Origin of the sequence: Pseudomonas protegens CHA0, from assembly GCF_000397205.1 — a bacterium.
GTDB lineage: Bacteria > Pseudomonadota > Gammaproteobacteria > Pseudomonadales > Pseudomonadaceae > Aquipseudomonas > Aquipseudomonas protegens.
This window is the reverse complement of record NC_021237.1, coordinates 4,628,480-4,686,150: the sequence shown is the minus strand read 5'-3', so window position 1 is coordinate 4,686,150 and position 57,671 is coordinate 4,628,480. Positions and strand designations below refer to the sequence as shown.

At 65.2% G+C, this 57,671-nt stretch carries 30 protein-coding genes (2 of these 30 running past the window's edge); 15 read left to right on the top strand and 15 right to left on the bottom strand.

Annotated features, from left to right (window positions below; all coding sequences use genetic code 11):
• Positions 1-6,440 carry the 3' portion of a non-ribosomal peptide synthetase gene (locus tag PFLCHA0_RS20770; RefSeq protein ID WP_015636425.1) on the top strand. Its footprint begins 142 nt before the window's first position, so 6,440 of the gene's 6,582 nt are visible here — the last part of the coding sequence; its start codon lies beyond the left edge, outside the window; the stop codon is at positions 6,438-6,440.
• Positions 6,441-6,452: 12 nt separating this feature from the next.
• The gene (locus tag PFLCHA0_RS20765; protein WP_015636424.1) at positions 6,453-19,691 is read left to right on the top strand and encodes a non-ribosomal peptide synthase/polyketide synthase; all 13,239 of its coding nucleotides are present in this window, start codon (positions 6,453-6,455) and stop codon (positions 19,689-19,691) included.
• A 605-nt stretch (positions 19,692-20,296) separates the two neighbouring features.
• Here PFLCHA0_RS20765 and PFLCHA0_RS20760 read toward each other — a convergent pair.
• Together PFLCHA0_RS20760 and PFLCHA0_RS20755 are read right to left on the bottom strand one after the other, a co-directional pair.
• Complete coding sequence (locus tag PFLCHA0_RS20760; RefSeq protein ID WP_015636423.1) at positions 20,297-22,771, bottom strand: TonB-dependent siderophore receptor; 2,475 nt, start codon at positions 22,769-22,771, stop codon at positions 20,297-20,299.
• Between the two features lie 95 nt (positions 22,772-22,866).
• Positions 22,867-24,519 carry a cyclic peptide export ABC transporter gene (locus tag PFLCHA0_RS20755; protein ID WP_015636422.1) on the bottom strand — a complete coding sequence of 551 codons (1,653 nt, stop codon included), beginning with the start codon at positions 24,517-24,519 and terminating at the stop codon, positions 22,867-22,869.
• 200 nt (positions 24,520-24,719) lie between these two features.
• Here PFLCHA0_RS20755 and PFLCHA0_RS20750 point away from each other — a divergent pair, with 200 nt between their 5' ends.
• Positions 24,720-25,583: a formyltransferase family protein gene (locus PFLCHA0_RS20750; protein ID WP_019094655.1), complete on the top strand. Its 864-nt coding sequence runs from the start codon at positions 24,720-24,722 to the stop codon at positions 25,581-25,583.
• Positions 25,584-25,637: 54 nt separating this feature from the next.
• On the opposite strand, the gene pvdO is transcribed toward PFLCHA0_RS20750, so the two are convergent.
• From pvdO to pvdM, 3 genes are read right to left on the bottom strand one after another with little or no spacing between them, the layout of a single operon-like run.
• Positions 25,638-26,531, bottom strand: coding sequence for a dihydropyoverdine dehydrogenase (gene pvdO, locus PFLCHA0_RS20745; protein ID WP_015636420.1), 894 nt, complete (start codon positions 26,529-26,531; stop codon positions 25,638-25,640).
• A gap of 47 nt (positions 26,532-26,578) precedes the next feature.
• Positions 26,579-27,874 carry a pyoverdine-tailoring periplasmic protein PvdN gene (pvdN, locus tag PFLCHA0_RS20740; protein WP_041752428.1) on the bottom strand — a complete coding sequence of 432 codons (1,296 nt, stop codon included), beginning with the start codon at positions 27,872-27,874 and terminating at the stop codon, positions 26,579-26,581.
• A gap of 21 nt (positions 27,875-27,895) precedes the next feature.
• Complete coding sequence (gene pvdM, locus PFLCHA0_RS20735; protein ID WP_015636418.1) at positions 27,896-29,269, bottom strand: pyoverdine-tailoring dipeptidase-like protein PvdM; 1,374 nt, start codon at positions 29,267-29,269, stop codon at positions 27,896-27,898.
• 207 nt (positions 29,270-29,476) lie between these two features.
• Here pvdM and pvdP point away from each other — a divergent pair, with 207 nt between their 5' ends.
• Complete coding sequence (pvdP, locus tag PFLCHA0_RS20730) at positions 29,477-31,105, top strand: pyoverdine maturation tyrosinase PvdP (RefSeq protein WP_015636417.1); 1,629 nt, start codon at positions 29,477-29,479, stop codon at positions 31,103-31,105.
• Between the two features lie 10 nt (positions 31,106-31,115).
• Here pvdP and PFLCHA0_RS20725 read toward each other — a convergent pair whose 3' ends face one another.
• The 5 genes from PFLCHA0_RS20725 to PFLCHA0_RS20705 form a co-directional block, all read right to left on the bottom strand.
• Entirely contained in the window at positions 31,116-31,553 is a 438-nt protein-coding gene (locus tag PFLCHA0_RS20725) for an SMI1/KNR4 family protein (protein ID WP_015636416.1), read from the bottom strand.
• Positions 31,554-31,571: 18 nt separating this feature from the next.
• A complete protein-coding gene (locus PFLCHA0_RS20720; RefSeq protein ID WP_015636415.1) occupies positions 31,572-31,871 on the bottom strand; it encodes a DUF3349 domain-containing protein in 300 nt (99 codons plus the stop codon).
• A 100-nt stretch (positions 31,872-31,971) separates the two neighbouring features.
• On the bottom strand, positions 31,972-33,363 hold the full coding sequence (locus PFLCHA0_RS20715; RefSeq protein ID WP_015636414.1) for an efflux transporter outer membrane subunit: 1,392 nt from the start codon (positions 33,361-33,363) through the stop codon (positions 31,972-31,974).
• Between the two features lie 7 nt (positions 33,364-33,370).
• Positions 33,371-35,344, bottom strand: coding sequence for a MacB family efflux pump subunit (locus PFLCHA0_RS20710; RefSeq protein WP_015636413.1), 1,974 nt, complete (start codon positions 35,342-35,344; stop codon positions 33,371-33,373).
• The gene (locus PFLCHA0_RS20705; protein ID WP_015636412.1) at positions 35,345-36,517 is read right to left on the bottom strand and encodes an efflux RND transporter periplasmic adaptor subunit; all 1,173 of its coding nucleotides are present in this window, start codon (positions 36,515-36,517) and stop codon (positions 35,345-35,347) included.
• 326 nt (positions 36,518-36,843) lie between these two features.
• On the opposite strand from PFLCHA0_RS20705, the gene PFLCHA0_RS20700 reads away from it, so the two are divergent.
• The 5 genes from PFLCHA0_RS20700 to PFLCHA0_RS20680 all read left to right on the top strand — a co-directional run bounded on the left by PFLCHA0_RS20700 (position 36,844) and on the right by PFLCHA0_RS20680 (position 43,821).
• Positions 36,844-37,326 (top strand): sigma-70 family RNA polymerase sigma factor, encoded by a 483-nt coding sequence (locus PFLCHA0_RS20700; RefSeq protein ID WP_026020154.1) that lies wholly within the window; start codon positions 36,844-36,846, stop codon positions 37,324-37,326.
• Between the two features lie 149 nt (positions 37,327-37,475).
• Complete coding sequence (locus tag PFLCHA0_RS20695) at positions 37,476-38,813, top strand: lysine N(6)-hydroxylase/L-ornithine N(5)-oxygenase family protein (protein WP_015636410.1); 1,338 nt, start codon at positions 37,476-37,478, stop codon at positions 38,811-38,813.
• 548 nt (positions 38,814-39,361) lie between these two features.
• Positions 39,362-42,127 carry a magnesium-translocating P-type ATPase gene (mgtA, locus tag PFLCHA0_RS20690; RefSeq protein ID WP_011062359.1) on the top strand — a complete coding sequence of 922 codons (2,766 nt, stop codon included), beginning with the start codon at positions 39,362-39,364 and terminating at the stop codon, positions 42,125-42,127.
• A 204-nt stretch (positions 42,128-42,331) separates the two neighbouring features.
• The gene (locus PFLCHA0_RS20685) at positions 42,332-43,048 is read left to right on the top strand and encodes an MgtC/SapB family protein (protein WP_015636409.1); all 717 of its coding nucleotides are present in this window, start codon (positions 42,332-42,334) and stop codon (positions 43,046-43,048) included.
• A gap of 326 nt (positions 43,049-43,374) precedes the next feature.
• Positions 43,375-43,821: an ANTAR domain-containing protein gene (locus PFLCHA0_RS20680; RefSeq protein ID WP_015636408.1), complete on the top strand. Its 447-nt coding sequence runs from the start codon at positions 43,375-43,377 to the stop codon at positions 43,819-43,821.
• Between the two features lie 76 nt (positions 43,822-43,897).
• Here the strand turns inward: PFLCHA0_RS20680 and dkgB are convergent, their stop codons facing one another.
• Entirely contained in the window at positions 43,898-44,701 is an 804-nt protein-coding gene (gene dkgB, locus PFLCHA0_RS20675) for a 2,5-didehydrogluconate reductase DkgB (protein WP_015636407.1), read from the bottom strand.
• Between the two features lie 221 nt (positions 44,702-44,922).
• The gene (locus PFLCHA0_RS20670) at positions 44,923-45,831 is read right to left on the bottom strand and encodes a LysR substrate-binding domain-containing protein (protein WP_026020155.1); all 909 of its coding nucleotides are present in this window, start codon (positions 45,829-45,831) and stop codon (positions 44,923-44,925) included.
• 97 nt (positions 45,832-45,928) lie between these two features.
• On the opposite strand from PFLCHA0_RS20670, the gene PFLCHA0_RS20665 reads away from it, so the two are divergent.
• From PFLCHA0_RS20665 to PFLCHA0_RS20655, 3 genes are all read left to right on the top strand, one after another.
• Positions 45,929-46,804 (top strand): pirin family protein, encoded by an 876-nt coding sequence (locus PFLCHA0_RS20665; RefSeq protein ID WP_015636405.1) that lies wholly within the window; start codon positions 45,929-45,931, stop codon positions 46,802-46,804.
• Between the two features lie 146 nt (positions 46,805-46,950).
• Positions 46,951-47,577, top strand: coding sequence for an isochorismate family cysteine hydrolase YcaC (gene ycaC / locus PFLCHA0_RS20660; RefSeq protein ID WP_011062354.1), 627 nt, complete (start codon positions 46,951-46,953; stop codon positions 47,575-47,577).
• Positions 47,578-47,710: 133 nt separating this feature from the next.
• Positions 47,711-49,153 (top strand): mechanosensitive ion channel family protein, encoded by a 1,443-nt coding sequence (locus tag PFLCHA0_RS20655; RefSeq protein WP_015636404.1) that lies wholly within the window; start codon positions 47,711-47,713, stop codon positions 49,151-49,153.
• Positions 49,154-49,504: 351 nt separating this feature from the next.
• Here the strand turns inward: PFLCHA0_RS20655 and PFLCHA0_RS20650 are convergent, their stop codons facing one another.
• Positions 49,505-50,269: an AraC family transcriptional regulator gene (locus PFLCHA0_RS20650; protein WP_041752427.1), complete on the bottom strand. Its 765-nt coding sequence runs from the start codon at positions 50,267-50,269 to the stop codon at positions 49,505-49,507.
• 99 nt (positions 50,270-50,368) lie between these two features.
• Here PFLCHA0_RS20650 and PFLCHA0_RS20645 point away from each other — a divergent pair, with 99 nt between their 5' ends.
• The 3 genes from PFLCHA0_RS20645 to PFLCHA0_RS20635 all read left to right on the top strand — a co-directional run bounded on the left by PFLCHA0_RS20645 (position 50,369) and on the right by PFLCHA0_RS20635 (position 53,729).
• The gene (locus PFLCHA0_RS20645) at positions 50,369-51,502 is read left to right on the top strand and encodes an MFS transporter (protein ID WP_015636402.1); all 1,134 of its coding nucleotides are present in this window, start codon (positions 50,369-50,371) and stop codon (positions 51,500-51,502) included.
• 149 nt (positions 51,503-51,651) lie between these two features.
• Positions 51,652-52,725, top strand: a complete 1,074-nt coding sequence (locus tag PFLCHA0_RS20640; protein WP_026020156.1) for an NAD(P)-dependent alcohol dehydrogenase — start codon at positions 51,652-51,654, stop codon at positions 52,723-52,725.
• Between the two features lie 92 nt (positions 52,726-52,817).
• A complete protein-coding gene (locus tag PFLCHA0_RS20635; protein ID WP_011062349.1) occupies positions 52,818-53,729 on the top strand; it encodes a universal stress protein in 912 nt (303 codons plus the stop codon).
• A gap of 14 nt (positions 53,730-53,743) precedes the next feature.
• On the opposite strand, the gene PFLCHA0_RS20630 is transcribed toward PFLCHA0_RS20635, so the two are convergent.
• Both PFLCHA0_RS20630 and PFLCHA0_RS20625 read right to left on the bottom strand, forming a co-directional pair.
• Positions 53,744-54,481, bottom strand: a complete 738-nt coding sequence (locus PFLCHA0_RS20630) for a Crp/Fnr family transcriptional regulator (RefSeq protein ID WP_015636400.1) — start codon at positions 54,479-54,481, stop codon at positions 53,744-53,746.
• Positions 54,482-54,549: 68 nt separating this feature from the next.
• Positions 54,550-57,671, bottom strand: the 3' portion of a protein-coding gene (locus PFLCHA0_RS20625; RefSeq protein WP_015636399.1) for a glycoside hydrolase family 94 protein. It continues 5,566 nt past the right edge of the window; 3,122 of the gene's 8,688 nt are visible here — the last part of the coding sequence; its start codon lies off the right edge, out of view; its stop codon occupies positions 54,550-54,552.

Here is a 57,671-nt window from a genome sequence, read left to right as displayed (position 1 = left end):
AGCGCCTGCCGCTGTCCTATGCCCAGCAACGCCAGTGGTTTCTCTGGCAACTGGCGCCCGAGAGCACGGCCTATCACATTCCCAAGGCCCTGCGCCTGCGCGGGAAACTGAATGTCGAGGCCTTGCAGCGCAGCTTCGACAGCCTGATCGCCCGGCATGAAAGCCTGCGCACGCATTTCGTCGAGGAGGCCGACACGGCGCTGCAGGTGGTCGCCCCCGAGGCGCGCCTGGAACTGGTGCGCCAGGCACTACCGGCGCAGGCGAGCCAGCAGCAGATCAATGCGGCCGTGCAGGACTTCGTCCAGGCCCAGACCCGGAAGCTGTTCGATCTGCTGGCCGGGCCGTTGCTCAGGGTCGGCCTGTTGCAGGTGGCCGAGAATGACCATGTGCTGGTCCTGACCCAGCACCACATCGTCTCCGATGGCTGGTCGATGCAGGTCATGGTGGATGAACTGATCGCGCTCTACATCGGTTACTGCCAAGGGCAGACGGCGCCGTTGCCGGCGCTGCCGATCCAGTATGCCGATTACGCCCTCTGGCAGCGCCACTGGATGGAGGCCGGTGAAAAGGACCGGCAACTGGCCTACTGGACGGCGCAACTGGGCGGCGAGCAACCCTTGCTCGAACTGCCTCTGGATCGCCCGCGCCCCGCGGTGCAGAGCCATCGGGGCGGGCGCCTGGAGCTGACCCTGGAGCAGCCCTTGAGTGAAGCCCTGGGCAGCCTGGCCCAGCGGGAAGGGGTGACCCTGTTCATGCTGTTGCTGGCCTCGTTCCAGACCCTGCTGCACCGCTACAGCGGCCAGGCCGATATCCGCGTCGGTGTGCCCATTGCCAACCGCAACCGGGTCGAGACCGAGCGCCTGATCGGCTTCTTCGTCAACACCCAGGTGCTCAAGGCCGAGATCGACGGGCAGATGTCCTTCAGCCAGTTGCTGCAGCAGGTACGCCAGACCGCCCTGGCGGCGCAGGCGCACCAGGACCTGCCGTTCGAGCAGTTGGTAGAGGCCTTGCAGCCGGAGCGCAGCCTGAGCCACAACCCGCTGTTCCAGGTGATGTTCAATCACCAGGTGGAAGCGGTGGGCGCAGCCGGGCCTCTGAACCTGCCGGGCCTGAGCATCGAGGCCCTGGACGCCCAGGGGCAGTCGGCGCAGTTCGACCTGACCCTGGACACCGTGGAAACCCAGGGCCGGATCGCCGCGTCTCTGGTCTATGCCACCGATGTGTTCGACGCCGCCACCATCGAGCGCCTGGCCGCCCATTGGCGCCAGTTGCTGCAAAGCGTGGCCAGCCAGCCACAGCAGCGCATCGGCCTGTTGCCATTGCTGGGGGCCGACGAGCAGGCGCAGATCCTCGACCAGTGGAACCGGCTGCAGCAGGCATTCCCTTCCCGGGCCTGCGTCCATCAGCTCATCGAGGCTCAGGCCGCCAGGGCGCCCCAGGCCATTGCCCTGACCTTCGCCGGGCAGAGCCTGGACTACCAGCAGCTCAACGAGCGGGCCAACCGTCTGGCGCACAAGCTCATCGAGCAGGGCGTGGGGCCCAATGTACTGGTGGGGCTGGCGGTGGAGCGCAGCCTGGAGATGGTCATCGGCCTGCTGGCAATTCTCAAGGCCGGCGGTGCCTATGTGCCGCTGGACCCGGCCTATCCCCAGGACCGCCTGCAGCACATGATGCAGGACAGCGCCATCGCGTTGCTGCTGACCCAGGAGCATCTGCTGCAGGGCTTGCCGGCGTTTGCCGGCAGTACCTGGTTGCTGGAGCAGCCCCTGGACGGCTACCGGGTCGACAACCCCGAGGTCGGGGTGACGCCCGAAAACCTGGCCTACGTGATCTACACCTCCGGTTCCACCGGCAAGCCCAAGGGCACCTTGCAGCCACACCACAACGTCCTGCGCCTGTTCGCGGCCACCGAGCAGTGGTTCCAGTTCGGCGCCGAGGATGTCTGGAGCCTGTTCCACTCCTATGCGTTCGACTTCTCGGTGTGGGAGATCTTCGGTGCCCTGCTGTATGGCGGGCGGCTGCTGATCGTCCCCCAGGAGGTGGCGCGCTCGGCCCAGGACTTCTACCCGCTGCTCTGCAGCGAGGGCGTGACGGTGCTCAACCAGACGCCGTCGGCGTTCCGCCAGTTGATGCACGTGGCCTGCAGCGCCGAGCCTGCGCACCGGTTGCGCTACATCGTGTTCGGTGGCGAGGCCCTGGAGGTCAATACCCTGCAACCCTGGTTCCAGCGTTTCGGCGATCAGCGCCCGCAGTTGGTGAACATGTACGGCATCACCGAAACCACGGTGCACGTGACCTACCGTCCCTTGTCCGTGGCGGACCTGAGCCTGGCGGGGGCCAGCCCGATTGGCGAGCTGATCCCCGACATGTCCTGGTATTTGCTGGACAGCAACCTGCAACCGGTGCCCAAGGGCTGCATCGGTGAACTCTATGTCGGGCGTGCCGGGCTGGCCTGGGGCTACCTGAACCGCGGCGACTTGAGTGCGGCGCGGTTTGTCCCGGACCCGTTTGGCGAGGCTGGTGGGCGGCTCTACCGTACCGGCGATCTGGCGCGTTATCAGGCCGACGGTTCGATCGGCTACATCGGCCGTATCGACCACCAGGTGAAGATCCGCGGTTTCCGCATCGAGCTGGGGGAGATCGAAGCGCGGCTGCTGGAGTTGCCTGCGGTGCGCGAGGCGGTGGTGCTGGCCCCGGAAGGTCCCGACGGCCCGCAACTGGTGGCCTACGTGGTGCCCGCCGGCCTGGACTGGAACGGCCAGGACCCGCTTGCCGAGCAACTGCCCCTGCGCGACGCCATCAAGGCCGGGCTGCGCGAGCACCTGCCGGGCTACATGGTTCCGGCCCATGTGCTGTTCCTCCAGGCGCTGCCCCTGACCGCCAATGGCAAGCTCAATCGCGCTGCCTTGCCGGCCATCGACGGCAGCCTGTTGCAGCAGGCCCACGTGGCCCCGCGCAGCGAGCGCGAACAGCAAGTGGCCGGGATCTGGGCCCAGGTGCTGAAACTGGAAAAGGTCGGCTTGACCGATAACTTCTTCGAGCTCGGCGGCCATTCGCTGCTGGCTACCCAGGTGATGTCGCGCATCCGCCAGGAGCTGGGCATCGAGGCCCCCCTCAAGCTGTTGTTCGAAGGCGAGTCGCTGGAAGATTTCGTCCGCCTGCTGGGCCCGGAAACTGCCCAGCCACTCCAGCCGATTCCCCTGGTGGACCGGCAGCAGCCGCTGGCGGTGTCCTATGCCCAGGAACGCCAGTGGTTCCTCTGGCAGCTGGACCCCGACAGCAGCGCCTATTACATCCCCATGGCCCTGCGCCTGCGCGGCTCGCTGGATAGCCGGGCCCTGCAAAGCAGTTTCGATGCCTTGATCGCCCGCCATGAAAGCTTGCGCACGCACTTTGTCGAGAGCGCCCGGGGCCTGATCCAGGTGATCGCGGCCCAGGCCCGCTTGCCCATCAGCCAGCAAGACTTGTCCCTGCTGGTGGAGGCCGGCAACACCGATGACTTGATCAAGCAGGTTATCGACACCCAGGTACGTCAGCCGTTCGACCTGCGCCAGGGGCCGTTGCTGCGGGCCACCCTGGTGCGCCTGGCGGAGGACGAGCATGTGCTGGTGCTGGTCCAGCACCACATCGTTTCCGATGGCTGGTCGATGCAGTTGATGGTGGAGGAACTGATCCGGCTCTATGGCGCCCAAAGCCAGGGGCAGCAGGCCGAGTTGCCGGCGCTGGCGGTGCAGTACGCGGACTACGCGGCCTGGCAACGCCAGTGGATGGAAGCCGGTGAGCGCGAGCGGCAACTGGATTACTGGTTGCAGCAACTGGAAGGCGGCGTTCAGGTTCTGGATTTGCCCCTGGACCATCCGCGGCCGTTGCAGCAAAGCCACAAGGGCGCGCGCCATGGCATCAGCCTGGATGGCGCCTTGCCGGGGGCCCTGAAACAGCTGGCCCAGCGCGAAGGGGTCACGCTGTTCATGCTGTTGCTGGCCTCGTTCCAGGTCTTGCTGCACCGCTACAGCGGCCAGGCGGACATCCGCGTCGGGGTGCCCACCGCCAACCGCAACCGGGTGGAAACCGAGCGCCTGATCGGCTTCTTCGTCAACACCCAGGTGTTCAAGGCCGAGGTCGACGGGCAACTGGGCTTCAATGATTTCCTGCAGCAGGTCAAAAGAGCCGCGCTGCAGGCCCAGGAACATCAGGACCTGCCCTTCGAACAACTGGTGGAAGCCCTCAAGCCGGAGCGCAGCCTGAGCTACAGCCCGCTGTTCCAGGTGATGTTCAACCACCAGGCGGCCGCCCGCCAGGACGCTGCAACCCTGGAGGTTCCAGGGTTGCAGGTGCAGATGCTCAGTGGCGAGGACAGCACGACCCAGTTCGATCTGAGCCTGGATACCTTCGAGTCCGGGGATCGCCTCTGGGCCTCCCTGACCTATGCCTGCGACCTGTTCGAGGCTTCCACCATCGAGCGTCTGGCCCAGTCCTGGGTGCAGTTGCTGCAGGGCATCGTCCAGCAGCCACGCCAGCGCCTGGGGGACCTGCCGCTGCTGGGCGCTGCCGAGCAGCACCAGTTGCTGCACGAGTGGACCCCGGCCACCGGTGAGTTCCCCAGCGATGGTTGCGTGCAGCAGTTGGTGGAAGCACAAGCACTGAAAAGCCCGGAGTCCGAGGCCCTGTTGTTCGCTGGCCAGTGCCTGAGCTACCGGGAACTCAATGCCCGGGCCAACCGCCTGGCGCACAAGCTGATCGAGCTGGGCGTGGGGCCTGAAGTGCGGGTGGGCGTGGCCTTGCAGCGCACCCCGGAAATGGTCGTGGCGCTGCTGGCGGTGCTCAAGGCCGGTGGCGCCTATGTGCCACTGGACCCGGATTATCCCCAGGACCGTCTGGCCCACATGCTGCGTGACAGTCAGGCACAGATCCTGTTGACCGAAAGCGCCTTGCTGTCGCTGCTGCCGTCCGTGGAGTCCTTGCAGACCCTGCAACTGGATGCCCAGCCGGGTTGGCTGGACGCGTATTCGCCGGAAAATCCGCCGCAGCGAGCTACTGCGGACAATCTGGCTTATGTGATCTACACCTCCGGTTCCACCGGCCTGCCCAAGGGCGTGGCGATTGCCCATCGCAACGTGCTGGCACTGATCGACTGGTCGAACCGGGTGTACAGCGCCGATGACCTGCAAGGGGTGCTGGCTTCCACCTCGATCTGCTTCGACCTGTCGGTGTGGGAGCTGTTTGTCACCCTGTCCAGCGGCGGTTCCATCGTCCTGGCCCGCAACGCCCTGGAACTGCCGGAGCTGGCGGACCGCGACCGGGTGCGCTTGATCAATACCGTGCCTTCGGCGATTGCCGCGCTGCACCGCAGCGGGCAGATTCCGCCCAGCGTGCGGATCATCAACCTGGCGGGTGAGCCGCTGAAACAGGCGCTGGTGGATAGCCTCTACCAGCAGCCCGGGCTGGTGCATGTCTACGACCTGTACGGCCCTTCGGAAGACACCACCTACTCGACCTACACCCGGCGCGAGGCCGGCGGCCAGGCCAATATCGGCCGGGCCATCAGCAACACCCAGAGCTACATCCTCAGCCCGGACCTGCAACCGGTGCCGGTGGGCAGTGCCGGCGAGCTGTACCTGGCCGGTGCCGGGGTGACTCGCGGCTATCTGGCGCGCCCAGGGCTGACTGCCGAGAAATTCGTGCCCAACCCGTTCTCCAGTGATGGGGGCCGGGTCTACCGCACCGGCGACCTGACCCGTTATCGCGCCGATGGGGTGATCGAGTACATCGGCCGCATCGACCATCAGGTGAAGATCCGCGGTTTCCGTATCGAGCTGGGTGAAATCGAAGCGCGGCTGGTGCAGCAGGCGGCGGTGCGTGAAGCCTTTGTCCTGGCCCATGACAGCGAAAACGGCCAGCAACTGGTGGCCTATATCGTGCCGAGCGAGGCCACCCCGACCGTCGAGGCCCAGGCCGCCCTGCGCGACAGCCTCAAGACGGCACTCAAGGAACACGTGCCGGACTACATGGTGCCGGCCTACCTGCTGTTCCTCGAAGCGTTGCCGCTGACCCCCAACGGCAAGCTCGATCGCAAGGCCCTGCCCAAGGTCGACGCCCAGCAGATGCAGCAAGTCTATGTGGCGCCGCAGAGCGAACTGGAGCAGCAGATCGCGGCGATCTGGGCCGATGTGCTGAAGCTGGATCGGGTGGGCATGAGCGACAACTTCTTCGAGCTGGGCGGCCACTCCCTGTTGGTGGCTCAGGTGGTGACTCGGGTCAAGCAGCAGTTTGGCGTGGATATGCCCATCAAGTCGCTGTTCGGCGCGGAGAGCCTCGCGGCCTTTGTCGAGAAGGTTCAGGCCCTGCGGCAGACAACTTCTTCACTGCAGGATGAATTGGCTAAATCTTTGGAGGCCCTCAAACGTTTATCTCCCGATGATCTTGAAAAAATAATTTCTTAGGCGAGGTAGTACATGCAAGCTTTAATCGACTCGGTAGGCACGCTTTCTTCCAAGGAAAGAAGAGCCCTGGCGATTTTGCTTAAAGAAAAGGGCATCAACCTCTTTGGTATCGCTCCTATCTGCAGCCGCGGCGCCGACGAGGCGCCGGTTCTCTCCTATACCCAGGAAAGCCAGTGGTTCCTTTGGCAACTGGAACCCGACAGCACCGCCTACCACATCACCACGGCGCTGCGCTTGACCGGAGAACTGGACCTCGACGCGCTGCGCCATGCATTCGATACCCTGATTGCCCGGCATGAAACCCTGCGCACTACCTTTTCCGAAGAAGATGGCACGGCGGTGCAGGTGGTGCACCCACCGGCGCCGCTGGACATCGAGGTCATCGAACTGCACGCCGGCGGCCTGTCCTATGAGGCCCAGGTCCATGCCCTGACCGACAGCAAGAGCCAGCCGCCCTTCGATCTGCGCAATGGCCCGCTGTTGCGGGCCAAATTGCTGCGGGTGGCAGCAGACGAGCATGTGCTGGTCCTGACCCAGCACCACATCGTGTCCGATGGCTGGTCGATGGGGGTGATGGTCGACGAGCTGATCCAGCTCTATGCCGGCTACCGCCAGGGGCGCACGGTCAGCCTGCCGGACCTGCCGATTCAATACGCCGACTATGCCAACTGGCAGCGCCAGTGGATGGATGCCGGCGAGCGTGAGCGGCAACTGGGCTACTGGCTGGAGCAACTGGCCGGGGAGCAGCCCTTGCTGATGCTGCCGCTGGACCACTCGCGCCCGGCGATCCAGAGCTATCGGGGGGCGTTGCTGGATATCCCGTTGCCGGAAGAGCTGCGCCTGGGCCTCAAGCAATTGGCCCAGCGTGAAGGTGCGACCCTGTTCATGCTGTTGCTGGCCTCGTTCCAGGTCTTGCTGCACCGCTACAGCGGCCAGGCGGACATCCGCGTCGGGGTGCCCACCGCCAACCGCAACCGGGTGGAAACCGAGCGCCTGATCGGCTTCTTCGTCAATACCCAGGTGTTCAAGGCCGAGGTCGACGGGCAACTGGGCTTCAATGATTTCCTGCAGCAGGTCAAGCAGACCGCGCTGATGGCCCAGTCCCATCAGGACTTGCCTTTCGAGCAGTTGGTGGAAGCCTTGCGCCCCGAGCGCAGCCTGAGCCACAGCCCGCTGTTCCAGGCAATGTTCAACCATCAGACCGCGGTCAAGAAGGGCGGGCAGAGCCAGCGCCTGGACGACCTCAGCATCGAGACCCTGAGTTGGCAGGGGCGCGCCGCGCAGTTCGACCTGACCCTGGATACCTTCGAATCCGAGGATGGCCTCTGGGCCTCCCTGACCTACGCCACCGACCTGTTCGAGGCGTCCACCATCGAGCGTCTGGCCCAGTCCTGGGTGCAGTTGCTGCAGGGCATCGTCCAGCAGCCGCGCCAGCGCCTGGGGGACCTGCCGCTGCTGGGCGCTGCCGAGCAGCACCAGTTGCTGCACGAGTGGACCCCGGCCACCGGTGAGTTTGTCGGCGAGCACTCTGTGCACCAGTGGGTGCAAGCCCAGGTACAGAAAACTCCCGACGCCCAAGCCCTGCTATTTGCCGGCCAGTGCCTGAGCTACCGGGAACTCAATGCCCGGGCCAACCGTCTGGCGCACAAGCTGATCGAGCTGGGCGTGGGGCCTGAAGTGCGGGTGGGCGTGGCCTTGCAGCGCACCCCGGAAATGGTCGTGGCATTGCTGGCGGTGCTCAAGGCCGGTGGCGCCTATGTGCCCCTGGACCCGGATTATCCCCAGGACCGTCTGGCCCACATGCTGCGTGACAGTCAGGCACAGATCCTGTTGACCGAAAGCGCCTTGCTGTCGCTGCTGCCGTCCGTGGAGTCCTTGCAGACCCTGCAACTGGATGCCCAGCCGGGTTGGCTGGACGCGTATTCGCCGGAAAATCCGCCGCAGCGAGCTACTGCGGACAATCTGGCTTATGTGATCTACACCTCCGGTTCCACCGGCCTGCCCAAGGGCGTGGCGATTGCCCATCGCAACGTGCTGGCACTGATCGACTGGTCGAACCGGGTGTACAGCGCCGATGACCTGCAAGGGGTGCTGGCTTCCACCTCGATCTGCTTCGACCTGTCGGTGTGGGAGCTGTTTGTCACCCTGTCCAGCGGCGGTTCCATCGTCCTGGCCCGCAACGCCCTGGAACTGCCGGAGCTGGCGGACCGCGACCGGGTGCGCTTGATCAATACCGTGCCTTCGGCGATTGCCGCGCTGCACCGCAGCGGGCAGATTCCGCCCAGCGTGCGGATCATCAACCTGGCGGGTGAGCCGCTGAAACAGGCGCTGGTGGATAGCCTCTACCAGCAGCCCGGGCTGGTGCATGTCTACGACCTGTACGGCCCTTCGGAAGACACCACCTACTCGACCTACACCCGGCGCGAGGCCGGCGGCCAGGCCAATATCGGCCGGGCCATCAGCAACACCCAGAGCTACATCCTCAGCCCGGACCTGCAACCGGTGCCGGTGGGCAGTGCCGGCGAGCTGTACCTGGCCGGTGCCGGGGTGACTCGCGGCTATCTGGCGCGCCCAGGGCTGACTGCCGAGAAATTCGTGCCCAACCCGTTCTCCAGTGATGGGGGCCGGGTCTACCGCACCGGCGACCTGACCCGTTATCGCGCCGATGGGGTGATCGAGTACATCGGCCGCATCGACCATCAGGTGAAGATCCGCGGTTTCCGTATCGAGCTGGGGGAAATCGAAGCGCGGCTGGTGCAGCAGGCGGCGGTGCGTGAAGCCTTTGTCCTGGCCCATGACAGCGAAAACGGCCAGCAACTGGTGGCCTATATCGTGCCGAGCGACGCCGCAATGGCGGTGGCAGGGGAAGCCCAGGCCGCCCTGCGCGACAGCCTCAAGACGGCACTCAAGGAACACGTGCCGGACTACATGGTGCCGGCCTACCTGCTGTTCCTGGAGGCGCTGCCGCTGACCCCCAACGGCAAGCTCGATCGCAAGGCCCTGCCCAAGGTCGACGCCCAGCAGATGCAGCAAGTCTACGTGGCGCCGCAGAGCGAACTGGAGCAGCAGATCGCGGCGATCTGGGCCGATGTGCTGAAGCTTGAGCAGGTCGGTGCCACCGACAACTTCTTCGAACTGGGCGGTGATTCGATCATCTCGATCCAGGTGGTCAGCCGCGCGCGGCAGGCCGGTATCCGCTTTACCCCACGGGATCTGTTCCAGTACCAGACGGTACAGGGGCTGGCGGCAGTGGCCGAGCAGGGCGAGGGCGGGGTGCAGATCGACCAGGGCCCGGTGGGTGGCGCAACTGCGCTGCTGCCGGTGCAGCAGTGGTTCTTCGAGTCGCCCATGAGCGAACGCCATCACTGGAACCAGTCAGTGCTGCTCAAACCGGCCCAGCCGCTGCGCGCCGAGGTGGTAGAGAACGCCTTGCAGGCCCTGTGGGTGCAGCATGACGCCTTGCGCTTGCAGTTCAGCCAGGAGGCGGATGGCTGGTCGGCGCGTTTTGCCGATGCCGGCCAGCGGCCGGAGCTGCTCTGGCAGGTCGCAGTGGATGGCGCCCAGGCCATGGAACAGTCGGCGATCGAGGCGCAGCGCAGCCTGAACCTGCAGGACGGGCCGCTGCTGCGGGCCGTGCTGTTCAGCCTGGAGGACGGCAGCCAGCGCCTGTTGCTGGTGATTCACCACCTGGTGGTGGACGGGGTGTCCTGGCGGATCCTGCTGGAGGATCTGCAACGGGCCCACGCTCAACTCAGCGCCGGCCAGCCCCTGGCATTGCCGGCCAAGACCAGCTCGACCCAGGCCTGGGCCGAGCAGATGCGGGCCTATGCCCAAGGTGCGGCGCTGCAGGAAGAACTCAAGTACTGGCAGGCCCAGTTGCAGGGCGTCGAGTCGAACCTGCCGCTGGACCGCCCGGTGACCGAGTTGCAGAACCAGCACGCCAGCAGCCTGAGTTCACGCCTGGACAAGGCCCATACCCAGCGCCTGCTGCAGGATGCCCCGGCGGCCTACCGCACCCAGATCAATGATCTGCTGCTCACCGCCCTGGCCCGGGTCATCACCCGCTGGACCGGCGAAGCCAGTGCCCTGGTGCAACTGGAAGGCCACGGCCGCGAAGACCTGTTCGACAGCATCGACCTGACCCGCACCGTGGGCTGGTTCACCAGCATGTTCCCGGTGAAGCTCACGCCGCAGGCGTCCCTGGCCGATTCGATCAAGTTCATCAAGGAACAACTGCGGGCGGTGCCGAACAAGGGCATCGGCTTTGGTGCCTTGCGCTACCTGGGCGAGGCGCAAGCGCAGCAGACCCTGGCAGCCTTGGCCGTGCCGCGTATCACCTTCAACTACCTGGGCCAGTTCGACGGCAGTTTCGACGAGCAGGATTCCCTGTTCAAACCCAGCGGTGAAGCCAAGGGCGACGACCAGAGCCCACTGGCCCCGCTGAGCAACTGGCTGAGCCTGGATGGCCAGGTCTATGGCGGCGAGTTGAGCCTGAACTGGACCTTCAGCCAGCAGATGTTCGATACCGCCACCGTGCAGCGGCTGGCCGACGACTATACCGAGGAGCTCAAGGCGCTGGTGGCGCATTGCTGCACACCAGAGCTGGCGGGCGCGACCCCGTCGGACTTCCCACTGGCGGGCCTGAGCCAGCAACAGCTGGACCGCTTGCCGGTGGCGATGGCCTCGGTCGAAGACCTCTACCCCCTGTCGCCGATGCAGCAGGGCATGCTGTTTCATACCCTCTACGAGCAGGCCGCGGGCGATTACATCAACCAACTGCGGGTAGACGTGGATGGCCTTGATCCGCTGCGCTTCCAGCAGGCCTGGCAGGCGGCCATCGATCGGCATGACATCCTGCGCACCGGCTTTATCTGGCAGGGCGAGGTGTCGACGCCGCTGCAAGTGGTGCACAAGCATATTGCCCTGGACTGCACCGAACATGACTGGCGCGGCCAGCCGCAGCAGCAGGAAGCCCTGGATACCCTGGCCACCGCCGAGCGCCAGCGTGGCTTCGAGCTGGATGCCGTGCCGTTGTTGCGCCTGACTCTGGTACGTATCGATGAGCAGCGCTACCACCTGATCTACACCAACCATCACATCCTGATGGACGGCTGGAGCAACTCGCAGTTGCTCGGCGAAGTGCTGCAACGTTATGCCGGTCAGTTGCCCAGCCACGCTCCGGGCCGCTACCGGGACTACATCGCCTGGCTGCAACGCCAGGATGCCCAGGCCTGTGAAAGCTTCTGGAAAGAACAACTGCAGACGCTGGATGAACCGACCCGCCTGACCCAGGCGCTGTCCCGGGTCGCGGACATTGCGGCCGGCACCGGCCACGGCAAGCATCATCGCGAGCTGGACCTGGCACAGACGGCACGGCTTGGCGAATTTGCCCGGCAGCAGAAGGTCACGGTCAATACCCTGGTGCAGGCGGCGTGGCTGCTGTTGCTGCAACGTTGCACCGGGCAGGAAAGCGTGGTGTTCGGCGCCACGGTGGCGGGGCGCCCCGCGGAGCTCAAGGGCATAGAGCAGCAGGTGGGCTTGTTCATCAACACCTTGCCGGTGGTGGCCACGCCACGCCCGGACATGACCGTGAGCCAGTGGTTGCAGGCAGTGCAGAACCGCAACCTGGCGCTGCGCGACTATGAGTACACGCCGCTGTATGAAGTGCAGCGCTGGGCCGGGCTGGGCGGGGATGCGCTGTTCGACAACATCCTGGTGTTCGAGAACTACCCGGTGTCCGAAGCCCTGGAAAAAGGTGCTCCGGCGCAACTGCGCTTTGGCGCTGTGGGTAACCACGAGCAGACCAACTACCCCCTGACGGTCGCGGTCAACCTGGGGGCGAGCCTGTCGTTCGAGTTCATCTATGCCCGTGAATCCTTCTCCGAACCTTCGATGGTGCAGTTGGGCGGGCACTTGCAGGGCCTGTTGCTGAGCCTGATGGAGCATGCGCAAACCGGCCTGGGTGAGTTGCCATTACTGACGCAGGACGAGCAGCACCGTATCCGCCAGGATTGGGACCACACCGATGTGGTCTACCCGACCGAGCGTTTTGTTCACCAGCTGTTTGCCGATCAGGCGGCCAAGGCGCCGGATGCCCCGGCGGTGTTCTTCGCCGAGCAGCGCCTGAGCTATCGCGAGCTGGATACTCAAGCCAACCAGCTGGCGCACAAGTTGATCGAGCTGGGCGTTGGCCCGGAAGTGCGGGTGGCCATCGCCATGCCGCGTTGCGCGGAAATCATGGTGGCCTTCCTGGCCGTGCTCAAGGCTGGTGGGGTTTATGTGCCGCTGGATATCGAGTACCCCCAGGACCGCCTGCGCTACATGATGCAAGACAGCGGCGCGTGGCTGCTGCTGACCCAGAGCCACCTGCTGGATCGCTTGCCGATTCCTGAGGGGCTGCCGACCCTCAGCGTCGAAGGCGCGGCTGATTTTGCGGCTTACCCTGTGACCAGTCCGCAGGTGGATCTGGCCGAGGAAAACCTCGCCTATGTGATCTACACCTCCGGCTCCACCGGGCTGCCCAAGGGCGTTGCGGTGTCCCATGGTCCATTGGCCATGCACAGCCTGGCCACCGGCGAGCGCTATGAAATGAGCCCGGCGGATTGCGAGTTGCACTTCATGTCCTTCGCCTTCGACGGTTCCCACGAAGGCTGGATGCACCCGCTGATCTACGGTGCCAGCGTGCTGATTCGCGACGATAGTTTGTGGTCGCCGGAATTCACCTACGAACAGATGCACCGCTACGGCGTCACCGTGGGTGTGTTCCCGCCGGTGTACCTGCAGCAACTGGCGGTACACGCCGAGCGTGACGGCAACCCGCCGGCGGTGCGGGTGTACTGCTTCGGCGGCGATGCAGTGCCCCAGGCCAGTTACGATCTGGCATGGCGGGTGCTGCGGCCCAAGTACATCTTCAACGGTTACGGCCCGACCGAGACGGTGGTTACGCCATTGATCTGGAAGGCCAAGGCGGGCGATCCGTGCGACGCGGCCTATGCGCCCATCGGCAATATCGTCGGCAATCGCAGCGCTTATGTGGCCGATGCCAACCTCAACCTGTTGCCGGTTGGCGTGGCGGGCGAGTTGTACCTGGGCGGCCTGGGCGTGGCCCGGGGTTACCTGGATCGACCTGGGCTGACGGCCGAGCGTTTTATCCCTGACCCCTACAGCACCACCGGGGCCCGGCTGTACCGCAGCGGCGATCTGACCCGCTATCGCACCGATGGCTTGGTGGAATATGTGGGCCGTGTCGACCATCAGGTGAAGGTGCGGGGCTTCCGTATCGAGCTGGGCGAGATCGAAGCGCGCTTGCTGGAGCAGGACCCGGTACTGGAAGTGGCGGTGATCGCCCAGCCAGGGCCGAGCGGCCAGCAGCTGGTGGGCTACATCGTGCCGGTGGACGCCGAGGTGGCGTCGAGCAACGAGCGCCAGGCGCAGTTGCGCGAGAGCATCAAGGCGCGCCTGCGCGAGAGCCTGCCGGACTACATGGTGCCGACTTACCTGCTGTTCCTCGAAGCACTGCCGCTGACACCGAACGGCAAGCTGGACCGCAAGTCGCTGCCGAAAGTCGATGCGCAGCTGATGCAGCAGACCTACGTCGCGCCGCAGAACCCGCTGGAACAACAGATCGCGGCGATCTGGGCCGATGTGCTGAAGCTTGAGCAGGTGGGCGTCACCGACAACTTCTTCGAACTGGGTGGCGACTCGATCATCTCGATCCAGGTGGTCAGCCGTGCCCGGCAGGCTGGTATCCGCTTCACCCCCAAGGACCTGTTCCAGCACCAGACGGTGCAAGGGCTGGCCACGGTGGCGGAGCAGGGCGAGGGCGGTTTGCAGATCGACCAGGGCCCGGTGCGTGGGCAGATGGCGCTGCTGCCGATCCAGCAATGGTTCTTCGACACCCCGGTTCCGGAACGGCATCACTGGAACCAGTCGGTGCTGCTCAAGCCGCTACAGGCGCTGCAAGCCCAGCCCCTGGAAAGCGCATTGCAGGCCCTGACGGTGCAGCACGATGCCTTGCGCCTGCGCTTTACCGAACATCAGGGCACGTGGCGTGCAGCCTTTGCCGATGCCGAGGAGCCGGTGCAACTGCTGTGGCAGGCCAATGTCGCCGACGCCCAGGCGTTGCAGCAGTTTGCCGAGCAGGCCCAGAGCAGTCTCAACCTGCAGGAGGGCCCGTTGCTGCGGGCCGTGCTGTTCACCCTGGCCGACCAGAGCCAGCGCCTGTTGCTGATCGTTCATCACCTGGTGGTGGATGGGGTGTCCTGGCGGATTCTCCTGGAGGATCTGCAAGCCTTGCTGGGCGGCCAGGCACTGCCGGCCAAGTCCAGCTCGACCCAGGCCTGGGCCGGGCAGTTGCAGGCCTATGCCAGCAGCGCGGCGCTGCAGCAGGAGCTGGGTTACTGGCAGGCACAGTTGCAGGGTGTCGAATCGAACCTGCCTTGCGACCACGGCCACGACGGGTTGCAGAACCAGCACGCGAGCAGTGTCGAAACCCGGCTGAGCAAGGGTGATACCCAACGCCTGTTGCAGGACGCACCGGCAGCCTATCGCACCCAGATCAACGATCTGCTGCTTACCGCCCTGGCCCGGGTCATCACCCGCTGGACCGGCGACAGCAGCGCCCTGGTGCAACTGGAAGGCCACGGCCGCGAAGAGCTGTTCGACAGCATCGACCTGAGCCGCACCGTGGGCTGGTTCACCAGCGTGTTTCCGGTGAAGCTGACGCCGCAGCCGGCCCTGGCCGACTCGATCAAGTTCATCAAGGAACAGCTGCGGGCGGTGCCGAACAAGGGCATCGGCTTCGGTGCCTTGCGCTACCTGGGGGATGCTCAAGCACAGGCAGCCCTCGCCGCACTGGCGGTGCCACGCATCACCTTCAACTACCTGGGACAGTTCGACGGCAGTTTCGATGACCAGCAGGCATGGTTTGCCCCGGCCAGTGAGGCCAAGGGCGACGACCAGAGCCTGCACGCCCCCCTGGGCAACTGGTTGACTCTCAATGGCCAGGTCTATGGCGGTGAGCTGAGCCTGGGCTGGAACTTCAGCCGGGCGATGTTCGATACCGCCACCATCGAGCACCTGGCGGATGACTACGCCCGGGAACTCAAGGCGCTGATCGAGCATTGCAGCCAGCCCGAGCACCGTGGCGCCACGCCATCGGACTTCCCGCTGGCCGGCCTGAGCCAGCAACAGCTGGACCGCTTGCCGCTGGCCCTGGCACAGGTCGAGGACCTTTATCCGCTGTCGCCGATGCAGCAAGGCATGCTATTTCACACCCTGTATCAAGAGGAGGGTGGCGACTACATCAACCAGCTGCGGGTGGATGTGGACGGGCTCGATCCCGAGCGCTTCCGCCAGGCCTGGCAGGCAACCATCGAGCGTCATGACATCCTGCGCAGCGGTTTCCTCTGGCAGGGCGAACTGCCGGCGCCGATCCAGGTGGTGTACAAGCAGGTCAGCCTGGAGTGTGTCGAGCACGACTGGCGCTCGACGCAGCAGGCCCCGCAAGCCCTGGACACCCTGGCGGCGACCGAGCGTCAACGGGGCTTCGATCTGGCCGCTGCGCCCCTGCTGCGCCTGACCCTGGTGCGCACTGGCGAGCAGCGTTACCACCTGATCTACACCAACCACCACATCCTGATGGACGGCTGGAGCAACTCGCAGTTGCTCGGTGAAGTACTGCAACGTTATGCCGGTCAATTGCCGCAGCACCTGACCGGGCGCTACCGCGACTACATCGCCTGGCTGCAACGCCAGGACGCCACCCTTAGTGAACATTTCTGGAAACAGCAACTGCAGGGGCTGGATGAGCCGACCCGTCTGGCCCAGGCCATTGCTGCCGGTGCACGAGCGCCGCTGGAGGAGGGCCATGGCAGCCATGGCTGCACCCTCGACGAGGCCCAGACCCGCAGCCTGGGCGAGTTTGCCCGCCAGCAGAAGGTCACGGTCAACACCCTGGTGCAGGCCGCCTGGCTGTTGCTGCTGCAACGCTGCACCGGGCAGGACACGGTGGTGTTCGGCGCCACCGTGTCTGGCCGGCCGGCGGAACTCAAGGGCGTGGAGCAGCAGATCGGCCTGTTCATCAACACCTTGCCGGTGGTGGCCGCGCCACTTCCGCAGTTGTCGGTCAGCGACTGGTTGCAGGCCGTGCAGGAGCGCAACCTGGCCCTGCGTGACTTCGAACACACGCCACTGTACGACGTGCAGCGCTGGGCCGGCCTTGGGGGCGAGGCACTGTTCGACAACATCCTGGTGTTCGAGAACTACCCGGTGTCCGAAGCCCTGGAGAAAGGCTCGCCGGCACAGTTGCAATTTGGCGCGGTAGGCAATCATGAGCAGACCAACTATCCGCTGACGTTGTCGGTGTTCGTCGCTGAACGCTTGTCATTCGACTACAGCTATTCGTACCAGCACTTCAGTGGCGCGGTGATCCGGCAACTGGCCGAGGGCCTGCAGCACCTGCTGCTGGCCATGATCGGCAACCCCGGGCAGTGCCTGGGGGATCTTTCGCTGCTCAGCGACGGGCAACGGACGGCCGTTGAACAGGAGTCCCGCCGGGCGGCCGGGCAAGTGGGCCGGGGCCTGAATATCCACCAGTTGATCGAAGCCCAGGCCGCGCGCACTCCGGATGCCGTGGCGCTGCTGTGCGCCGGCCAGCAACTGAGCTATGGCCAGTTCAACCAGCGGGCCAACCAGTTGGCCCATAAGCTGATCGAGCAGGGTGTAGGCCCGGATGTGCGGGTGGGCATTGCCGTGGAGCGCGGGCTGGACATGATTGTCGGCCTGCTGGCGGTGCTCAAGGCCGGTGGCGCCTACGTGCCGCTGGACCCCGAGTACCCCCAGGAGCGCCTGCACTACATGATGCAGGACAGCGGCATCCAGTTGCTGCTGACCCAGTCGCCGCTGCTGGAGCGTTTGCAGGATGGCCTCGCGGTGCCGTACCTGTGCCTGGACCAGGCTCCCGTCTGGTTGGCCGGTATGGCGCAGGGCAACCCGCCTGAGCGCAGCAGCGCGGAAAACCTGGCCTATGTGATGTACACCTCCGGCTCCACCGGCCGGCCCAAGGGCGTAGGTATTACCCACAACGCCCTGAGCCAGCACGCACGGGCCACCGCCAGCCATTTCAACATGACGGCTGCGGACCGTGGCTTGCAGTTCTCCACCTTCAACTTCGATGCCTTTGTCGAACAGCTGTACCCGGCGCTGATCCGTGGTGCTTCGGTGGTGATCCGCGGCAAGGCGCTGTGGGACAGCGAAACCTTCTACCGCGAGCTGATCGAGCAAGGCATCAGCATCGTCGACTTGAGCACCGCCTACTGGTTCATGCTGGGCAAGGACTTCGCCGCCAAGGGGCCGCGGGACTTTGGCCGTCTGCGTCAGCTCAACCTGGGGGGCGAGGCCATGCCGGCGGAAGGCGTGGCCGCCTGGAAGCAGGCCGGCCTGAAACACGCCTGCCTGCTCAACACCTACGGGCCCACCGAGGCCACCGTGAGTGCCACGGCCCATGACTGCGGTGCCTACCTGAAGGGGACCGAGCCGCTGCCGGCGGTGATTCCACTGGGCAAGGCCCTGCCGGGCCGTTCCATCTACCTGCTGGACAGCAGCGGCAACCTGCCGCTCAACGGTGTGATTGGCGAGCTGATGATCGGTGGCGACCTGCTGGCCCGGGGTTACCACGACCGCCCAGGCCTGACTGCCGAGCGTTTCATTCCCGATCCGTTCAGCAGCGATGGTGGGCGCCTGTATCGCTCCGGCGATCTGGCCCGCTATGACGCCGAAGGCGTGATCGAGTACGCCGGGCGCATTGACCACCAGGTGAAGATCCGCGGTTTCCGTATCGAAATGGGCGAGATCGAAGCGCGGCTGCTGGAGCTGACGCCAGTACGCGAGGCGCTTGTACTGGCCCAGGACGGCGCGAGCGGGCCACAACTGGTGGCTTATGTCGTGCCAGCCGCGCAGGTGGCGGCCGATACGCCGCAGGCCCAGGCGCAACTGCGCGAGCAATTGAAAGCGGCCCTCAAGGAGGTGCTGCCGGACTACATGCTGCCGGCGCACCTGCTGTTCCTCGAAGCGCTGCCGTTGAGCCCCAATGGCAAGCTGGACCGCAAGGCCCTGCCCAAGGCCGAGGCCAGCCTGTTGCAGCAGGCCTACATCGCTCCACAGAGCGAGCTGGAACAGCAGGTCGCCGCCCTCTGGAGCCAGGTGCTGGGCGTCGATCAGGTGGGCCTGGACGACAACTTCTTCGAGTTGGGTGGGCACTCCCTGGATGCCTTGCGCCTGATCGGCGCCATCAACCAGGCACTGGCTGTGCAACTGAGCATCAATGCGCTGTTCACGGCGCCGACCGTGGGGCAACTGGCTGGTGTGATCGCAGCCGGTCAGCCCGAGAGTGCACAAAATGTCATCGCCCTGGGCGGCTCCGGCCAGCCGCTGTTCTGCTTCCACCCGGCGGGGGGCAGCGTGTATGGCTACCTGCCGTTGGCGGCGCAGTTGCGCGACCGTTGCGCGGTGTATGGCGTGCTGCACCAGGCCTACCTGCAAACCGACTGGAGCGAGGTTTCATGGCAGGCCATGATCGAGCGCTATGTCGCCAGCATCCGCCAGGTGCAGCCGACAGGTCCTTACTACCTGGCAGGCTGGTCCCTGGGCGGGTCCATTGCCATGGACGTGGCCAGCGAACTGGAGGCGGCGGGAGAGACGGTGCGTTTCCTCGGCCTGCTCGACCCGACACCGCCTCAGGGCGCCGGGGACGATCAGATCCAGACGCAGGAGATGCCAGTCACTGTGACGGCCGAGTCCGAGTGGCAGGCGATCATCGACAAGCTCTGCCAGCAGTTCCCGGGCAGTGCAGGGATGATCGAGAGCCGCTTGAGGCGCGAAGCCGAGCTCGACTGGCAGAGCATCCATGGCTGGGTGGCTGGCAATATCCCCCTGGCTCCCGGCGAGCTGGATCGGGTGGTGGGGCTGTTCAAGGCCGAGTTCGACGCCTCGCTGGTCAGCGCGGTGTTCAATGACTTGAGCGCCTTGTCTGCGGCCTATGCCTATCGCCCCCTGCGGGTTGCGCCGCGGCTATGGTGGTCCAGCGATTATGCCCGGGAGCGGATCCAGGTCATGGAGCAGGCCATGGGTCGCGAGGTGCAGGGTGGTGAGATCGCCGCTTCACGCCGTATCGAGGCCCGCCATGAAGCCATGGTGGACAGCCGAGCCTTGCTGGAGAGCTTCACAGAGCAGTTGCTGACCTGCTTGAACTGAGACACCGACAAAGGCCTGGACCGGCAACGGTCCAGGCCTTTGTCGTTTTCGTCATAAGCAAATCAACGGCTCGCCCTCGCTCTGTAGGAGCTGGCTTGCCAGCGAACGTGCGCAGGTCTTAAGGGCGCCTTCGCCGGCAAGCCGGCTCCTACGGGGATCTGCACCGTGCATGTGACTGCTGTAGGAGCTGGCTTGCCAGCGAAGGTGTCACCCGGGGCGCTGCATGACTTGCGGGCCTCTTCGCCGGCAAGCCGGTTCCTACGGGGATCTGCACCGTGCATGTGACTGTTGTAGGAGCTGGCTTGCCAGCGTAGGCGTCACCCGGGGCGCTGCATGACTTGCGGGCCTCTTCGCCGGCAAGCCGGCTCCTACGGAGATCTGCACCGTGTATCTGACTGCTGTAGGAGCTGGCTTGCCAGCGAAGACGTCACCCGGGGCGCTGCATGACTTGCGGGCGCCTTCGTCGGCAAGCCGGCTCCTACGGAAGGGGATGTGGGAGGGGAGGGGAATTCATCGCGTTGCAGGATCTGGCTTGCCAGCGAAGGTGCGCGAGTCTCAAGGGCGCCTTCGCCGGCAAGCCGGCTCCTACAGGGGGAGGACGTGATTCACAGAGACCAGCTGACCGTGACCATGGCGTTGCGCGGGTCGCCGTAGAGGCTGGTGCCGTAGTCGGTGTTGGTGCCGATGCTCTGGTAGTAGCGCTTGTCGAAGAGGTTGTTGACGTTGAGGCGAATGTTCACATTCTCCGAGGCCTTGTAGCTGGTCATCAGGTCCACCAGGGCGTAGGACTTCTGTTCGATGCGGTAGTCGAAGGTGCTCAGGTAGTCGTTGGTGCCCTTGTTGTAGATGGTGTTCTGGCCATAGATCCCGCCCCCGATGGTCCAGCGGTTCAGGTCGCCGGGCAGTTGGTAGGTGGTGAAGGCCTTGAACACGCTGCGCGGGATGTCGGTGTCGAACAGGCGGCCGACGTTGGCTTCATTGGAGTCCTTGGTGTACTTGACCGAGGCATAGGTGTAGCCCGCCCCCAGTTCCCAGCCCGGGGCCAGGGTGCCGTTGATTTCCAGTTCGATACCTTCGCTGCGCACCTGGCCCGCGGCTTCGTAGCAGGTGCTTCCCACCGGGTTGCACTGGTTGGGGTTGAGTACCTTGGCACGGTTTTCCTGGTCGATGCGGAAGATCGCCGCACTGGCATTGAGTTTGCCGTCGAAGTACTCGCCCTTGATGCCCAGTTCGTAGTTCTTGCCTTCGATGGGCTTGAGCGCGCCGTTGGAGGTGTCGAGTTCGGTCTGTGGCTTGAAGATATCGGTGTAGCTGACATAGACCGAGTGGTTCTGGTCCAGGTCATAGATGGCTCCGGCATAGCGGGTCAGGTGCCGTGTCACTTTGTTCGGCAGGCTGGAGGCGGAGGCCTTGCCGTTCCAGGTGGTGGTCACGTCATAGTCGTACCAGTCCAGGCGGCCGCCCAGGATCAGCTTCAGGTCATCGGTGATGCTCAGACGGGTGGTGACGTAGGTGCCTTCCAGCTGGCTGGTACGGCGTTGTGTCCAGGGGTTGGCACTCATGTCCGGCTTGGGAATGCCGCTGGGTTTGTAGATGTTGGTGTGGGTCTCAAGGTCGATGGGCAGGCCCTTGCCCTTGAACGTCAAGTCGCGCCGGCTGGCGCCCACCACCAGTTCATGGGTACGCCCGAACAGGGAGAAGGGACCGGTGACGTAACCGTCGTAGCTGTTTTGCTGGTCTTCGTAGTCGTAGCGACCGATGTTCTGGCCGAACTCATCGTAGTTGGCGCCCATGCGTTCCGGAATGGAGCCGAGCATGTTCAGGTCCGACCAGCTCTTGCTGGCGGACAGGAGCATTTTCCAGCTGTTGGCGAAGCGATACTCCAGGCGGCTGAACGCCGTGGTGTTGTTCTGATCCCAGTACTCCCACTTGCTGCCCAGGTAGGTCGAGCGCTTGAGGTGCAGGTCGCTGCCGTCGGCTGCAACCGGCAGGCCACCCCAGGAAGTGTTGTTTCTGCCGCTCTGGTTGGAGACGCCAAAAGTGAAGGTGGTGTCTTCGTTCAGGTCGGCCTCGGTGATGCCGTAGAACACGTTGCGTTCACTGCTGACGAAGTCCTGGAAGCTGCCCTTGCTCTGATAGGCGGCGACCACCCGGCCGCGCAGGGTGCCGCTTTCGTTGAGGGCGTTGGAGGCGTCGATCTCGGTGCGGTAGTCGTCCCAGCTGCCGGCGCTGCCGGTGACGGTGACCCGCGGCGTGGCGGTGGGGCGCTTGCGCACCATGTTGATCGCTGCCGACGGGTTACCTGCGCCCTGCATCATCCCGGTGGCGCCACGCACCACTTCCACATGGTCGAAGATCGCCATGTCAGCCGAGGAGTTCATGTCCCGGCTCAGGTAGTGGGTCAAATCGTTGGGCAAGCCGTCGGTCATCAGGTTTTCGACGGCAAAACCACGGGAGTAGAAGGTCGGCCGCTGCGGACCGTCCTTGGTGATGGAAATGCCGGGGGTGGCCTTGAGCACATCCTCCAGGGACCTCATGTTCTGGTCATCCATGCGCTGGCGGGTGATGACCGTGACCGACTGCGGGGTTTCCCGGGCCGTCAGCGACAGCTTGCTGGCGGTCTGCATGGCCCCGGTGGTGTAGGAACCTGTGTCCTCGGTGGTGGTGCCCAGGCCCTGGCCGCTGATGGTGCTGGTCCCCAGTTCCAGCGAGCCGTTGCCACCATGGTTGCGGATAGTGACCGAGTTGTCCTTGAGGGTGTAGGCCACCCCCGTGCCATTGAGCATGGCCGCGATGGCCCGCTCCGGCGAATAGCTGCCGCTGAGGGCGTTGCTGCGCTTGCCTTGCACATCGTCAGGGTTGTAGAGCACCTGCATATTGGCCTGGCGCCCGAACTCCTGCAGGGCCGCAGACATGGACTGCGAGACGATGTTGAAATGGATTTCCTGGGCCTGGACCTGAGCCATCAGTGGCAGGGTCAGGGCCAGGCCCAGGGTGCGGGAAGCCAGTTTTGGCGAGAAGGCCTGGCGAAGCAGCGCTTTCGTCAAAGGGGTCAGTCGGTGTTGTGCGGGCATGCTCATATGCTCTTATAGATCCGGCAGATGTAGTGACTGTTAATGGTATTAATTCTCAGTTCTGTCTGTATGACGCATCAGCTGCCATAAACCGGAAACAATCACGCCGGTTGCAGTTCAGTCAGGACTCGTCCGGCCTTCATGCGCACCAACTGGTCGGCAATGTCGAAGTAGCGATCGTCGTGGCTGATCACGATGATGGTCTTGCCCAGGCGCTTGAGATCGGGCAGCAGCTCGGTGTAGAAAATCCGCCGGAAGGCCGGGTCCTGGTCGGCGGCCCATTCGTCGAACACCAGCACCGGGCGCTCTTCCAGCCAGGCATTGACCAGGGCCAAGCGCTTGCGCTGGCCGGTGGACAGGTCGGTGGTGGTGAAGGCGCCATCCTTGACGCTGACCTTGTGGGCGATTTCCAGGCGGTTCAGGTACTGGGTGGCGACGTCCAGCGACTTGCCGGCATTGCCCTGGACCAGGTCGTCGAACAGGTAGTAGTCGGCAAATACCGTGGTGAACAGCTGCCGGTAGTCATCCCGGGCCCGGTCGGTCACCGCTTCGCCATTGAGACGGATCTCCCCGGACTGGGGCTGGTACAGGCCCAGCAACAGCTTGATCAGGGTGGTCTTGCCGCAGCCGTTCTCGCCGACGATGAAGACGATGTCGCCCTGCTTGATGTTCAGGTTGATCGGGCCCAGGTGGAACGGTTCGCTGCCTTCCACCGGCGGCGGGCTGTAGCGCACCTCGCGCAGTTCCAGGCTGTGCACCACCGCTTGCGGCGCTTCGCTGTCGTCCATCAGCAGGTGCGGCTCGGGAGAAGAGAAGCGTTCGGACAGTTCGCTGATCCGGGCGAAGGCGATCTTGGCCTTGCCGACGATGGGCAGGTAGCCGACCACGTGTTCCAGCGGGCCCTTCATGTACAGCAGCACCAGCACGAAACCGGTGATCACCGCAGGGTCCGGGTTCGGGTAGTAGGCCTGCATGGCCAGGGCCAGGCCGATGACCACGAAGAACAGCATCGAGCCGAAGCTCTTGGCCAGGATGTAGATGTTTACCGAGCGCACCTGGATATCGCTGATGCGATCCGCGGTTTTCTGGATGCGCTGGGTATTCATGCGAAAGCGCCGGGGCCGGTGAATGCGCAGTTCCTTGGCACCGGAGGCGATCGCGTTGTAGTAGCGCTGCAGCTCGTCCTCATGGTCGCGAGCCTCATCGAAGCCCTTGATGCCCTTGCCGCCGGCCACCAGCTGCACACTGGTGCCGATGATGATGGCCACCACCATCATCAGGAACATCGGCACCGAGAGGTACGCCAGGTAGCCCAGGCAACCCAGGGTGACGGTGGTGGCGATGGCCAGGGGAGTGAAGGCGAAAGAGAAGTCGCTGATGGTGTCGACGTCGTGGGTCAGTACCGGGATCAGGCGGTGGGAGCGATAGCGCTCGATCTGGGTGATGGGCGCCGAGAGTACTTTTTCACCCAGGTCCTTGCGCAGGGCGGCAATGATCCGTTGTCCCACATAGTTGGTGCCGATGTCCGAGACGATGGAACTGACCAGGGCCAGCACGCACAGGGCGGCGAAGGTCAGGACCACGCCTTGGGTCATGCCGGTCGCCGAGTGCAGGGCGTTGTTGATGGTGGCCAGCAACAGGGTGATGGCCAGGCCGCCGGCCATGCCCAGGGCAACGGAGATCACCACGATGGTGCGAAAGGGCCTGAGCAATGCGAGCAGACCGTTGAAGGCGCCGCGCTTGGGGTCGGTCATAAGTACTTCCCAGAGAGTGGATAGAGGGTCGTAGCACGCAGACCCTTACCCCTGACAAACGAAGCGCCGACGCCAGTATTTAGCTCGGCATGCCAGCCCGGCGGGCACTGCGGATAAATTGCCCTGCCTGTGGTTCGTTCTTGTTCTGTGGGCGCACGTGTATCGACGCAGTGCCTGAACCATTGAGCGAGAGCGAGCAAATGACAAAGAAGAATCTGGTGTATGTCTGGTCCCTGCGAAATGCCGCCGCCGACAAGGCCGGGCAGGCGGTGGCTTACAAGGACCACGAGCGCTACATGAAATCGGTGCTGGAATTTCTGGTCCAGACGCTGAACCAGACGCCCCTGGGCGAGGCCTACGAACTGGTGGGCGTGGTCTACGACGATGACGAGCAGTCGCCACGGGACCAGCAGTTGGTCAGCGACTACGGCTTTGCCTACCAGCCGGGCCGCCAGTGGTTGTACCCGGCGGACCTGGAAGTGCAGGGCAAGCGGGTCAACGACTTGCTGCTGAGTGTGCCGTCCACCTATCGTCGCCATCCCCGCGGCAGTGCCGAACACATCGCCGGCAAGCAGGATTTCGAACGCCGCCTGCACGACACCCTGGTGGAGCTCAAAGCCGATATCGTGGTGCTCGACGGCCTGCTGGTGATCCTCGATGAACTGGTGCGCCCGGGAGCGCCTTTCGCCCGGCGGATCATGAACATCCACCCGGGCATCACCCGCATCGAATCGCCCTATGAGCGTCGCGGGGCCTATGCCACCTGGAATGCCCTGTACGGCGCCCGTGGGCAGAAAGTAGTGGATTGGGCGACGAAGGAAACCGAGCCGACCGCGCCGCTATACCTGACCGGTGCCTCGTTCCACTACGTGGACAACGGTATCGACTCCGGCGAGGTGCTGCATGACGTGCTCAACACCGAAATCGGCCCCGAGGACACCATCCTCGAACTGCGCTGGAACAACTTCAACAACAGCCTGTTCCCGGCCTTGCGCCAGGGCCTGTGGCTGATGCTGGAGAACCTTCGCCAGGCTCAGGCCGGCAAGGCCCGGGACGTCGCCTGATACTGCCAGTGGCCCGGTGCGGTTGTTGCCCCGGGCCGCTGTTCATCGGGGTGTCTACTTGTGGCTGGCGCCGGGCTGTTCCAGCTCACGCACGACCCGGAAGCTCAGCCAGTCCCCGCGCACTTCGCGCTTGCGGCTGTTGCGGTTGCCCGAACGCGAGAATACCGGTGCCTCGCCCCAGTCGTTGCCGCGAATCTGGGCATCCAGGCACACCCCTTCCGACTCTTCCATCCAGGCCCGGCCATCGGCAGGTGCGCCCACGTAGTCGGGGTGCCAGCAGTCGGCGACCCATTCATAGACGTTGCCGTGCATGTCATACATGCCGAAGGCATTGGGCGGATAGCTGCCCACCGGGGCGGTGAAGCTGAAGCCGTCCTTGGGGCCGTAGGTGTTGGCGTGCTTGGTGATCTGGTACTGGCCTTCCTCGTCGAAAGGGAAGGGAAAGGAACCGGTGCTGCCGGCGCGTGCGGCGTATTCGCGTTCCGCCTCGCTGACCATCCGGTAGTGCTTGCCGGTTTTCTTCGACAGCCACTGGGTATAGGCCTGCACGTCGGCGTAGTCGACGCAGACCGCCGGCTGGCGCGGCCCCTGTTCATAGCGTGGTTTGCTGGCCTGGCACAGGCGGCCGGGGCGGTCGTCGCCGTCCTTGATCACGGTACCGGTTTCGCGGATGTAGGCATCAAGCTCGGCGGCAGTGACATGGAAGCGGCTCATGGCGAAGGCGTTCTTGAAGGTCACGCTGTGCTGCGGGCCTTCATCGGGCTCGCGGCCCACTTCGTCTTCCGGGGTACCCATGACAAAGCTGCCGGCCGGCAGGACCACCATTTCCGGGCAGTTCTTGCAGTCCTTGAACACGCTGCCGGGCTTGGGCGGTTCTACCGCGTGTGCGTTGAGGCTGATCAGGCAACCGGCCAGGGCGGCCAAGGAGGAATAGGCGATGGGTTTCATCAGTCAATAGCCTTGTGCAATGTGAGTTCAGGGGGCGTGGCAACGGCTCAGGCGGTCTTGCTGCTGCGCAGGCGCTTGCCCAGCAGGTCCATGGTCCGGTCGATATCCGCCTCGCTGTTGAGCAGGCCGGGGGCCATGCGCACTACCGGCCCGGCATCGCGGTCCACCGCGTCCACCAGGATGCGGTTCTCGATCAGCCAGGCGGCGGTGGCGTCGGTGTCCAGGTTCTGGCCGCGGAAGAAGGTGAAGCCGGCGGAATGCTCGGGGCTCAGGGGCGTGACCAGTTCGATGCCCGGGTGTTCCTGCAGGCGCTGCTTGAGGTAGCTGTTGAGTTCGTGGATGCGCGACTGGACGTTGGCCTTGCCCAGCTGCATGTGCAGGTCGAAGGCCTGGTCCACGGCCCAGCGGTGCTCGAAGCTGTGGTAGCCGCCGGGGGTCATGGTGGTGGCGAAGTTCTGGTTTTCGGAGAAGGTCGCCACCATCGGCGTCAGGTGTTCGAGTTGTTCCGAGCGCGAGCAGAAGATCCCGGTACCCCTGGGGCCGAACATCCATTTGTGGGTGCCGGCGACGAAGAAGTCGCAGTTCAGGTCGGCAAAGGTGATGTCCTCCACCCCCAGCCCGTGCACACCATCGACGCAGTAGAGAATCCGCTCGTGCTCATCGCGATTGCGGTTGTGCTGGTCCACCAGCTTGCCGATCTCGCCGATCGGCAGTTTCACGCCGCTGCCCGACTGCACCCAGGTCATGCCCAGTACGCGGGTGTTGGCGCGGATGTTGCGGTCGATGTTGCCCAGCACTTCGTCGGTGGACATCCGGTGGGGCGACTTGAACAGTTCGATGGTGCGCACCTGGGTGCCGTCGCGCTGGGTGCGGTACTTCAGCGCGTTGCGGGTCGAGTAGTGCTCGTGAACCGTGGTCAGGATTTCCTGTCCGGGGCGCACGTGGATGCCGCCATACATCAGGGCCAGGCCTTCGGTGGTGCTGCCGGTCAGGGCCACCTGGCCGGGCTTGATCTGCAGGTAGCGGCCGACACTTTCGCGCACCTGGGCCTCGCGCTTCCAGGTGTACTGGGTGTCGTAGTCCATGGCCATGGCCGGGTTGCGGTCGAGCACTGCGCGGTATTTTTCGATGGCCTCGCGCACCGGCCTCGGGTGCGAGGTGATGAGGAAATTGGCCAGGTGCACGTAGTCCGGGTCGAGGTCGAACAACTGGCGCAATTGGGTCCACTGCGAAGCACTGGCGGTGGCACTGTCGGCCCGGGCCTGGCTGATGGCGAGGTTGCCCAGGGGCAGGGCGGCGGCCAACAGGCCTGCTTGTTTGAGGAATGTCCGACGGTTGGTCACAGGAAGGCTCGTGGTCATGGGTTAGCCGGCGATGGCGGGTTGAGGGGCGGGTTTTGCAGGCTTGGCCAGTTTCTGCACCTGTTCCCAGACGCGCAAATAGTTCTCGCCCCAGAGCTTGGCGATCTCGATATCGCTGTAGCCACGCTGGATCAGCTCGGCGGTGACGTTGCGGTTGTCCGCCACGCTCATCCAGCCATTGACGCCACCGCCCTCGTTGAAGTCCGAGCTGATGCCGACGTGGTCGATGCCGACTTTCTTCACCGTGTAATCGATGGCGTCGACATAGTCCTTGAGGCTGGCCTTGGGTTCCTCATCGAGGATGCCGTACAGGGAGCTGGCGTATTCGCCAAAGCGCTGTTCCGGCCAGATGGTGATCACGGCGTCGCCGGGCATCAGTGCGTTCTCCAGGCCTTGCAGTGGCCCGAGGTCGAAGCGCTTGCGCAAGGCATTGAGCTTGTCCAGGGTCGGCTGGCTGAGGGGGCGCAGGTAGGTGGAGAAGCCCACGACCTGGATCACCCCGCCGGTGGCCTTGATCTGTTGCATTTCCTGGTCGCTGAGGTTGCGCGGGATATCCACCAGCGCCCTGGGGGCGGAGTGGGAAGCCACCACCGGTGCCCGGGTCAGGCTCGCAACGTCGTCCAGGGCCTTGCTCGACATCTGCGAGACGTCGATCACCACCCCCAGGTCATTGAGCCGCTGCACCGCCTGCTTGCCGACGGGCGAGAGGCCGCCGAGGGCGTCCCGGGTGTCATTGAAGAAGGGCAGCGGGCGCGACGAGTCGGCCCAGTCGTTGTTACCCACATAGCTGAAGCCGAACAGGCGCATGCCCCGTGCGGCCCACTGGTCCAGTTGGTCCAGATCGTCGCCCATGGCGTAGGCATTGAGCAGGCTGATCACCACCGCCACCTTGCCTTCGGAGGCAATGCGGCGCAGGTCGGCGGGGGTGTAGGCGATGGCGGCCTGGTTGGGGAAGTCACGCACCATGCCCTGGATGATCCGGTAGCGGGTCTCGCGCTGGTGGCGGGCTTCCTCGACGAAGCCGGCGGTGGGGCGGTGCGGCGCGTTGGGGCCGTTCCACATCTCCGGCCAGGCCAGGATGCTCAGGGCGGCGCCGGACATGCGCCCGCGACCGGCCTTGACCAGGTCGAACTGGCGAGAGGTGTCCTTGTCCGCTTCGCTGCCTTCGGTGCCGAAATCCAGGGGCACGGTGATGTGGCTGTCGAAGGAGATGATGCGCTCTTGCAGGTCGTTGGCGTGCTTGACGATCTCGCTGGGGTAGGACACCCGGTCTTTCCAGTAGTAGTGCCAGGCCGCGCCGGCACCGACACCGAGGGCGGCGACGATGAGTATCAGCAGGCTCAGATAGAGGGTTTTCTTACCAGATATTTTGATCATTGCTATCCCAGTCGCAGGCGGGCTGATGACGGGGTCGGGCCCTGGGGTTCAGTGCTGCCGGGTCCGACCTTTTGTGCACATCTATCCGCGATAAACGAGCTGGCCGAGAGCAAATTTAGCGTCGCGGCAATCGCTGGCCGGTAAATTTCCCTGCAAATCCAACGTTCTAGCTAGATGCGTGACGCGCCACTGGATAAAGGTAGAGCGATGAGGTTTTCGAGAAGAGGATTTTTGACCGGTCTGGCGGTGACGGGAGCGGCTATCCCTGTGGCGTTCTACACCCAGAAGGAGTTGCTGCGTCAGGATGTTCGCCGCAAGGAAGAGCAGGAGATCACCCCCGGGGAAGCCAAGCTGGAGGTGGCCCTGGACCCCGGTGTGCGCCTTGCCGATCACCTGCGGGGCATCTGGGATATCGAGTTTCTCGACGCCAACGGACCGCAATCCCTGCCTCGTAAAGGTTGTGAGTTGTTGCTGGATGCCGGCCCCACCGGGCGCGGCTTGCGTGGCCTCCTGGGGCGTGCGCAGAGCCTGCGAGGCGACGGCCCGGTGGAGTTCATGGTGCAGGGCGACCTGGCGTCGGTGGACGCCGCCAGGTTGCGCTGGCGCTTGTTTGCCGGTGGCCGCATCGCCGGTGCCCCCAGCCATGAATGCCAGGTGGTGCTCGATGAGGTCTGGGCCAGTTGGGGCAATGCCGGCAGCGGCACCCTCAGTGGCAGCCTGCAGTCGCTGCAGGCGTCGCCACTGGCGCCGGTATCCGCGGCGCGTTTTGTGGCGCGCAAGCGAGTCTTTCCTGCCGCCCGGGACCAGAGCGGGCTGAGCCCCGCCTTGCTGGCGTGGCTGGTATCGCCGCAGCACCGCCTGTTCCATCAGCTCTGGCACGCTTCGCGGGACCGTTGGCACACCCTGCCCAAGGACAAGCGCAACAGCCTGCGGGGGCTCGGCTGGCAGCCGGGCCCGGTCAAGCATGAACGTGACGCCCGTGGGCGGCGCAAGCACCGCAATGCCTCGGGCATCGATTTTCTGTTCATGCACCGGCACATGCTCCTGCACGCCCGCTCGTTGCAGCCGGACCTGGTGTCCTGGCAGCAGTTGCCGCAGCCCTGTGCCCGTCTTGAGCAGGACCGGCAGGCCTTTATCCGCTATTACGAAAACCACGACGGCTGTTCGGTACCACCGGCCTGGGTGGCCGACGATGATGAAGAGTTCACCCAATGGCTGCACGGGCTGAAAAGTGATGCGGCGTTCTATGGCAACTTCCAGGTCTGGGAGTCGCAGTACCAGGACCCCGAGTACCTCAGCCGCCTGACCCTGGGCCAGTTCGGGTCCGAGGTCGAGCTGGGCCTGCACGACTGGCTGCACATGCGCTGGGCGGATGTCGCCCGCGATCCTTCCAACGGCATGCCGGTGATGGAAGCGCGCCTGTCCTCGGACTTCGCCGGGCGCTGGTACCAGCCGCAGAATGACTTTCTCGGCGATCCCTTCTCGTCCCACGTGCACCCCATGTTCTGGAAATTCCATGGCTGGATCGATGACCGGATCGACGACTGGTTCCGGGCCCACGAGCGCTACCACCCCGGCGAAGTGTTGCGCCGTGAGGTCAATGGCGTGCCCTGGTTCGCCCCCGGGCGTTGGGTCGAGATCGACGACCCGTGGCTGGGGGCCTCGACCCATGGCTGCGGCCCCCTGGGCAATGCCCCGGGAGAAATGTCCCTGGAGATGGATCAGGAGGTCATGAAGCTGGCCTTGCGCATCGCCCTGAGCCGCGACGAAGAGGTGCCGGACCTGCTCAAACGGGCACCGCGCCGGCCTTGGTATGCCCAGCACTTGAAGCTCTGAGGCGGGGGATTCAGTTGCTCAGGGCCACTTCGGCGAGGAAGCTCAAGAGCCCGTTGTATCGGCTGGTTTGCCATTGCCCGCAGCTGTGGTCGAAAAACTCGACCGGTGCCAGGCAGTGCCGGTTCTCGATCCTGAACCCGTAGAAGTCACCGCAACCGTTCTCTGAAAACAGCAGGTGACGGCCGGTGATGGCCGGGTGCGCCCGGTTGATCTGCACCAGGTGGAAATCACTGCTGCTGTCCAGTGAGTAGAGCGTGCCCAGGGCAAAGTAGCCGCCGCCGCACTCCTTTAGGAACCAGGCGTATTCGGCTGGCAGTTGCAGCCCCAAGGCCTGCTGCGCCTCCAGGATTTGGGTTTGGCTGGCAAGGCGGTCCGACGGCAGTTCGAACCAGATCGGATGGCTGCGTTTGCGCTCGTCCAGCAGTTGCTTGAAGTCCTCGACGTTCATTGTTTGCTCCTTGCGCAGTCAGTCGTCCGTCAGGATGGCCCGGGCGCCGTGCCGCTCCAGTAGCGCCTGCAACGCTTCCAGCTCTGCGGCGGGCGGCGGCTGGCCGGTCACGGCGGCGTAGAGGTCGTTGAGAATGAGGTCCGCGTCCCTGTGGGTGAGCTGCGCCATCAACTGCGCCAGATTGCGGTCGCACAAGTGCGGGTACAGCAGCACCAGAAGGCGCTTGTAGTCGCGGTTGTCGAGCCCGTCGGGGTAGACCTTGCGCAGCAGGGCCAGCAGGTCTGCCAGTGGGTCGTGCGGCGCATTTTCGAGGGACATGGGGTTCTGTTGGCGGTGGGGCGGGAGGGGATTCTAAGCGATTTCACGCTCGACCGCTGCGTTGGGCGCGGGAGTGAACGGGCCGGCCACTCCCGCCGTGTCAGTGGCTCCAGCCGCCCCCCAGGGCCTTGTACAGGGCAATGCTCGACTGCAGGCGCGACAGCCGCAGTTGCACGTTCTGGTCCTGGGCGGTGTACAGGGTGCGCTGGGTTTCCAGGACGGTCAGCAGGTCTTCGGCGCCGGCCTGATAGCGGCTCTGGGCGATCTCGAAGGCGCGCTGCGCCTGGTTCAGTTCTTCGCTCTGCCACTGGCGCTGCTGGTCCAGGCCGCGAATGCTGTTGAGGGCTTTCTCCACATCGGCAAAACCATTGATGATCGCCCCGCGATAAGTCTCCAGCAGCTCTTGCTGGCGCGCTGTGGTCCTGTCCCGTTCGGCGCTCAGGCGCCCGTTGTTGAAGATCGGCGCCACCAGCCCGGAGGTGAGGTTGTAGAAGGGATTGCGCAAGACATTGCCCAGCTTGTCGGCGTTCGAACCCAGGTTGGCGGTCAGGGTCAGGGTCGGCAGCATTGCCGCCCGCGCCACTTTGACATCGGCCTGGGCCGCCGCCAGCCGGGCCTCGGCACCGGCGATATCGGGACGGCGGGTCAGCAGTTCGCTGGGCACCCCGGCATCGATGGTCGGCCAGTTCAATTGGGCAAAGGGCTGGTCGTTCAGTTTCAGGCTCTGTACCGGCCGGCCCAGCAGGGTGGCGAGGGTGATCTGCGCCTCTTCGGCCTGCTGTTGCACCAGGGGCACCTGGCGTTGCTGGGCGGCCACCAGGCTTTTCTGCTGGGCCAGTTCCAGGGCGGTGGCCGAGCCGGAGTCATAGCGGGTCTGCACCAGTTGCAACACGTTCTGCGCATTGGCCAGGTTGAGTTCGGCGATACGACTCTGTTCCCGCAACGACAGGACCTGGGCATAGCTGTTGGCCACGCCGCTGAGCAGGGTCAGCTCAACGGTGGCCTGGTCGAACTCGCTGGCCTGGACCCCGAGCAGGGCGCTGTCGTAGGCGGCGCGGCGGCCGCCCCAGAAGTCGACTTCATAGGTGGCGCTCAGGCCCGCGTCGAACGAGTTCGTGACCTTGCTGTTGCTGCTGGAATCGAGCTGGCTGGAGTCGTTGCCGCGCAACTGTTTTCTGCGGCTGGCGTTGAAGGTGCCATTGACGCTGGGCAGCAGCGGTGCCCCGGCGACGATGGCACTGGCCTGGGCCTGGCGGACCCGGGCCATGGCGGCGGCCAGGTCATGGCTGCCGGCCCGGGCTTCGGCGATCAGTTGGTCCAGCTCCGGGCTGCCGAAACGGGTCCACCAGCGCAGGTCTTGCTGCCGGTCGCCCTGGCTGGCGGGAGAGTGCCAGGACGCCGGTGCTTGCAGGTCGCTTTCCGGGCGCGGCGCCGGGCTGCTGCAGGCCGCCAGCAAGACGCTGGCGGCCAGGAGGGTCAGGTGCACTTTCATAGATCGATCATTCACTGGTAAGGGCCGTGACCGGGTCGAGCCGGGCAGCTTTGCGGGCCGGCATGAAGCCGAAGATGACGCCGGTGACCAGGGCGCAGGCGAAGGCGCCGAGCCCTGCGGCCAGGGAGAAGGCCACCGCCACTTCGCTGAGAATCAGGATGCCGCCGATGATCAGGGCCACGCCGATGCCGGCCAGGCCGCCGACCACTGAAAGCATCACTGCTTCAGTGAGGAACTGGCGCAGGATGTCGCGCTGGCGGGCACCGGTGGCCATGCGGATACCGATTTCCCGGGTGCGTTCGCGCACGGTCATGAGCATGATGTTCATCACCCCGATGCCGCCCACCAGCAGCGAGATCGCGGCGATGGCGCCGAGCATCAGCGACAGGGTGTTCTGGGTCCGGGCCTCGGCCTGGATCATCGCGGCGTTGTTGGTCAGTTCGAAATCGCGCTTGCCGCCGTGCATGCGTAGCATCAGTTCATCGATCTCCTGTTCGGTCTGCTTGACCCGGCTGGCATCGGCGGCGGCGATCGCCACGTATTGCGGGTTGTGGTCGCCGAACAGGCGGATGCTGGCGGCGGAGTAGGGCACGGCGATGCGGTCGTCACTGTCGCTGTCGCCGGAGCTGGCGCCCTTCTCCGAGAGCACGCCGACCACCTGGAATGGCACGTTTTCGATGAGGATGTACTGGCCGATGGGGTTGGCCACGTCCTTGAGGAGCTTTTCCCGGACCTTGTGGCCAATCACCGCTACTGCCGCCGCCGAGCGTTCGTCGGCCTCGCTGAAGTAGCTGCCCTGGGCCACGGGCCAGTTGAAGATTTCCGGGAAGTTGGTGTCGTTGCCGCCCACGTAGCTCATGTAGTCGGCGTTGCCGAAACGCACCCCGGCCTTGGCGCCGTTGACCGCCATGATCCGTTTCACCTGGGGCAGATTGGCCAGGGCGGCGACGTCATCCAGGGTGACGATGCCTTCAGGGGTGCGCGGGTTGGGCGAGTAGCCGCTCAGGTAAATGATGTTCGAGCCAAACGCCCCCATCTGCGCCATCACCTGGCGCTTGCTGCCTTCGCCTACCGCCAGCATCACCACCACCGAGGCCACGCCGATGATGATCCCCAGCAGGGTCAGGGCGGTGCGGAAGCGGTTGATCCACATCACCCGCCAGGCGGCCTGTATGGCTTCCAGCAATTCGCCTTTCCAGGCACCGGTGGGCTCGCTGCCGTCGGCCAGGCGCTGGCGCAGGTCCACGGCTTGCAGGGCGCCGGCGTTGGCGCTCAGTTGTACCGAGGGATCGCTGGTGGCGGTGTCGCTGATGATCTCGCCGTCGCGGATCTCGATGATGCGCTTGGCCCGTGCCGCCACTTCGCGGTCGTGGGTGATGAGGATCACCACGTGGCCCTGGCTGGCCAGTTCGTCCAGCAGGGCCATGACTTCGGCGCCGCTGTGGCTGTCCAGGGCGCCGGTGGGTTCGTCGGCGAGGATGATGTGGCCGCCGTTCATCAGGGCGCGGGCGATGGACACTCGCTGCTGCTGGCCGCCGGACAATTGATGCGGGCGGTTGCCGCTGCGGCTGGCCAGGCCCAGGCGCTCCAGCAGGGCGGCGGCGCGGGCGTGGCGTTCGGCGGCCGGGGTGCCGGCGTAGATGGCCGGCATCTCGACGTTTTCCTGGGCCGAGCCGGAAGGGATCAGGTGGTAGCCCTGGAACACGAAGCCGAAGGCCTCGCGGCGCAGCCAGGCCAGTTCGTCGCTGTCCAGGTGAGCCACGTTCTCCCCGGCGAACAGGTACTCGCCCGAGGTCGGCCGGTCCAGGCAACCGAGGATGTTCATCAGCGTCGACTTGCCGGAGCCCGAGGCACCGACGATGGCGACGAACTCGCCGGCGTGGATCGACAGGTCGATGCCCCGCAGGACATCGACCTGCGGGCTGTCGCCGCCGCCGTAGGATTTGCGGATGTTCCTGAGGTCGATCAGAGGCGTCTGCATTCAACCCCCGCTGCTGTTGGCCGGGCCGATCAGCAGATGATCACCTTCGTTCAAGCCGTCGAGGATCTGGATGCGCAGGCGGTCGCTGATGCCGACTCGGACCTTGCGTTCGTCGATCGAGCCGTTCTTGGCCACTACCCGAGCCATCTGCAGGTCCGGCTCGGTACTGCCGTGCAGGGCGGCGATGGGGGCAGTGAGCACATTTTTTGCCTGATTGGCGACGAAGAACACCTGGGTGGTCATTTCCGCCATCAGGGCGTTGTCGGCGTTGTCCACGTCCAGCAGCACGGTGTAGAGCACCACCCGGCCGCTGCCGCTCTTGCTGGTGCTGTTGGGGCTGCCGCTGCCCTGGCTGGATTCGTTGAGGGGCTTGGGCGGGATCGGCAGGATCTGCCGCACAGTGCTGGTCCAGCGTCGGTTGCCGCCGCTCAGGGTGGTGAAGTAGGCGTGCATGCCGGGTTTGACGTGGCCGATATCGGCTTCCGAGACTTCGGCCCAGACGGTCATGGGCGAGAGCTTGGCGATGCGCAGGATCAACGGGGTCTGCTGTTGGGCGTTGAGGGTCTGGCCTTCGCGGGCGTCCACCGCGACCACGGTGCCGGACATGGGCGCATAGATGCGCGTGTAGCCCAGTTCGGCCTGGTCGCTGCGCAGGCTGGCCTGGGCCTGGCGGATCTGCGCCTTGTACATGTCGATCCGCGCCTGGGTGGCCTTGAGTTCGGCCTGGGCGGTCTGTACGTCTTCCTCGCGGGTGGCGCCGCCGGCCGCCAGGTTCTGCTGGCGCTGGTACTTCTGCCGGGCCAGCTGGTTCTGGGCGTACTGCTCCTGCAACTGGGCCTGCAGGTTCTCGATGGAGAAACGGCTGGCGTCGAGTTTCGCCTGCTGGGTGGAGGGGTCGATCTCCACCAGCAACTGGCCTTCCTTGACCTGATCACCGGATTCGACGTGGATCTTGCGGATCTGCCCGGACGCCTGGGCGCCCACATCCACGTAGCGTCGTGGCTGCAAGGTGCCCAGGGCGGTGACGCTGCTTTCTATATCGCCGCGGCTCACTTGCACGGTGGTGAACTGGTCACGGCCTGCCGGGATGAACTTCCAGGCAGCGATGGCAACAACGGGGATCACACACAGTGCGGCAAGCAGGGCGCGTCGGGTAGGGCGAGGACGTTTCATGCAGGGTTCCGGCCAGGGGATATCGGCCCGTCACAACGGCCAGCTGCACAAGGGGCAGCCAGGCTTGCGGCTGCCGCAGGAACGGCAGAGACGGGGAGCTGTCAGGTAAACGAGATGCCGGGGGGGGAATTTAACTGCCGACACATGGCGTTACAGCTGTCGGAACACTGAAAATAAACCCACCGCGGTGCTGCGCTACTTTAAATCTATATGAGAATTACTATAAATTACGCCGCTACTAAACAGCCATCACGAATTACCGGGTGCAATCGGCCATGGCCGGACTTGCTCAAGGACAGAACCGCCCCAGTGGGCGCTCGGGAGCCCTGTTGGAAAACTACTATCGCGAGCTGATGTGCTTCCTCAACGCCAAGCTGGGCAATCGCCAGGTGGCCGAGGATGTGGTGCATGACGCTTATGTGCGGGTCCTGGAGCGCTCCAGCGATACCCCCATCGAGCAGCCGCGGGCGTTTCTCTATCGCACGGCCCTGAACCTGGTGATCGACGGCCATCGGCGCAATGCCTTGCGCCAGTCCGAGCCCCTGGAGGTGCTGGACAACGAAGAGCGTTACTTCAACCCTTCGCCGCAGACCAGCCTGGATCACGGCCAGCGCCTGGAAATGCTGCAACGGGCCCTGGCCGAGCTGCCCCGGCTGTGTCGCGAGAGCTTCCTGCTGCGCAAGCTCGAAGGCCTGTCCCACCCGCAGATCGCCGAACAGCTGGGGATTTCCCGCAGCCTGGTGGAGAAACACATCGTCAATGCCATGAAGCATTGCCGGTCGCGCCTGCGCCAGTGGGATGCTCAATAACGCGTTGCCGTTGAGACGTATTTAGTTAAATTTTTTTTCATTGTCCTCGTCCCTACTCAACAGACGATCTGCTGTCCTGCATGGGCCAGTCGGGTCACCGTGACACTTTATCCCCCGCGTTGAGGCGGTTTATCCAGAGGACACTGGAAATGACACAGGCAATTGCATCGGCCCACGTTCACGATTTGATCGGTATCGGTTTCGGCCCCTCGAACCTGGCGCTGGCCATTGCGCTGGAGGAGCGCGGGCAGGAGCACGGTCCGCTGGACGCGTTGTTCCTCGACAAGCAGGCTGACTATCGCTGGCACGGCAACACCCTGGTAACCCAGAGCGAACTGCAGATTTCCTTCCTCAAGGACCTGGTGACCCTGCGCAACCCCACCAGCCCCTATTCCTTCGTCAACTACCTCAAGCACCACGGGCGCCTGGTGGACTTCATCAACCTGGGCACCTTCTATCCATGCCGCATGGAGTTCAACGACTACCTGCGCTGGGTGGCCGGGCATTTCCAGGAACACAGCCGCTACGGCGAAGAAGTGCTGGCCATCGAGCCAGTGCTGCACAACCAGCAGGTCGAGGCGTTGCGGGTGATTTCCCGGGATGCCCAGGGCAGCGAACTGGTGCGCACCACCCGTTCGGTGGTGGTCAGTGCCGGCGGCACGGCGCGGGTTCCGGAAACCTTCAAGGGGCTCAAGGGCGATGCGCGGGTGTTCCACCATTCCCAGTACCTGGAATGCATGGCCAACCAGCCCTGTGTCAGTGGCAAACCGATGAACATCGCCATCATCGGCGGCGGGCAGAGCGCGGCAGAAGCCTTCATCGACCTCAACGACAGTTTCCCTTCGGTGCAGGCCGACATCATCATGCGCGGTTCGGCACTCAAGCCGGCGGATGACAGCCCGTTCGTCAACGAAGTGTTCTCCCCGGCCTTCACCGACCTGGTGTTCCAGCAGACCGGCAGTGAGCGCGAGCGCCTGGTCAGCGAATACCAGAACACCAACTACTCGGTGGTGGACATCGACCTGATCGAGCGCATCTACGGGATTTTCTACCGGCAGAAGGTTTCCGGCATCGCGCGCCATACCTTCCGCACCATGACCACGGTGGAGAAGGCCACCGCTACCGACCTGGGCATCGAGCTGATCCTGCGCAACAGTGCCAGCGGCGAGCGCGAAGTGCGTCACTACGATGCGGTGGTGCTGGCTACCGGCTACGAGCGGCAGATGCATCGTCAACTGCTGGCGCCGCTGCAGGCCTACCTGGGCGACTTCGAGGTGGACCGCAATTACCGCCTGGTGACCGACGAACGCTGCAAGGCCGGCGTCTACATGCAGGGCTTCAGCCAGGCCAGCCATGGCCTGAGCGACACCTTGCTGTCGGTGCTGCCGATCCGTGCCCAGGAGATTGCCGATTCGCTCTACGAACACGGCAAGAGCCGCGGTCACAGCCGTTCGGTGCGTGACATGCTGCTGGCCACCGCCAGCTGATCGGCGCCACCTCCGTTCTTGCGGACCTCTTCGCCGGCAAGCCGGCTCCTGCCATTCGGGGCTATCCCGGGTGTTTTTTGTAGGAGCCGGCTTGCCGGCGAAGGCATTCCTGAACCTTGGCTGAAGAACTTTTCGATTCCCTCTGCCAGGGTTTCCCTCCGGTTTACTCTGCAAATAGTGCGGCGTAAGCTGCGCGCGTTTTCAATCAGTGGAGGCCCAGTGTGGGTACTTGTTCGAGTGACAGGAGTCGGCCGGTTTCAGTAACCGGCGCAGTCCCGGCAAGATAGCGCGCAGCCTTTTTCCTGCCGCTGTCTCGCCGTCCAGCGAGATGCGGCATCCCGATCGCGAACTTCTGTGGTTCGCTTCCCGACGCCACTTCCTGGCGACTTCTATTTCCCCTTCGACCCGGCCGGCTGCCGTGTCGTGGTGGCATCGACGCGCAGGTCCAGGACCTGCGGATCAGGCATGCATGGAGGATTACCCTCCGGCAACGCCCGATCGTACCTGCCTGCGGTTTTCCCTACGCCGTTGCTGCAGGAGTCATCACCATGAAGCTCACCCTGTTGAAAGAGTTCTTTGCCGGCTTCCTGCGGACCCGGCATTTCGCCCGGCACTTCCGCCGCCTGGCACTGCTGGAAAGTTTCAGCGATGCCAGCGTCAGTCGCGACGTGCCGCCGACCCTGGCGCAAACCCTGGTGGCCGCGGCCAACAGCGATGCCGCGCAACTGCTGGACCAGCTCGGCAGCCACACCGACGGCCTGAGCACCGAGGAGGCCGATGCCCTGCGTGAGCGTCACGGCCTCAACGAGGTCGAGCACGAGCAGGCGCTGCCCTGGTGGACCCACCTGTGGCACTGCTACAAGAACCCCTTCAACCTGCTGCTGACCCTGCTGGCGGTGATTTCCTGGCTGACCGAAGACATGAAGGCGGCCACGGTGATCTTCTCCATGGTGGTGCTCTCGACCCTGCTGCGCTTCTGGCAGGAGGCCAAGTCGAACAAGGCCGCCGATGCCCTCAAGGCCATGGTCAGCAACACCGCCACGGTCATGCGCCCAGGGTCGGCGCCCCAGGCCGCGCCGATGCTCGGCCGCCTGCTGGGGGCCGCCGCCGAGGTCAAGGGCGCTCAGCGCATCGAGTTGCCGATCAAGCAACTGGTGCCCGGCGACCTGATCGTGCTCTCGGCCGGCGACATGATTCCCGCCGACTGCCGGGTGCTCAGCGCCAAGGACTTGTTCGTCAGCCAGGCGGCCATGACCGGCGAATCCATGCCGGTGGAGAAATTCCCCCGCCAGCAGGACGCCGACACCAGCAACCCCCTGGACCTGGACAACATCCTGTTCATGGGCACCAACGTGGTCTCCGGTTCCGCCACGGCGGTGATCCTGACCACCGGCAACAGCACTTATTTCGGCGCCCTGGCCCAGCGTGTCAGCGCCACCGACCGCGCGCCCACCTCGTTCCAGAGCGGGGTCAACAAGGTCAGCTGGCTGCTGATCCGCTTCATGTTCGTCATGGCGCCCCTGGTGCTGTTCATCAACGGCTTCACCAAGGGCGACTGGATGGAGGCGCTGCTGTTCGCGCTGTCGATCGCCGTCGGCCTGACCCCGGAAATGCTGCCGATGATCGTCACCTCGACCCTGGCCAAGGGCGCGGTGTTCCTGTCGCGCAAGAAGGTCATCGTCAAGCGCCTGGACGCGATCCAGAACTTCGGCGCCATGGACGTGCTGTGCACCGACAAGACCGGCACCCTGACCCAGGACAAGATCTTCCTGGCGCGGCACGTGGACGTCTGGGGCGAGGATTCCGACGACGTGCTGGAAATGGCCTACCTCAACAGCTACTACCAGACCGGGCTGAAGAACCTGCTGGACGTGGCGGTACTGGAGCACGTCGAGGTGCACCGCGAGCTCAAGGTCGGCACGGCATTCCAGAAGGTCGATGAAATCCCCTTCGATTTCACCCGTCGGCGCATGTCGGTAGTGGTGGCGGAACAGGACCGGCCGCACCTGCTGATCTGCAAGGGGGCGGTGGAGGAAGTGCTGGCGGTGTGCCGCAACGTACGCCATGGCGAAGCCGAGGAAGCCCTGACCGAGAGCCTGCTGGCGCGGATCCGCCAGGTGACCGCCGACCTCAACGAAGAGGGGCTGCGGGTGGTGGCGGTGGCCGCACGGCCGATGATCGACGGGCGCGATACCTACAGCCTGGCGGACGAGTGCGAGCTGACCCTGATCGGCTACGTGGCATTCCTCGACCCGCCCAAGGAAAGCACTGCGCCGGCCCTCAAGGCCCTGGCCGAACATGGCGTGGCGGTGAAAGTGCTGACCGGTGACAACGAACTGGTGACGGCGAAGATCTGCCGCGAAGTGGGCCTGGAGCAGCAGGGCCTGCTGATGGGCAACGACATCGAGCGCATGAGCGACGAGCAACTGGCCCAGGCGGTGGAAACCACCAACGTGTTCGCCAAGCTGACCCCGACCCACAAGGAGCGCATTGTCCGCCTGCTCAAGGCCAACGGCCACGTGGTGGGCTTCATGGGCGACGGCATCAACGATGCCCCGGCGCTGCGCACCGCCGACATCGGCATTTCCGTGGACAGCGCGGTGGACATCGCCAAGGAAGCGGCGGACATCATCCTCCTGGAAAAGAGCCTGATGGTGCTGGAGGAGGGCGTGCTGGAAGGGCGCCGGACGTTCGCCAACATGCTCAAGTACATCAAGATGACCGCCAGCTCGAACTTCGGCAACGTGTTCTCGGTGCTGGTGGCCAGTGCCTTCATTCCGTTCCTGCCGATGCTGCCGATGCACCTGCTGGTGCAGAACCTGCTGTACGACATTTCCCAGATCGCCATTCCCTTCGATAACGTCGATGAGGAAATGCTGAAAAAGCCCCAGCGCTGGCAGCCGGCGGATGTGGGGCGGTTCATGCTGTTCTTCGGGCCTATCAGCTCGATCTTCGACATCACCACCTTTGCCCTGATGTGGTACGTGTTCGACGCCAATACCCCGGACCACCAGACGCTGTTCCAGTCCGGCTGGTTCGTGGTGGGGCTGCTGACCCAGACCCTGATCGTGCACATGATCCGCACGCCGAAGATTCCGTTTTTGCAGAGCCGCGCGGCCATGCCGTTGATGGTGATGACCGGCGTCATCATGGCGGTGGGGATCTTCCTGCCGATGGGCCCGCTGGCGCACTACTTCAAGCTGCAAGCGCTGCCGTCGCTGTACTTCGTGTTCCTGCCGCTGATCCTGCTGGCCTACATGGCCCTGACCCAGGCGGTGAAGGGCTTCTACGTGCGGCGCTTCGGCTGGCAGTAATGCTGCCCTGTAGGAGCCAGCTCGCTGGCGAAGGCTGTGTTGCCAGCGAAAGCTCCCCGGCGGGCTAAGGCGCCCTTACGGGCCTCTTCGCTGGCAAGCCGGCTCCTACGGTCAGCCGTGCATCACGGCAGGCCATGAGACGTTCATGGACCGCTGCTAGAGTCCTCTGGTGCCATTCATGCCCTTCGCTCAAGGACAGTCGCCATGCAAGCCCTGCACAACATCAACCTGGACTCGCTGATCGATACCCTGGTCAGCCTCAGCGCCGCCTTTATCCTCGGGGGCCTGATCGGCTTCGAACGCCAGTACCGCCAGCGCACCGCGGGTTTGCGCACCAATGTGCTGGTGGCGGTGGGGGCCGCGATCTTCGTCGACATGGCCAACCGCCTGGGGGGCGCCGAAGGGGCGGTGCGGGTGGTGGCCTACGTGGTCTCCGGTATCGGCTTTCTCGGCGCCGGGGTGATCATGCGCGAGGAGGGTAATGTCCGTGGGCTGAATACCGCCGCCACCCTCTGGGCCTCGGCGGCGGTGGGGGCCTGCGCCGGTGCCGACCTGATCCTCGAGGCACTGCTGGGCACCCTGTTCGTGCTGGCCGCCAATACCCTGCTGCGGCCCATCGTCAACAACATCAACCGCCAGCCCCTGGACGTGGTGTCCGCCGAGGTCACCAATATCGTCTACGTGATCGCCCACCGCTCGAAGCAGAAGGCAGTGTTCGCCCTGCTGGAAGCGGAGCTGGCGCGCTGCAACTACCCCGCCAGCGACGTTGATGTGCACGCCTTCGGTACGGAGGATGTGGAGATCGAGGCGACCCTGGCGACCACCTCGGTGGACGGTGACGAACTGGATGCGCTGGTGGCCCGGCTGTCCACATCGCCCTGGGTGCAGCAGGCGTTCTGGAGCCCGAGCACCACCGAATGAGCATTTTTCGCCTCCGCCAGGGGAGGCATGAGATACGGCTCGGCTTTTCTCGGAAGGTGCTTACCTGACAACAAGACCTTTCAAGGGCCTGACCCCTGCTAAAAGCCGTGGCCGGTGGTTAGGGTAGGGCACGGTTGCACAGCGGGGCCGGAGGGCGAGCCGCGAGCGCCAGGCGGCCGGGGTCGAGCGCCGTCCGCCGGGGGGCCTTGGCAGCGACTTTCAGGTTGTTCCTAGAGCCAACTTCCACCCACTGGCTTAGCCTTCCAGCGGCCCGGGAGTAGGGCCGGTATTCGCAGTGCCGAAGTCTTGTCAGCAGGATCAGAAAAATGTCCAACAGAGCATTGCGCATATTGATTGCCGATGATCAGCACTTTCGTCGCATGCAGATCGAAAGACCCCTGAATCAACTGAACTATTACCGAGTGGCCCCGGTGCACAGGCTGGAGGAACTGCTGACGCTGGTGGAGTATTCCTGCGAGTCGTTCGACCTGCTGATCATCAACGCCAACCTGGCTGTCCGCAGCGATTTCGACCTGCTGGCTTTCTGCCTGGACCACCCGCATATCGAGCAAGCCCTGATCTACGGCAGCCAGCATCTTGCCGCCACTTCCGGCAGCCGGCGGTGCAAGGTGCATGTCAGCCCGGCCGAATGGCCGGACAGCGCGGCGATCAAGCGCCTGATGCTGTGGGTGGACCCGCCATTGCCCGATGCCTCCGGGCCTTCCCGGCAGCGGCTGGTGCAATCGCATGGCCATTGGGGTAGCCCGAGCTGAGCGAGGTTTTCGCACCCCACGCCAAACGGCATCCCCAGGGATGCCGTTTGGCGTTTTTGTCAGCGCCGTTCGCGCTTCAGTCCCACTGCGGGGCAATGCCTGCCGGGCTGGTCAGGCGTTGGCCGCGCTCCAGGCCGGCGATGCTCTCAAGCTCCGCGCTGCTCAGGGTCAAGGCGCAGGCTGCGAGGTTGCCTTGCAGGTTGGCCCGGCGGGTGGAGGAGGGGATCACCGCATAACCCGACTGCATGGCCCAGGCCAGCACCACCTGGGCCGGGGTGGCCTGGCGTACCTGGGCGATCTGCAGGATCAGTGGGTCCTTGAGCACTTCGCCATAGGCCAGGGTCATGTAGGAGGTGATGTGAATGCCCTGGCTGCGGGCGAATTCCACCACCTTGCGGTTTTGCAGGTAGGGGTGCAATTCCACCTGGTGGCTGGCGATCTGCTCGGCCCCGACGGCATCAATGGCTTGCTGCAGCAAGGCATTGTTGAAGTTGGACACGCCGATCTGCCGGGTCAGGCCCTGGGTCTTGGCTTCCAGCAGGGCCTGCATGAACTCCTCCACCGGCACCTGGTTGTCTGGCGAGGGCCAGTGGATCAGGGTCAGGTCCAGGTAATCGGTGCGCAGCTTGTGCAGGCTTTCCTTGAGGCTGGGGATCAGGCGCTCCCGGGACAGGTTGGCGATCCAGATCTTGCTGGTGATGAACAGCTGGTCGCGGGGAATGCCGCTGGCGGCCACCGCGGCGCCGACATCGGCTTCGTTGTCGTAGATCTGCGCGGTATCGATGGCGCGATAGCCCAGTTCCAGGGCGCAGCTCAAGGAATCGATGAGCACCTGGCCCTGAAGGCGGAAGGTGCCGAGGCCAAAGGCGGGTACAGACATGGGTCACTCCGGGCATTGCAGTGGGATTGGCCGGCAGTATCCGTACCTGCGTTGCCGAGAAAAACCGCCGCCGGCACAAAGGAATATTGCCCCGCGTTCACGAATCCACCTGCCCCTGCAGGCGCCGGCTTGCCGGCGAATCGCGTACCCAGGCACGAAACCCCACAGGGAGGTTGCCCAACCGCCACCACCTGGCCGTTCCAGGCGCTTGCTTCTGAGCCTCAGGCCATGTCGCTGTGGCTGAATTCCTCCCCGAGAAAGTCGATCAGGCTGCGTACCGAAGGCAGCAGCCCTCGGCGCGAGGGGAAGATCGCATGCACGATGCCGCACCTTGGCGCCCAGTCGGGCACCAGTTCCAGCAGTCGCCCGGCCTCCAGGTCTTCACGCACCACCACCTTGGGCAGGTGGGCGATGCCGATGCCCGCCAGCACTGCATGGCGCAGCGCCAGCAGGTCGTCGGTGACCATCCGCGGTCGGTGGCGGATCAGTGCCTCGGCGCCGTCCGGGCCCAGCAATTGCCATTGATATTCACGTTGCGCCGCACCCCAGTGCACGCTCGGCAAACCGCTGAGGTCGGCCGGTGTTGCCGGGCCCGACAGGCGCTGGAGAAAATCCGGGTGGCCCACCAGGCACTGGGTGCTGTTGCCCAGCACCTTCATCACCAGGTCGGTGTTTTCCAGGGGCGGGAAGCGCACCCGCAGGGCGATGTCGAAGCCCTCGTGGATCAGGTCGACCCGGCGGTTGGTGCTCTCGATGAACAGTTCCACCAGGGGGTACTTGAGCATGAAGCGGGTAAGCATCGGCCCCACCCAGGAATTGAGCAGGGCCGTGGGGCAAGCCACGCGTACCAGCCCCTGGGGTTCGGAGCGGTTGCGTTCTATGACCTCCGCCGCGCCCTCGGCTTCCACCCGCATTGCCAGGCAGCGCTGGTAGTACTCCTGGCCGATCTCGGTCAGCGAACAGTGGCGGCTGGTGCGATGGATCAGGCGCACTCCAAGGCGTTCCTCCAACTGGGAAATCCGCCGGCTGAGCTTGGACTTGGGCATGTCCAGGGCCCGTCCCGCGGCGGCAAAGCCACGGTGCTCCACCACCTGGGTGAAGTAGTAGAGGGTGTTCAGATCTTCCAAGATCGTTCTCCAGATAGAACGCTAAGGGTGATTTTTGCAGTCTAGCGCGGCAAAGGTCTGAGTTTTAAGGTGTGTCCATCAGATAGTTCTGGAGGACGACATGAAAAACATCATTGGCATCTACACCAGTCCACGGCCCCATTGGGTCGGTGACGGCTTCCCGGTCCGTACCCTGTTTTCCTACGACAACCTCGGCCAGCACATCAGCCCGTTCCTGCTGCTGGATCACGCCGGCCCCGCGCAGTTCAGCCCCACCAGCGCCCGGCGCGGCGTCGGCCAGCACCCCCATCGCGGTTTCGAAACCGTAACCATCGTCTATGACGGCGAGGTGGAGCACCGGGATTCCACCGGCAGCGGCGGCAAGATCGGCCCTGGCGATGTGCAGTGGATGACCGCGGCCTCGGGGATCCTCCATGAGGAGTTCCATTCCACGGACTTCGCCCGGCGTGGCGGCAACCTGGAAATGGTCCAGTTGTGGGTCAACCTGCCGGCGAAGGACAAGCTCGCGGCGCCCGGTTACCAGACCATCGTTGCGGCGGACATCCCGCAGGTCCCGCTGCCGGGCAATGCCGGCAGCCTGCGCCTGATCGCCGGCGAGCTCGATGGCCACCGGGGCCCCGCACGGACCTTCACCCCGATCGACGTCTGGGACATCCGCCTGCAAGCCGGCAAGCACCTGGACCTGCCTCTGCATTCGGGGCGTAACAGCGCCCTGGTGGTATTGCGCGGCACGGTGCAGGTCAATGGCCAGGAGCTGGTGCGCGAAGGTCAGCTGGCGCTGCTGGAGCGTGACGGCCAGGACATCAGCCTGGAGGCCAACAACGACGCGATCGTGCTGTTGCTCAGCGGCGAGCCCATCGACGAACCCATCGTCGGCCACGGCCCGTTCGTGATGAACAGCGAAGAAGAGATTCATCAGGCCTTCGTCGACTTCCAATCGGGACGCTTCGGCCAGATGGACGCAACCGGTCACTGACCGGTTGCACTGGCGCGGCTGGCATCGGCAACTAGGCTTTGCCAGTCGCGCGCAACTCCCCGGCGCCCGCCGTTACCCCGGCGGAGCGTGCCACGGGTTTCATCCAAGCCGGGTCTTCCGGCATCGATCATTAGCGAGGACTTCACATGACCACTGCATACAAGCGTCTGGACAAGGATAACGCCGCCGTTTTGCTGGTAGACCACCAGGCCGGCCTGCTGTCGCTGGTCCGCGATATCGAGCCCGATCGTTTCAAGAACAACGTGCTGGCCCTGGCCGACCTGGCCAAGTACTTCAAGTTGCCGACCATCCTCACCACCAGTTTCGAAACCGGCCCCAACGGCCCCCTGGTGCCGGAGCTCAAGGCGCTGTTCCCCGATGCGCCGTACATCGCCCGCCCGGGCCAGATCAATGCCTGGGACAACGAGGACTTTGTCAAGGCGATCAAGGCCACCGGCAAGAAGCAACTGATCATCGCCGGCGTGGTTACCGAAGTATGCGTGGCGTTCCCGGCGCTCTCGGCCCTGGAAGAAGGCTTTGAAGTCTTCGTGGTTACCGACGCTTCCGGCACCTTCAATGCCCTGACTCGCGATTCGGCCTGGAACCGCATGTCCAATGCCGGCGCCCAGTTGATGACCTGGTTCGGCCTGGCCTGCGAGCTGCACCGCGACTGGCGCAACGACATCGAAGGCCTGGGCACCCTGTTCTCCAACCACATCCCCGACTACCGCAACCTGATGACCAGCTACAACACCCTGACCCAGGGCCAGTAATCCCTGAGTCGCGGCGGGCCCTGTGCCCGTCGCCCGATCCCGGCCCGGGGCGCACGCCCCGGGCTTTTCCAGCTATACCTGCTCCTGCGTCTTTCGTGCGATCGTGCCGTCTTCGTCATGCCGGAGTGCCTCGATGTCTTCCCTGTTCAGCGATCATCCGTTGTTGGCCGCGCTGTTCCTGCTGTTCCTGGATATGCTGCTCTGGCGCCTGATCGGCAGCCGTGGCGACTACTGGAAGCTGGCGGTACGGGTGCTGATCTTTTCCCTCTACAGCCTGATGCTGTTCAACCAGGGCATGAACCCGATGCAGGCCGCGCCCTGGCCCGACGACGTGCCCCTGCACCTGGCCGCCACCGGCCTGGAAATTGGCTGGTGGCTGTTTGGCGCGCGGACCCTGACGGTGTTGCTGGGCACCCTGATGATGCAGCGGGTGGGGCATACCGGGCGCCTGCTGCAGGACCTGATGGGCGCGGTGATCTTCCTCATCGCCATCATCGCCGCGCTGGCCTATGTGCTGGAACTGCCGGTCAAGGGCGTGCTGGCCACCTCCGGGGCCTTGGCGATCATCGTCGGCCTGGCCCTGCAAAGCACCCTCAGCGACCTGTTTTCCGGGATCGTCCTCAACACCACCAAGCCCTACCAGATCGATGACTGGATCGCCATCGACGGCACCGAGGGGCGGGTGCTGGACATCGACTGGCGCGCCACTCGGCTGCAGACCTCCCAGGGCAGCATGGTGGTGATCCCCAACTCCCTGGCGTCCAAGGCCAAGATCACTAATTTCAGCCGGCCGGTGGATGTTCATGGCCTGTCGGTGAGCGTGCAGGTCAGCCCCCACGCGCGCCCGCAGAAAGTCATCGAGGCCCTGGAGCGGGCCACCCTGGGCTGCCGCCTGCTGTTGAGCACCCCGGCGGCCAGCGTGGCGATGAAGAGCACCAGCAGCAGTGGCGCGGAATACGAGATCAGCGGTTTTGTCGCCGACATGGGGCACAAGCGCGAGGTGCGCAACCAGCTGTTCGACCTGGCCTTCCGCCATTTGCAGGCCAGCGGCATCGGCCTGTTGTCCGCCAGCGAGACCAGCGGGCCTGCGCCCCTGTCGCGGCCCCGGGCGCTGCTGGACGCGTCGAGCATCTTCTCCACCCTGCGCCAGGATGAGAAGGACACCTTCAGCCAGAACATGCACCTGCAGACCTACCGTGCCGGCGAGACCATCCTGGCCCAGGGCGAGGTCAGCGATCACCTGTTCATCATCGAATCCGGAGTGGTTTCGGTGACCATGCAACGCGACGGCAAACCCTTCGAGGCCGGGCGCATGGGGCCGGGGGAGGTCATCGGCGAAGCCGGCGTGGTGGCCGATCAAGCCACAGTGGCGCAGTTTGCGGCCAAGACCTTCTGCAGCCTCTACCGCATCGACAACGAGTTCCTCAAGCCCTGCCTGGATGCGCGCCACGACATCAACGAGGCCATGAAGAACCTCCTGGATTTTCGCCGGCACATGGCCCAGACCCTGTCCCAGGCTGCGCCCAAGCCAGTGCCCAGGAAGGGTTTCCTGCAATGGCTGCGCAGCCGCACCTGAGGCGCCGGCCACCCCAAGCCCCGGCCCGGCCCGGGCCTGACAATGTCCCTGACATCGCCGCGTCTGCGCGCAGCCGTTCGCAGCCTGCGGCAGCGGCTACAAAAGTCGCCGAACGGCACTGGCCCTGTAGCCGCTGCTGAGCCTGCGAAGCTGCGCAAAGCCCGAAGGGCCTTGCCTGGCGATCTCCCGTCATGCCTCGCCAAGGCGCTGGGCCGCGACGGCATTGGTCTCCTCAAGTTCCCCGATAGCGGTCATGGGCCTGGGTGCGCGCGGCACGTAACGTAGCCCCACCTCGACCCGTGCTGTAGCGGTGGGCTTTCGCCACATCCCCCAGGAATGAAAGGTGCGGGCTTACTTGAAATACGCCCGCGGCGTGGTGCCGGTCATGGCCTTGAAGAAGGCGATGAAGATGCTGTCGCTGGCAAAGCCCAGTGCGCAGGCGCTGTAGCCGATGCCGCGGCCTGTGGCGAGCAGTTCGATGGCGCGCATCAGCCGCCACTGCTGGCGCCATTGCTGGTAGCTCAGGCCGGTTTCACGCTGGAAGATCCGGCCGATGGTGCGGCTGCTGGCGCCGACCCGGGTGGCCAGTACCTGCAATTGCGGTGGCAGTTGCTCCAGGTCCGCCAGCAGCGGTTGCAGGCGTTTGTCCCGGGGCAGGGGCAGCGACAGGGGCTGGTGCAGGGCCTGGCGGATTTCCTCGATGCACAGGCCCAGCAGGTGCGGGTAGCGGCCCTGGCTCCAGTCGCAGTCGAAGGCGGCCTGGGCCATGGGTTCCAGCACGGCCTGGAGCAGCGGGCTGACCTCGATCACTGCCACTTCGGCCGGCAGGCGCCGGCTCAGTTCGGCGCTGAAGTACAGCGAACGGTAGTCCACGCTCTGCTGCATTTGCGCGCGGTGCGTGATCCCCGGGGGAATCCACGCCGCCCGCGAGGGCGGCAGCAGGCACAGGCGATGGTCCAGGGTAATCCGCGTGCAGCCCTGGCGGGTGTACAGCAGTTGCCCGCGGCGGTGGCGGTGCAGGCCGGAGTCGTGGTCGCCGAGGGTCGCGGCGATGCCCAGCAGGGGGGCGTCGAAGCGGTCGGGGTCGAAGAGTGCCTGTGGTTCGAGCCAGGCCATGATTGGCGTACTTCCGATGTTTGTTGGCAGGGTTGCGATAATACGCCAGGCGCCGCTGCCTAGAATCGCCGGCATGTTTTTTTTGCCGAGCACTGCCTGATGAATCCCCGTTCCCTGTTGCCCCTGGCCCTGGCCCTGCTGATGTTCCCGCAGCTCGCCCAGACCCTCTACAGCCCGGCCCTGGCCGATCTTGGCCGGGCCTTTGGCGTGGCCCCCGCGCAAGCGGCCCAGAGCCTTTCGGTGTTTGTCCTGGGGTTTGCCCCGGGGGTGCTGCTGTGGGGGCGCTTGAGCGATCTTTGGGGCCGGCGCCCGGCCTTGCTGGGTGGCCTGACGCTGTACGTCCTGGCCATCGGGCTGCAATTGCAGGTGCAGAGTTTTACCGCGCTGTTGCTGTGCCAGGCCCTCGCCGCCCTGGGCGTGGCGGCGGGCTCGGTGGTGACCCAGACCCTGCTGCGCGACCTGTTTCGCGGCAGTGAACTGGTGCGGGTGTTTTCCCTGGTGGGTATGGTCCTGGCGGCCAGCCCGGCCATTGGCCTGTTCAGTGGCGCCGGGCTGGTGCGGGCCTGGGGCTACCAGGGCGCACTGGCCGGGTTGCTGGTGCTGGCCCTGGCCTTGCTCGGCTGGTGCGCCCGGGCCTTGCCGGAAACCCGTGCGCCGGCGCCGCACCTGGCGCCCCTGGCCGGGACCTTGTGGCACATGCTCAGGGACCCGGGCATCTGGCGCTCGGCGCTGCTGGTGGCGCTGTTCAATGTGGCCTTGCTCAGCTACTACAGCCTCGGGCCGTTCCTGTTTCGCGACCTGGGGTGGGGCGAGCAGGGCTTTGGTTACAGCGGTGCGGGCCTGGCCCTGGCTTCGGGGCTGGGGGCCTGGCTCAATCGTCGGCTGCTGGGGCGGGGCTGGTCCGGTGACACCCTGCTGCGGCTGGCGGCCCTGGCGGTGACTCTGGGTGGCCTCGGGGTGACGGCGCTTGGGCACAGCCTGTGGTTGCTGCTGCCCATGCTCGGCGTGGTGCTGGGCTTCGGCCTGGCCATCCCCAATATCCTCGGCTCGGCGCTGGCGGCCTACAGCGACCGGCTGGGCAGCGCCGGGGCCGGGTTCGGCCTGTTCTACTACCTGCTGATTGGCGTCGGGTTGCTGCTGGTGGGCTGGGGCCAGGCCCTGGGGCCGACCCTGGGCCTGTGCGGGGTTGCGGCGCTGTTGTTGTGCCTGGTGCGGCGCCGGCAGCAGGGCTGAAGGGCGAGTTTGCGACACACGGTCGCCCCAGCGGCCGCCAAGGGGCCATTGTTTGACCATGATCAAGCCCTTCCCCGGGGTATCCGCGCAGTCTGTCAGCAGACCTGCGGATTCGCGCAGACCCCTTCCCGGCAATGGAGATCGGCAACATGGCCAAGATGAAAGCAGCGGTATTCGTGGAGAAGAACCGCATCGTGCTGGAAGACAAGGACATCCCCGAAATCGGTCCGCTGGACGCCCTGGTGCGGATCACCACCACCACCATCTGCGGCACCGACGTGCACATCCTGCGGGGTGAATACCCGGTGGCCAAGGGCCTGACCATCGGCCACGAACCGGTGGGGGTGATCGAGCGCCTGGGCTCCCAGGTGCGCGGCTTCCACGAGGGCCAGCGAGTGATCGCCGGGGCCATCACCCCCAGCGGCCAGAGCTACGCCTGCCTCTGCGGCTGCGGCTCCCAGGACGGCCCGGACACCCGCCACGGCTTCCGCGCCACGGGCGGCTGGAAGTTCGGCAACACCATCGATGGCTGCCAGGCCGAATACGTGCGTGTACCGGACGCCCTGGCCAACCTGTGCCCGATCCCCGACGGCCTGAGCGATGAAGAAGTGCTGATGTGCCCGGACATCATGTCCACCGGTTTCTCCGGCGCCGAGCGTGCCGAGGTGAACATCGGCGACAGCGTGGCGGTGTTCGCCCTGGGCCCCATCGGCCTGTGCGCGGTGGCCGGAGCAAGGCTCAAGGGTGCTACCACCATCATTGGCGTCGACACCGTGGCCGCGCGCATGAGCGTGGCGCGGGAGCTGGGGGCGACCCATGTGGTGGACTTCAAGCAGGGCGACGTGGTCAAGCAGATCATGGACCTCACCGACGGTCGCGGGGTCGATGTGTCGATCGAGGCCCTGGGCACCCAGGGCACCTTCGAGTCGGCGCTGCGGGTGCTGCGCCCGGGGGGCAAGCTGTCGAGCCTGGGGGTTTATTCCAGCGACCTGCGCATTCCCCTGGATGCCTATGCCGCCGGCCTGGGCGACCTGAGCATCCTCAGCACCCTGTGCCCGGGCGGCAAGGAACGCATGCGCCGGCTGATGGAGGTGGTCGCCAGTGGCCAGGTGGACCTCAAGCCGCTGGTGACCCACCGCTTCAAGCTCGACGATATCGAGGCCGCCTACGAGCTGTTCGCCAGCCAGCGCGACGGCGTGATGAAGATCGCCATCACCCCATGATCCGTGCCACCGGGCGCCCTTGATACCGGTCAAGGCGCCCGGCAGCACGGCATTCCACACTCAAGCTCACGTATCGCCCAAGGAGGAGCACCATGAGCCAGTACCAGCGTCTGTTGCTGATCGCCGATCCACAGCAGCACCAATCCCCCGCGGCGCGCCGTGCCGTTGCCCTGGCCCGGGCCAGCGGCGCGGCGCTGCACGCCCTGGTGTTCGTCGAACCGCCGGCGCGCACCTACCTGTGGGAAGAACACCTGGAAGACAGCGAGCGCGAAGCCTACCTGCAGCGCCACGAGCGCTGGTTGCAGGTGGAAGCGCAGTGGATGGCCGAGGAGGGCGTGCAGGTCACCACCCAGGTGATCTGGAGCACCCAGGTGCTCAAGGACATGCTCGCCTACATCGACGAGTTCCGACCTGACCTGCTGATCAAGGACGTGACCCTGGAGTCGGCCCTCAAGCGCGTGTTTGTCACCCCGCTGGATTGCCACCTGCTGCGCGAGGCGCCGGTGCCGGTGCACCTGGTCAACGACGCGCCGCACAAGCTGCCCCGGCGGATTGTCGCCGCGGTGGACCCGGCCCAGTCCGACACCCAGATCCGCGGGCTCAATACGCAGATCATCCAGACCGCCCACGCCCTGGCCCTGCAATGCGACGCCCAGTTGCACCTGCTGTACGCCTACGACCTGATGCCGATGCTCGATGGCGTGGCGCCGGTGGCGTCCACCGCCTGGAGCGTCAACTGCCTGGACGAGTTGCGCGACTCCCTGCACAAGGAATTCGAACGCCTGGGGGATGAGCACAACGTGCCCCAGGAATTCCGCCACTTCATCATGGGCCCGCCGGTGCCGGGCATCGCCCAGTTCGTCGACGAATACCTGGTGGACGTGGTGGTCATGGGCACGGTGCACCGCACCGGCTTTGGCCGCTTGATCGGCAGCACCACCGAACGCGCCTTGTACTCGATGCCGGGGAGCATCCTGGCGGTGAAGGCGTCTGGCGCGGCCTGACACCCACGCCCGTTTCAGTCCGGATCGGCGCGCTTGCTGCCAGGCAGGTACGGCAGCAAGCGCTCGGTTTCCTTGCGCACCACCCCATAGCACTCGCAGCTGTGCTGCTCCAGCCGCGGCCGGTCAAGCACATTGATCCGGCCGCGGCTGTATTCGATGATGCCCTGGCGCTGCAGTTTGCCCGCGGCTTCGGTCACGCCTTCGCGACGCACCCCGAGCATGTTGGCGATCAGTTCCTGGGTCATCACCAGCTGGTTGCCCGGCAGCCGGTCCAAAGACAGCAGCAGCCAGCGGCACAGTTGCTGGTCGATGGAGTGGTGGCGGTTGCACACCGCGGTCTGGGCCATCTGGGTGATCAGCGACTGGGTGTAGCGCAGCATCAGCAGGAGCATTTCGCCGTGGCGGTTGAACTCGTCCTTGAGGTGCTGGCCCGGCAGGCGCAAGGCGTGCCCGGCGCCCTGCACGATGGCCCGGCTGGTGGTGCTTTCGCCGCCCATGACCAGGGCCACCCCCACCAGCCCTTCGTTGCCCACCACGGCGATTTCCGCCGAGGCGCCGTTTTCCATCAGGTACAGCAACGACACCACTGCATCGGTGGGGAAGTACACGTGGCGCGGTATGTCCCCGGACTCGTAGAGCACCTGGCCCAGGCTCAGGGCCACCGGCTTGAGGTGGGGCAGCAGGCGCTCCTGCACCGCCGCCGGCAGTGCATTGAGCAAGTGATTGGGCCCGTGCCCAAGGTTGTCGAACATCTCAGAACCACCGGATGGCAAGGCGTCAGCGCTCACTCAGGGTAGTCCAGGGTGTGGCCGGGTGTCTGTCATGGTGCCGGCTCCGTATGGGTCGCTGTCGGGGTATGCCCGGCCTGCGCGGGCAGGGCGGCGGGCCAGGTGAGCAGCACCCGGCGCGTACTGCCGTCATCCAGCAGCGGTATGGCCAGCCCCACCAGTGGCCGGCCGTCCAGGCTCAGGCTGAGGGTGGCGCCGGGGTTCTGCCGCACTTCAATACGGTAGAGCGTCTCGCCGAACCGATAGTCCAGGCTGTAGCCCGGCCAATGCGCCGGGATCACCGGTTCGATGTACAGGCTCTGGCCTTCGCGGCGCAGGCCCAGCAGCGACTCGACGATCAGCCGGTAAGTCCAGCCCGCCGAACCGGTGTACCAGCTCCAGCCGCCGCGCCCGGTGTGGGGCGCCACGCCATAGACGTCGGCGGCCATCACGTAGGGCTCGACCCGGTAGGTGGCGACCTGTTCGGCACTGCGCCGGCTTACCGGGTTGATCATGTGCAGCAGCTCCCAGGCTCGGGCACTGTCCCCCAGGCGGGCGAAGGCCATGCTGGCCCAGACCGCGGCATGAGTGTACTGGCCGCCATTTTCCCGCACCCCGGGCACGTAGCCCTTGATGTAGCCAGGGTCCAGGGAACTGTGGGCGAAAGGTGGGTCGAGCAGCAGCACCACGCCGCTGTCGCGACGCACCAGGTGCTGGTCCAGGGAGGCCATGGCCTGGTGCTGGCGGGCATCGCTGGCGGCGCCGGACAGCACCGACCAGCTCTGGGCGATGGAGTCGATGCGGCACTCCTGGTTGCTGGCGCTGCCCAGGATCTGGCCCTCGTCGAACCAGGCGCGGCGATACCACTGGCCGTCCCAGGCCTGGCTGTCGAGGGCGGCGCGCAAGGCCAGGGCCTGGGCGCGGCACTCCCGGGCGAAGTCCGGGTCCTGGTGCTGCTCGGCGGTGACGGCAAAGCGTTGCAGCACTTCATGGCTGAAGAAGCCCAGCCACACGCTTTCCCCCAGGCCGTGTTCACCGACCCGGTTCATGCCGTCGTTCCAGTCCCCGGTGCCCATTAGCGGCAAGCCGTGGACCCCGCGCCGCTGGCCGTGCTCGAGGGCGCGCCGGCAGTGCAGGTAGAGGCTTTCCCGCAGCCCGCTGGCCTGGGGCAGGTCGTAATAGGATTCTTCCCCGGAATTGAGCAGGCGGCCTTCCAGGTAACCCACTTCGACCTCCAGCACGCTGTGGTCGCCGGTGATCTGTACATAGCGGCTGGTGGCCAGGGGCAGCCACAGGAAATCATCGGAGCAGCCGGTGCGCACCCCGCGATTCTGTGGCGGGTGCCACCAGTGCTGGACGTCGCCCTCGGGATACTGGTGGGCGGCGCACAGCAACAGGTGCTCGCGGGCCAGGGCCGGCTCGGCGTGGATCATCGCCATGCTGTCCTGCAACTGGTCGCGAAAGCCGATGGCACCGCCGGACTGGTAGAAACCGCTGCGGGCCCAGAAGCGGCAGGCAATGGTCTGGTACATCAGCCAGCCGTTGGCCATGACGTCGATGGCCGGGTCCGGTGTGCGCACCTGTACCGCGCCGAGGCTGCGCTGCCAATGCTGGTGCACGGCCGCAAGCTCGGCCTGCGCCATCTGGCTGCCGCGGTACTGCAGGACCCGGCGGGTGGCGGCCTTGGCATCCACTTCGGCCCCCAGGCGGAACAGCACCTCCCGGCTCTGGCCGTCCTCCAGTTCCAGGCTCACCTGCATCGCCGCGCAGGGATCGAAACCGGCACCGGAGCGCCCGGACAGGCGCCCCCGAGTCAACGCTGCCGGCGCCGCGAGGCTGCCGTTGCGGCCGATGAACTCACTGCGATCGCCGGTGAAGCTGCTGACCTCGGCGTCCGTATCGAGAAACGCCACGTGCCCGGAAAACTCCATGTTGTAGGGGTTGCGGGCGAACAGTGCGCCGCTCACCGGGTCGCTTTCGCTGACCACGTGCATGGCCGAGCGGCTGCGGGACTCTCCCAGCACCCATTCCACATAGCAGGTGGCCGACAAGCGCCGTGGCCGACCGCTGAGGTTGCGGATCTTCAGACGCGAGAACTTGATCGGCGCCTGCAGCGCCACATAAACCGTGATCTCGCTGTGGATGCCGTCCTCTTCATGCTCGAAGACGCTGTAGCCGAAGCCGTGGCGGGTGCGGTAGCTGCCGCTTCCGGGGCAGGGTTGGGGAGTGGGCGACCAGACCCGCCCGCTGTCTTCGTCGCGCAGGTACAGGGCCTCGCCGCTGGGGTCACTGACCGGGTCGTCGTGCCACGGGCTGAGGCGGTATTCGTGGGCGTTCTCACGCCAGCTGTAGGCGCCGCCGGTTTCCGAAATCACCGTGCCGAACAGCGGGTTGGCGAGCACGTTGGCCCAGGGCGCGGGCGTCGGCTGCCCGGGGTTGAGGGTGATCAGGTATTCACGGCCGTCGCTGCTGAAACCGCCGTAGGGGGTTTCCAGAATCAGCTCTGGCGCTGCAGCGGTGCTGGCTCGGCTGGCGGGTGGTGGCAGGCGTACCAGGGGCGCTTCCAGGCGCGGCAGCGAAGGGTCGGCGCGGCGCCGGTGGACTTGCTCGGCGAGGCTGCCGCGGCTGTCGCTGACCACCAGGCGCGCCACCGCCAGCATCAGCGTGCGGTCTTCGCCGGACAGTTGCTGGGCCGGGCGCACGAAGATGCCCCCCGGGCGGTCGATCAGGCTGGCTTCGCTGCCGGAGGTCACCAGGCCCATGATCAGGTCCTGGAGCTGCTGGCGGTAACCCGCCTGGTCCTCGTTCCAGATCACCAGGTCCACCGCCAGGCCTTTTTGCCGCCAGTAGGCGTGGGCCTTGATCAACTGCTGCACCAGGGCAATGTTGGCCAGGTCGCCCACTTGCAGAAGGACGATCGGCAGGTCGCCGGAAATGCCCTGGCCCCAGAGCCCGGATTGGCTGCGCCGGTTGGCCTGCAGCAGGCTGTTGTCGGCGCGCAGGGTGGCGTTGGCGTAGAGCAGCGAGGCCGCCATCTGCTGGAACAACCGGGCCTCGGCCAGGGATGCGTTGAGCTGGCGCAACAGCACCTGGCTGTGGGTCCAGGCCAGGTCGAAGACCCGGTCCGCCAAGTGCCGGTCGCGGTATTTGTGGATCAGTTGCAGGCAGTGTTCAC

Coding starts and splice junctions, on each gene's coding strand:
- PFLCHA0_RS20765 (WP_015636424.1), top strand. CDS start 6,453: ATGCAAGCTTTAATCGACTCGGTAGGCACGCTTTCTTCCAAGGAAAGA.
- PFLCHA0_RS20760 (WP_015636423.1), bottom strand. CDS start 22,771: ATGAGCATGCCCGCACAACACCGACTGACCCCTTTGACGAAAGCGCTG.
- PFLCHA0_RS20755 (WP_015636422.1), bottom strand. CDS start 24,519: ATGACCGACCCCAAGCGCGGCGCCTTCAACGGTCTGCTCGCATTGCTC.
- PFLCHA0_RS20750 (WP_019094655.1), top strand. CDS start 24,720: ATGACAAAGAAGAATCTGGTGTATGTCTGGTCCCTGCGAAATGCCGCC.
- pvdO (WP_015636420.1), bottom strand. CDS start 26,531: ATGAAACCCATCGCCTATTCCTCCTTGGCCGCCCTGGCCGGTTGCCTG.
- pvdM (WP_015636418.1), bottom strand. CDS start 29,269: ATGATCAAAATATCTGGTAAGAAAACCCTCTATCTGAGCCTGCTGATA.
- pvdP (WP_015636417.1), top strand. CDS start 29,477: ATGAGGTTTTCGAGAAGAGGATTTTTGACCGGTCTGGCGGTGACGGGA.
- PFLCHA0_RS20725 (WP_015636416.1), bottom strand. CDS start 31,553: ATGAACGTCGAGGACTTCAAGCAACTGCTGGACGAGCGCAAACGCAGC.
- PFLCHA0_RS20720 (WP_015636415.1), bottom strand. CDS start 31,871: ATGTCCCTCGAAAATGCGCCGCACGACCCACTGGCAGACCTGCTGGCC.
- PFLCHA0_RS20715 (WP_015636414.1), bottom strand. CDS start 33,363: ATGAAAGTGCACCTGACCCTCCTGGCCGCCAGCGTCTTGCTGGCGGCC.
- PFLCHA0_RS20710 (WP_015636413.1), bottom strand. CDS start 35,344: ATGCAGACGCCTCTGATCGACCTCAGGAACATCCGCAAATCCTACGGC.
- PFLCHA0_RS20705 (WP_015636412.1), bottom strand. CDS start 36,517: ATGAAACGTCCTCGCCCTACCCGACGCGCCCTGCTTGCCGCACTGTGT.
- PFLCHA0_RS20695 (WP_015636410.1), top strand. CDS start 37,476: ATGACACAGGCAATTGCATCGGCCCACGTTCACGATTTGATCGGTATC.
- mgtA (WP_011062359.1), top strand. CDS start 39,362: ATGAAGCTCACCCTGTTGAAAGAGTTCTTTGCCGGCTTCCTGCGGACC.
- PFLCHA0_RS20685 (WP_015636409.1), top strand. CDS start 42,332: ATGCAAGCCCTGCACAACATCAACCTGGACTCGCTGATCGATACCCTG.
- PFLCHA0_RS20680 (WP_015636408.1), top strand. CDS start 43,375: ATGTCCAACAGAGCATTGCGCATATTGATTGCCGATGATCAGCACTTT.
- dkgB (WP_015636407.1), bottom strand. CDS start 44,701: ATGTCTGTACCCGCCTTTGGCCTCGGCACCTTCCGCCTTCAGGGCCAG.
- PFLCHA0_RS20665 (WP_015636405.1), top strand. CDS start 45,929: ATGAAAAACATCATTGGCATCTACACCAGTCCACGGCCCCATTGGGTC.
- ycaC (WP_011062354.1), top strand. CDS start 46,951: ATGACCACTGCATACAAGCGTCTGGACAAGGATAACGCCGCCGTTTTG.
- PFLCHA0_RS20655 (WP_015636404.1), top strand. CDS start 47,711: ATGTCTTCCCTGTTCAGCGATCATCCGTTGTTGGCCGCGCTGTTCCTG.
- PFLCHA0_RS20650 (WP_041752427.1), bottom strand. CDS start 50,269: ATGGCCTGGCTCGAACCACAGGCACTCTTCGACCCCGACCGCTTCGAC.
- PFLCHA0_RS20645 (WP_015636402.1), top strand. CDS start 50,369: ATGAATCCCCGTTCCCTGTTGCCCCTGGCCCTGGCCCTGCTGATGTTC.
- PFLCHA0_RS20640 (WP_026020156.1), top strand. CDS start 51,652: ATGGCCAAGATGAAAGCAGCGGTATTCGTGGAGAAGAACCGCATCGTG.
- PFLCHA0_RS20635 (WP_011062349.1), top strand. CDS start 52,818: ATGAGCCAGTACCAGCGTCTGTTGCTGATCGCCGATCCACAGCAGCAC.
- PFLCHA0_RS20630 (WP_015636400.1), bottom strand. CDS start 54,481: ATGTTCGACAACCTTGGGCACGGGCCCAATCACTTGCTCAATGCACTG.